The organism is Arthrobacter sp. ZGTC212 (assembly GCF_002929255.1).
Taxonomy (GTDB): domain Bacteria; phylum Actinomycetota; class Actinomycetes; order Actinomycetales; family Micrococcaceae; genus Arthrobacter_B; species Arthrobacter_B sunyaminii.
Window position 1 is genome coordinate 557,510 of record NZ_PJIJ01000001.1, and the last position, 56,435, is coordinate 613,944.

Genomic DNA, 56,435 nt, shown 5'->3' on the forward strand with positions numbered 1-56,435 from the left:
CGCAGGAACCCCTCCGACCACGGTGTGGTGGAGGCGAAGGACGGCTTCGTGACCGGCTTTGAGTACAAGCCGGAGAAGCCCAAAACCGACCTCGCGGCTGCCGAAATCTTCCTTTACGACGCAGCCGTGCTCCTGAACGCCATGGATGAGCTGATGGAAAGGGACGGCCAGCTGGAGGATTACGGCGACCAGCTGATTCCCTACCTGCTGGAGACGGAAAAGGTGGCCGAACATCGTCTGGAGGGCTACTGGCGGGACATGGGCACGCCGAGCAGCTACCACGAGGGCCACATGGACTTGATTGACGGCCGCGGGCTGGACTTCGATGACCCTCAATGGCCCATCCTCAGTGCCTCACCGCGCCGGCTGCCCGGTTTCGCCGGCGAGGCGGCCCGGGTTTCCAGCAGCCTCCTCGCGCCGGGCTCCCGGGTGGAAGGCAGCGTCCGGCGCAGCGTCCTGGGGGCCGGCGTTCTGGTGGAAGCCGGCGCTGAAGTGGAGAACTGCGTTCTCCTGGGTGACGTGAAGATCCGTTCCGGCGCAAAGCTGCGCAACGCCATTGTGGATGCCGGCGCAGTGGTGGGCGGCGGCACCGAACTCGACGGCGCTGAGCTGGATCCGGAGGCGGCAGTGGTGGTTGTCGGGGCGGACGGGGCAGTGCAAACGCCGTCGTCGCCGTCTAAAGGGTGAGGTCAGGCACCTTTAACGGGTACAGTATCCCGCCGGTTTGAATGAAAGCCGGGTTGCCCCTAGGATAGAGAGGCGTTAAGTTGCGCCTATGTTCGAGAGAGATGCCGTAAGGCGGGCCTGGAGACATTTGCGCGGCCACCCGTATAAACCTAGAATTGAAGGCTGTCCCGGCAGATACTGCTTGGCATCCTGAACTTCACCGTCTTCCCCGCGGCGAGGCACTTCGGCTGGATCTCACCCCGCCAGGTCAACCTCCGGAAAGTCGCAGTAATAACGGTGTCAAAACTGGTGGCGGGACGCTCTTTATGGCAGGTGCTTAGGCAAACGCCCTGTGTCTGTTTTTTGAGGACCGTCATATTTACTACAACTGGAGGAGAGATCATGGCAGCTTATTGCCAGGTCACCGGAGCCATCCCCGGCTTTGGTCACAGCATTTCGCACTCGCACCGCCGCAACAAGCGCCGGTTCGACCCGAATATTCAGAAGAAGCGCTACTGGGTTCCGTCCCTGCGCCGCAATGTGACGCTGCAGGTTTCGGCCCGCGGCATCAAGACGATTGACGTGCGCGGTATCGACGCCGTCATCACTGACCTTATCGCGAAGGGTGTGAAGCTCTAGTGGCTAAGGACAAGGACGTACGTCCGATCATCAAGCTGAAGTCGACCGCCGGCACCGGGTACACCTACGTGACCCGCAAGAACCGTCGTAACGACCCGGACCGCATGGTCCTGAAGAAGTACGACCCCAAGGTCCGCCAGCACGTCGAATTCCGTGAGGAGCGCTAAGAATGGCAAAGAAGTCAAAGATTGCCCGCAATGAGCAGCGCAAGGTCATTGTTGAGCGCTACGCTGCGAAGCGCCTCGAACTGAAGAAGACCCTGGTGGATCCGAACGCTACCGACGAAGCCCGCGAAGCTGCACGCCTCGGCCTGCAGAAGCTTCCGCGCAACGCCTCGCCGGTACGCCTTCGCAACCGTGACCAGATTGACGGCCGCCCCCGCGGTACCCTCCAGAAGTTCGGTATCTCGCGTGTGCGTTTCCGCAACATGGCCCACGCAGGCGAACTGCCCGGCGTGAAGAAGTCCAGCTGGTAAGCACTGCTTAACTAAGCTTTCAAAAGGGCGGCAACCTGCGGGTTGCCGCCCTTTTGCATGCCCCGGAGCTGTTTGGCGGCGGGTGTGCGTAAAATCCGCGCCGTTGCAAGGAAACAGGCTAAGGGCCTCGATGGGGTAAATGGCACCTTTTTCTGGGCTGAGAGCTGAAAAAACCGCGAAAAACAGCGGATTTTTCCTGATTTCCGGGCGCGGACTGGTAAGTTTCCAACAGTGGCGGTTTCGCATCCGTGATCCGCTCGAGCTAACACCTAGTCCAGGAGGACATAAATTGGCTATGAACCGCAGTGAACTTGTTGCAGCAGTGGCAGAGAAGTCCGGCAACAGCCAGACGGCAGTGAACGGCGTTCTCGACGCTGTCTTCGACATCTTCGCAACCTCCGTTGCCAATGGCGAGAAGATCACCATCCCCGGATGGCTCGCAGTCGAGCGCACTGACCGCGCTGCCCGCACGGGCCGCAACCCGCAGACCGGCGAAACCATTCAGATCCCGGCAGGCCACAGCGTCAAGCTGACCGCCGGCTCCAAGCTGAAGGCTGCTGTCTCCACCAAGAAGTAACCTCCGTTCCTGAGGCAAGGGCCGGCGCCTGAGGGCGCCGGCCTTTTTTGTGCAATTAGCCCAAATTTCTACCGGGGGTAGAGAATAGGTATCGTGCCTAAAACTGCCAACACCGATACCGCCGGCGCCCGCCTGCCGTCCGGCGCTTCCACGCCTGCCGGAGCCGTTGGGGGCGGCTGGCTCGCCGCCGCCGCTGCCGTCCTGTTCACGGCCCTTGCCGGGGCGCTGGTCTTCTCCGGTGCCGCCGCGGCCCAGCAGCTTTCCGACCCCGGTGCACTGACCCGATGGGCCCTGCCTGTTGCCAAGGCCGTGCAGAACGGTGCCATGGCAGCGGTCATTGGAGCGCTGGTGTTCTCAGTCGCCATCCTGCCAAAGTCGCTGAAGTTCACGCGGTCCCGCAAGGTCCGGGCGGATGAGCCGGAACACCCCGCCTTCGCCCGCGCCATGTCACTGGCAGGGTTCGCCGCCGCGGTCTGGACGCTGGCCGCCGTTGGCGTGCTGCTCTTCACCTACTCGGATGTCTCCGGCCTGCCGCTGAGCGCGGAGGCAAGTTACACACAGGGCCTTGGCGCCTTCGTCACCGACTTCTCCACCGGCCGCGCCTGGCTGGCGGTGAGCATCATTGCAGCAGTGGTCACCACCCTGGCCTTCGGTGTCCGGTCCCTGAACGGTCTCGCCGCCACCACCGTGCTGGCCGCCGGGGCCATCATCCCCATCGCGCTCGTCGGCCACTCAGCAGGCGGCGACGACCACAGTGCCGCCGTGAACTCCATCGGGCTGCACCTGGCCGGTGTGTGCCTGTGGATTGGCGGACTCATTGTCCTGGCTGTTGTCTCGCGCCAGCTGGGTCCCATTACCGGCGTGGTGCTGCGCCGCTACTCCGCCCTTGCCGGTTTCGCCTTCGCGCTGGTCTTCCTGTCCGGCGTCATCAACGCCTCCCTGCGCATCACTTCTCTTTCCCAGCTGAATTCCGAGTGGGGGAGTCTGGTTATTTTCAAGGCCGCGGCAACCCTGCTGCTGGGCGTGATCGGGTTCCTGCACCGCCGATGGATCATTCCCCAGCTGCCCGCCAAGATTCCCGGCTCCGCCGCAGGCTCCAACGAGCAGGGCGGCCCCCGGGCGAAGAGCGCCAACCGCATTCTCTGGCAGCTGATCGGTGTGGAACTGCTGATCATGGCCGCTGTCTCCGGCGTGGCCGTGGCCCTGGGCCGCACCGCCACCCCGCGGCCGGAGGAGCTGCCGGCCAACGCATCGCCGGCGCGGATCCTCACCGGATACGACCTGCCGCCGGAACTGACGAATGAACGCTACCTCACCGAGTGGCGCTTCGACTGGTTGTGGGTCGCGATCGTGCTTGTCCTGGCGATTTCCTACATTGCCGGAATGGTCAAGGTGCGCCGCCGCGGTGATAAGTGGTCAATTGTTCGTGCCCTGTGCTGGCTGTTTGGCCTTGCTGCGCTGACCTACGTCACGTCCGGTGCCCCTGCCGTGTACGGCATGGTGCTCTTCAGCACCCACATGCTGGCCCATATGTCCCTGACCATGGTGGTTCCGCTGTTCCTGGTGCTCGGTGCCCCCGTAACACTGGCGCTGAAGGCGCTGACACCGCGCGGGGACGGCACCCGCGGGATTCGGGAGTGGATCCTCGTCGGCGTGCACTCGTGGTTCTCCAAACTGGTCACCAACCCCATTTTCGCGGCCGTCAACTTTGCCGGGTCCATCGTGATCTTCTATTACTCGGAGCTGTTCGGGTTCGCCCTGCGCCAGCATGTGGGCCACGAACTGATGGTTGTGCACTTCCTGCTGACCGGCTACATCTTTGTCCTCACCATGATCGGCATCGACCCGCTGCCCTACCGGGCGCCGTATCCGCTGCGCCTGGTGATCCTGCTGGCCACGATGGCCTTCCACGCCTTCTTCGGCGTGGCGGTCATGGGCGGAACCTCCCTGATCCAGGCCTCCTACTTTGGAAACATGGGCCGGGACTGGGGACTGTCCGCCCTCGCTGACCAGCAGCTCGGCGGATCCATCATGTGGGGCCTGGGCGAGATTCCCACTGTCATGGTGGCCATTGGGGTGGCGCTGCAGTGGTCCCGGACTGACGCCCGCGAAACACGGCGTAAAGATCGGGCAGCCGAAAGGAATAATGAGGCTGAGCTGGCCGCTTACAACAACATGTTTGCCAATCTGGCCAAGCGGGATGCCAGCAGCTCTGAAGGAGACCGTTAATGACTGAAACTGTGCGCACCGGATACCGGGTGCGGGCCTCCGCCCTGGAGGGCCGCAACTGGCTCAACACCGGCGGCCGCCAGCTCGGGCTGGAAGACCTGCGCGGGAAGATCGTGCTTCTGGACTTCTGGACCTTCTGCTGCATCAACTGCCTGCACGTCCTGGACGAGCTTCGCCCGCTGGAGGAGAAGTACTCCGACGTGCTGGTGACGGTGGGTGTGCACTCGCCCAAGTTCGAGCACGAGGCAGATCCCGTGGCCCTGGCAGCGGCTGTGGAACGCTACGAAATCCGCCACCCGGTCCTGGATGACCCGGAGCTGATCACCTGGCAGGCCTACGCGGCCCGCGCCTGGCCAACTCTGGTGGTCCTGGATCCGGAAGGCTACATCGTGGCCAACCTGTCGGGTGAAGGCCACGCCGCCGGCCTCGAATCATTGATCAGCGAGCTCGTCGAAGAGCACGAAGCCAAGGGCACGCTGCACCGCGGAAACGGCCCGTACGTTCCGGCCGAACCCACCGCCGGCAACCTGCGTTTTCCCGGCAAGGCCGTTCCCCTTCCCGGCGGGACCTTCCTGGTGGCCGATACCGGGCACCACCGCCTCGTGGAACTTGAGGATGATCTCACCACAGTGCGCTCTGTTATCGGTGACGGCACCAAGGGATGGCGCGACGGCGACGCCGGCACGGCACAGTTCAACGAACCCCAGGGCCTGGCCGTCCTGCCTGCCGCCGTGGCGGAGCAGACCGGGTACGACGTCGTGGTGGCGGACACGGTCAACCACCGGCTGCGCGCAGTGGCCCTGGCCTCCGGAACCGTCACCACTGTCGCCGGAAACGGCGTGCAGCGGCTCCTGGACGCCGGCAACCAGACAAAGCGGGCACCCGGCGCGGACCACCCCTCCGAAGCCGCCTCAGCGGCCGGCAGCGACGTACCCGGATCGGCGTCCGTGCAGCCGGCCCTTGGCTCCGACCCGCTGGCCGTGTCCCTGTCCTCGCCGTGGGACGTGACCTGGTCCACTGCGCTGGGCCGGCTGGTAGTGGCCATGGCCGGCACGCACCAGATTTTCAGCTTCGATCCGCTCACCGGCGCACTGGGCATCCTGGCCGGCACCGGGCTTGAAGGCCTGCTGGACGGCGACGGTGCGGAGGCTTGGTTTGCCCAGTCCTCCGGCCTGGCCGAAGACGCTGACGGCAACATCTGGGTCGCCGACTCGGAAACCTCAGCGGTTCGCCGTTTGGCCTTTAGTACAGCCGACGGCACCACACGGGTATCGGTCAGCACCGCCGTCGGAGCCGGGCTCTTTGACTTTGGCTTCCGCGACGGGCCTGCCGGGGAGGCGCGTTTGCAGCACCCGCTGGGAGTTGCAGTGCTGCCGGACGGTTCGGTGGCCATCGCCGACACCTACAACGGTGCTGTTCGCCGTTACGACCCCGCAACTGAAACCGTTTCCACCCTGGCCCGCGGGCTCTCCGAGCCTTCCGGCGTCCTGGTGGACACCACTGCCGGGGAACCGCTGCTGATCGTGGTGGAAGCCAACAAACACGAACTGGTGCGGCTGCCCATTCCCAAGGAAGCCCAGTCGGTGGACGAGGGTGCCCGGCAGACACAGCGCCCTGCCAGCCCGATGGCCGCGGGCACGGTGGCGCTTTCCGTCCGCTTTGCCGCTCCCAAGGGCCAGAAGCTGGACGACCGGTGGGGAGATCCCACGCAGCTGAAGATCTCATCCTCTCCGGAGGAACTGCTGGTTTCCGGCGGAGGGACTTCCACCGGGCTGACGCGTGAGCTGGTGCTTTCGGACTCCGTGTCCGGCGGTGTTCTGCACATCACGGCACGCGCCGCGGCCTGCGACGGCGAGCCCGGCGGCGAGATCCCCGACCACGCCGCCTGCCACCTGTACCAGCAGGACTGGGGCATCCCCGTGACCATTGACGCCGCGGGAGACACTGAGCTCACCCTGGACCTGCGCGGGCTCGACTAGCGGAATCTGTGCGGCAATCGACCAGCCCGGCCACAGACATCCGGCCGGGCTAGTCGATCAGGGGAGTAACGGACACCTCGCCTGCACCAACGGACAGCTGCGCGGCGAAGCTGAAATCCTTCTCAACCTCCAGCGGGCTCTTGACACCGCTGAAGAGGTCCGTCTGCTCAGCGGTGAGACGGGCCTTGCCGTTGAGCGGGGAGAGTACCCACTTCCCCGACACCGAACGAATATTGACTTCCGGGTACTGCGTGATTTCCCAGACGATGGGCGGCTGGACCCGGTTGTCGGTGAAGTGGAAGAACGGACAGCCCGGCGGGGCGAGCCGGTCCTGGGCGCCGGTGCAGCCGGCGAGAAAATCGCGGACCTTGGCATCTACGGCATTTCTCAGGGCCTCGGTGGCCTCGGTTGCCAGGACCAGGGAGACGGTGTCACGCGGCGAAGTCAGGACTCCTGATTCCGCCGGGGCGGCGAAGAACTCCGATTCGTAGGAAGCTTCCACGCGGGTGGGATAGAAGGAAGCAAACGTGGTGGTCTCTTCAGGCAGGGCCACCTGAACGCCGTTGAGGACGGCTTCGCGCTGGCTGGGGGCGCTTACAGTCACCGTGGGAAGGACCGAAGGGACAAAGGACCACTGGTCAAAAAAGAACCAGTGCTTCTCAGTACGCGTCAGGCGGAAGGTGCTCTGCGCCTCCTCGGCGCCCATGGCATAGGTGACGTCAATATCCACCCTGTCCTCACCGGCGTCGCGGGGTTCACCGATCTGAACCAGCTCAAGGTCCGCGGCTGCGGCCCGCAGCGCGTCTCCGTCCAGCAGGGCGGCATTGGATTGCGGAACCGTGGCGGCCAGCAGGCCCAGGGCGCGTTCCCCGTCCCCTTCTTGGAGGGCGTCGAAGTAGCTGCTCACCTGGTGCCCCGGGCCGTACACCTTCGCATTGACGAAATAAATGACCACCACTGCCGCAGCGATGGTGAGCATGAGGGCAAGCAGCCACGTGGCCACTGCTTTGATTACCGATGTTGTTCCCTGCACCGATCAAACGATACCGGGTGAAACAGGAGAAGCCCGGACCGCGGGCCTGCCGCCGTCCGGGCTTCTCCGGGCAAATCCGCGGGAACTTAGTTTCCGCTGCCCACCTTGTCATTCTCGTGTGCCATGGCGATTTCTTCGGCACGTGCTGCGTTGGCTTCCTCGGTCAGCTCCGCACCTGCTTCGGCATCCCGGGTGAGGTTCTCCCCGGTCTCGGGATCGAACAGATGCACCTTGCGGGTGTCCAGCCACAGCTCGGCGTCGCGTCCTCCGCGGATGCGGGAGGCTGCGTCGATGGTAACCACAATCTGCGGCCGGAGCTCGTCGGCGTCCATATCCCGTGCCAAGTTGTCCAGGAGTTCCTTGACCTCAGGATCCGGGTGGAAGGGGATGTAGCCGTACTGCTCGTTGCCCAGCCATTCGGTGTGGCTGATGGGTGCGGTAAACGTTGAGCCGTGGTGAAGCTTGGCCTCGTCCACAAACTTGGCATCCTCAAAGAACTCCGGCCGCAGCCCTACGAGCACAATGTTCTTCCCCGTGGCCTTGCTGGCCTTATCCTGGGGAATCGTGATGTCGCCAACCGCAGTCCGGAGCACGTTGCCGTCCACCGTGGCCGGCAGGAAGTTCATCGACGGAGAGCCGATGAAGCCCGCGACAAAGAGGTTGATGGGCTGTTCATACAGTTCGCGCGGCGACGCCACCTGCTGCAGGATGCCCTTCTTGAGCACGGCTACGCGGTCGCCGAGGGTCATGGCTTCAGTCTGGTCGTGGGTTACATAGACGCTGGTGGTTCCCAGCCGGCGCTGCATCTGCGAGATCTCCGACCGCATTTGTCCGCGCAGTTTGGCGTCCAGGTTGGAGAGGGGCTCGTCAAAGAGGAAGGCATCCGCCTGGCGGACAATGGCACGTCCCATGGCAACCCGCTGGCGCTGCCCGCCGGAAAGGTTGGCAGGCTTCCGGTCCAGGTGCTCAGTCAGCTCCAAGGTGGCAGCAGCGTCATTGACCAGCTTGTTCACCTGCTCATCGGTGTACTTGCCCTTGGCGAGGCGCAGCGGGAACGCGATGTTCTCGAAGACCGTCAGGTGCGGGTACAGGGCGTAGTTCTGGAACACCATGGCCAGGTTGCGGTCACGGGGTGCCTTGTCATTCACCCGCTCCCCGTTGATCAGCAGGTCTCCGGACGTGATGTCTTCCAGACCTACGATCATCCGCAGGAGGGTGGACTTTCCGCAGCCGGACGGGCCAACCAAGATGATGAACTCACCGTCTGCGATATCCAAGCTGACATCGTTGACGGCAGGGAAGCCGTCGCCGTATTTCTTGACGAGGTGGTTGAGGGTGATCGATGCCATGAGAATAAATCCTTTTCTTCGACCGGACGTAAGGAACTTAGCCCTTGACGGCGCCCTGGGTTAGGCCCGAGACGATCTGGCGCTGGAACGCCAGCACCAGCACTACAACGGGGATGGTGACAATAATTGCGGCCGCCGAGATGGCGCCCGTCGGTTCTTCGAACTGGGAGGCGCCGGTGAAGAAGGCCAAGGCTGCTGGAACCGGCCTTGCTGCATCGGTTGAGGTCAGCGAAATGCCGTACACGAAGTCATTCCAGGCGATGAAGAACGCAATGATCGCCGTGGTGAACACCCCGGGTGCCGCGAGGGGAACAATAGCCTTGCGGAAAGCCTGCCAGGTGGTGGCTCCGTCCACCTGGGCTGCCTGTTCCAGCTCCCAGGGAATCTGCCGGAAGAACGCTGACAGCGTCCAGATGGAAATCGGCAGGGTGAGGGACAGGTACGGAATGATCAGTCCGAGCCAAGTGTCATACAGCCCGATGTTGCGCCACAGGTTGAACAACGGAGTCACGATGGAAATTACGGGGAAGATCGAGACGCCGAGCGCAGTGGTCAGGATCAGCTTCTTGCCGGGAAAGTCCAGCCGTGCAATCGCGTAGGCACACAGGGTGGCCAGCACCACGGCAACAAACGTGGCGATCAGGGAGATGCCGATGGAGTTGCGCAGTGCGGAGAGGAAGAGATCCTGGGCGTCCCCCACAAGAATCTCTTCATAGTTGGTGGTGGACCACGTATTGGGGAGGAACGTTCCCGACGTGAGGTCGCTGGGGATCTTGAACGAGGTGGCGAGAATCGAGGCTACCGGGAACAGTGCATAGACGATCACCACGATCGAGATGATGGTCCAGATCAGCCTGCGACGAACAGGTGAGGATTTCACTAGTTACCCCCTCGTGCACCGGTGAGGTCCACCTTGAACAGTTTGATGGCGATGAAACAGATGATGATCACGCAAAGGAACAGCAGGACTGAAATCGCTGAGCCCATGCCAATCTCCAGCCGGGAAATCGAGGTGCGGTATGCCAGCAGCGACAGGACTTCGGTCCCGTAGGCACCGTTGGTCATGATGTAGACGTTGTCGAAGATCCGGAACGCGTCCAGCGCCCTGAACAGGACGGCAACCATGATGGCGGCCTTCATGTTCGGCAGGATCACCCGTGACATCCGCTGCCACCAGGTGGCACCGTCCACTTCCGCGGCTTCGGTCAGTTCTCCGGGAACCTGCGCCAGCCCGGCGAGCAGCAGGAGAGAAATGAACGGTGTGGTCTTCCAGATTTCGGAGGCGATAATCACGAACAGGGCGGTGGGCCCGTCGGCAAACCAGTTCAGGTCCGGGCTAATACCCGGCACCCAGTCAAACCAGTGGTTGATGTAGCCGGAGTTAATGTCGAAGGCGTAGAACCAGGCGAAGGCCGAAACCACGGTGATGATGCCGTAGGGAACCAGGATGGCTGTGCGCAGCCAGCCGCGGACGGCCTTCAATGCACTGTTCATCACCAGGGCCAGGGCAAAGCCCAGAACGAGTTCCACAGCCACGGTAATGACGGTGATCAGCAGCGTCACGCCGAGGTCGCGCCAGAAAACGCTGTCGGTGAGAATAACGCTGTAATTGCCGAGGCCAATGAATTCCCTGTCGCCCGGCGCCGTCAGCCGGTACTTGAACAGTGAATCCCACACGGCCAGGAGGATCGGATAGGCAGTGACGGCCAGCATGATCACGAATGCCGGGCCGGCCAGCCACAGCCCGAGCCTGCGTTCGGACCGTGCCCTGTCACTCAGGCGCGGCTTGGCGGGTTTGGATGCGGGCACTGCTCCCCGCTGAGCTTCTACGGAAGTGCTCACAACAGCTTCTCCCCTTTCAGGACCGCAAGGATGAACTCGGAGCTGGTTTCCGGCGTGGTTGCCGGATCAACGTCGCTTGGCGGGGTCCACGTCTGCTGGATGCCGGTTGAAACTTCGTTGTAGTACGGGGTTTGCGGCCGGGGCTTGGACAATTCCAGGGACTCACGGATGGTCTCCGCCATCGGGAAGGTGTCCGATACGCCCGGAGCATCATAGGCATCGATATTGGCCGGGGGATTGCCGTTGCTGGTGAAGTACAGGGACTGGTTATCCGGGCTGACAATGCACTCAATGGCCTGGTAGGCCAGATCCTGATGCTTGCTCTCGGACCCCACACCGAGGTTGATCCCGCCCAGCGGGGGAGCGGTTTCTTCACCGGCATTGACCTGCGGATACAGGGTCCAGCCTATGTCATCGATCAGGTCTGCGGGCAGTGTTCCCGCTTCCACTGCTGCATTGGTGGCAGGCCAGACAAAGGGGTAGTTGACCATGAACGAGCCCTGGTCGCCCTGGAACTGGATCATGGAGGTGTTTTCGGTTTGGGTGGGCAGTCCGGGGCCGCCCAGGCCTTCCTTGCCAATGGTGGACACGATTTCGGCAGCTTGGGTTCCCGCCTCGGAATTGAGGCCCAGCTTAATCTCGTCTGCAGGGGCGTCCGGATTCTCCACGATGGTGCCGCCCGCAGATTCGACCAGTGCGTTGACCCACACGGTCATGGATTCGGCCCGGGCACCCTGGACCCCCAGGAACTTGCCCTGGCTGGCGGCTGCGTCAATGAGCTGCTGCCAGGTGACCGGCTGGGTCATGTCCAACCCTGCGGCTTCCGCCACCGACTTCCGATACCAGAGGATCTGGGTGTTGGCCCAGAACGGAACGGCCACCACCTTGTCCTTCCACTTCGCTCCGGTCAGTGCACCTTCGACGACGTTCTGCGTGGTGTTGTCGATGACCTCCTGCGGAACAGGAGCGAGGTAGCCGGGTTCGGCCAGTTCGGGGACAAACGGCGGATCCAGGCTCATGATGTCCATGGTGTCGTCGCCGGCTGCGAGCCGGCGGGCGAGCTGCTCCCGCTGCGCTCCGGCATCGCTGGGCAGCAGCGAGGTCTGGATGGTGTAGGCGCCATCTGCCTGGTCGGTGCAAATTTCGGCGATCGTTGCCTGGCCGCCGTCATCCGGGTTGATGTACCAGGTGAGGGTTGGGGGACCTTCTTCGGAGGAACAGCCGGTCAACAGCGTCGCTCCGATAGCGAGGGCAACCCCCGCAGCTGCGCGCGCCCGTTTGCGGGGCCGGTCGTTGTGTCTCGCATCCATTGGCATCGGTGTTGTGCCTCCACCTCGTCGTAGGCGCGGATTGATAGAACCTTCCGCAAAACTGCCACCCTAAGCAGCCTTTCGAAAAGACACTATGCCTTGGGTGTGAATTCCGCCACTCTCAGGACGAGTGGCGGTGAGAGAAACCTCAGGTCAGGAGTGCAGCAATGACTATGAGGACCGGAAGGGAGAGAATGGTGGTCAGCAGAACCGTGTCCTTGGCTACGAGTTCGCCCTGGCCGTAGCGGTTGGCTGCCACGAAGACATTCTGTGCGGTGGGCAGGGCAGCGGTTACGACGACGGCAAACAGCAGGGTTCCCTCCATCCCCAGGATGTAATGCGCCAGGGCGTAGGCCAGCAGCGGCTGCAGCACCAGTTTGAACGCCGTGGCGAGGAGGACGTCGGCCCGGCGGCCGCCGTCGCGCTCCAAGAGGCGGGATCCAACAAGGGAGATCCCGAAGGCCAGCAGCATGGCGGGTACAGCAGCTCCGCCGATGAGGGTAATGGGCTCCAGGATGATGACCGGCAGGGTAAGGCCGGTGGCGGCCAGGAACAGGCCGATCAGGGTTCCGATAATGATCGGATTGCGCACGACTTGGGCCAGGAAGGTCATTAGCGAGGTCCGCCGCCCGCTCGTCGCCGAATCCAGAAGCATCAGGAACAGCGGAGTGAAGAAGGCCATCTGGAAAATCAGGACCGGGGCAATAAAGGCGGCATCGCCCAGGACATAGACGGCTATGGGCAGGCCCAGGTTGGCGCCGTTGACCAGCGACGAGGACATGGCCGAGATCAGTGCCTCGGGCAGGGGACGGCGCAGCCACCAGCGGGTGCAGAGTACAAAGATGCCTGCCGTTACGACGGCGCTGGCTGCCGCTACGAGCAGCGGCAGGGAAAAGACCGTGTGCAGGTCCGCATCACTGAGGGTTACGAGCAGCAGGGCGGGGGAGGCAACGAAGAACGCCAGCCTGCTCAGGACATTTTGCGCGTTTGCGCCCAGGACCTTGAGCCTGCCGATCAGGTATCCCGCAAGAATGATGATCCAGACAACGGTGAACCCGGTAAGTACCCCCAACACCGGCTCAGTATATCCCCGCCGAAAGACAGCGCAGACAACAAAAGACCCCTGGGAATCGCAGAGGATTCTCAGGGGTCTTTTTCTCGGAGCGGGCGACGGGAATCGAACCCGCGTATCAAGCTTGGGAAGCTAGCGCTCTACCATTGAGCTACGCCCGCAGCGCCGGAAGGGTCCGGCACAAAAAACCACTTTACATGGAACCCGCGCCGGGCCGAATTCGGTGTTCACCCGTCGTTGCTGTCTGTCTCCCTGCCGCCCTGCCGCGCACGGTCCACCAGATCCCGCCATTTACCCTGAACACAGTGCTCGGGCAGGGTAACCGCAGCCGGGCCCACGCTAATCTCGTAGACAAAGCGGTCTGATCCGTCAGCCTTTTCCGGCGGACGCTCCTGCAGCAGCGGCAGCCACTCCCGCTCCGCTTCTTCGGTGCTGACCTGGGTGCTCCACACCCGGGTCAGGCCGGCGAAGCCGCCGGTGCGGACCACCACAATCCTCATGGCAGCACGCCCACGGCTTCCCAGGCACCGGACACGGAAGCGTACTCTGCTCCCGAGCTGCCGTAGCGTTTTTCCGCAGCGGCGAGCGTTCCGGCCGCAAACAGTGAAAAAGTGCAGTCCGCAGGGAGGTCCTGCTCGGCCAAAGTGTCATACCAGATTTGCCCGGCCCGTTCCCAGGCGAAATTTCCCATGGCGGTGGCGGCCAAATAGAAGGCGTGGTTGGGAATGCCGGAATTGATGTGGACTCCGCCGTTGTCCGATTCAGTGTCCACGTAACCCGCCATGGTGGCCGGCTGCGGGTCACGGCCGATCACGTCGTCGTCATACGCCGTGCCGGGAGCCTTCAGGGACCGAAGCGCAGCGCCCGACACCTGGTCGGTGAACAACCCCGCGCCCACTAGCCACGTTGCCTGCGCAGCTTCCTGGTGCAGGAGTTTCTGCTCCACGAGGACACCGAAAACGTCTGCGGCCGATTCATTCAGCGCGCCGGCCTGGCCCGAATACTCAAATCGGGAGGTGTACTGGACAACGCCATGGGCCAGTTCATGCCCAATAACTGTCAGCGATTTGGTGAACCGCTGGAAGATTTCGCCGTCGCCGTCGCCGCACACCATCCGTTCACCGTTCCAGAATGCGTTGTCATAGTCGCGGCCGTAGTGCACAGTGGCCGCCAAAAGGCCGCCGGCGCCGTCCACCGAGTCCCTGCCGTAGACGTCGCGGAAAAGCGCGTGGGTAGCCCCGAGCCCTTCATAGGCCTCATCCACTGCTGCATCGCCGGTTGGATCTGCGCCCTCTGAACGGACCAGGGTGCCGGGGAGGATCTCCAGTGAACCGGCGTCGGAAATCTCCCGCCGCAGTGTGGGGGCCAGTGCGCTGCCGCGCGGGGGAAACGGCGGCTGCAGTGTCTGCGACCGTGCCTGATGAACCGGAGGGAGCTCTGCCAGCGCCCGCTGCGCAGCTTCCGGCGCCCGGCTAAAGCCTCCGCCCTGCAGTTCGGCAATGCGTGTCAGGAGATAAGGGGGAACAATTGAACAGGTCATGCTGTCCTCCGGAGTCCGGGTGCAGGGCAACTGGTTTCCCTCCACGCGTGTGGCCCCAGCCTAGAGGCCACCCCTGACAGCGCAAGGGTGGCTACTGAGGCTGCGTCTCGCCGCTGCCTTCTTCGTTCGCCGCAGCGGCTGCTGCCTGATTGGCCGCTGCCTGATCGTAGGCGGCAACGATGGCGGCGATTCCTTCCGGTCCCAGCTCGAGTCCCAGGTTGCTGCCGGGGTTGATGGCCAGTCCGTAGCCTGCGCCAATGCTGCGCAGGGTAGCTTCACCGCCGGCCTTCACCATGACCGGAGCCGCTTCGCGGATCTGTTCCGGCACCCGCTGGGCACTGGTGAACGTTGCGGCTACAGCGGAGTCCCCCTCGGGGGCCTTCAACACCAGGGCCTGGAAGGACGCGGGGTCCTTCTCGTCCAGCAGCCGGCCGACGCTGAGCAGCTCCGATTCGCAGATCCGGGCTACCAGCTCCTGGCTGGTGATCCGGCCTTCCTGGCCGGCGAGGATGGCTTCTTCGAGCGCTGCAGCACCTTCGGGGTCCTGATACTGCGCCTGGCCGGGAAGTGCGCCTTCCGCATCCACCGTGCCGTGTGTGCTGTCCGTATTCTCCGTCATGGGGATCTCCTTGAGTGCTGGATGTTCGTCAAAGGCTCAGCCGCAAGTCTGGCACAGCCGCAGGGGGGTGAATCAAGCTACGGTGGGAGAATGAGCGTGAGCAGGAACACCCGAAACTTGGAGCCGGGCATTGAACGGGACTTCACCGACAAGATGAGCTACGGCTCCTATCTGGCGCTGGATGACCTTCTGGCTGCCCAACATCCCGTGAGCAGTCCGGAGCACCACGATGAGATGCTCTTCATCATTCAGCACCAGACCTCCGAGCTGTGGCTGAAACTTGTCCTGCATGAACTGGGGGCCGTCCGGTCCAACCTGGCCGCGGATGACCTGCGCGCGGCCATGAAGGGCATCGCCCGGATCAAGCACATCCAGCGCTCGCTGACCGAGCAGTGGTCGGTGCTGGCCACGCTGACGCCTTCGGAATACGCCGAGTTTAGGGGTGATCTGGGCGCCTCGAGCGGGTTCCAGTCCTATCAGTACCGCGCCGTGGAATTCCTGCTGGGCAATAAGAATGCCGCCATGGTGAACGTTTTCGCAGCCGATCCTGCGGCGCAGGCCCTGCTCACGGATCTGTTGGAACAAACCAGCATCTACGACGAGTTCATCCGGTTCCTGCACCGCCGCGGCTATGCCGTCCCCGCGGAACTGCTTGACCGTGACGTCACGCAGGCGCATGTGGCCAACGAGGGCCTCATGCGTGTTTACAAACACGTTTATGAGAACGCCGCTCAGAATTGGGACATTTATGAAGCCTGTGAAGAGCTGGTGGATCTGGAGGACAACTTCCAACTCTGGCGTTTCCGTCATCTGAAGACCGTGGAGCGCACCATAGGATTCAAGCGGGGAACCGGGGGATCCTCCGGTGCGTCCTTCCTCCAGCGGGCGCTGGAGCTGACGTTTTTTCCTGAGCTGTATGCCGTCCGGACGGAGATTGGCCGCTGACAGCCCCGGCCGGCTCCCGCGTGTGCATGCGCTATTTTTAGATAGTGCTGATTTCTGACCGCGACATTCGAACCGAAATTGCCGACAAGCGGATCGTCCTCGATCCCTACGATCCCTCAATGGTTCAGCCCTCGAGCGTGGACGTGCGCATTGACCGGTTCTTCCGGCTCTTCGACAACCACAAATACGCGCACATCGACCCGTCCCTGGACCAGCCGGACCTGACCCGCCTGGTGGAGGTCGACCCGGACGAGCCCTTCATCCTGCATCCGGGCGAATTTGTCCTAGGGTCCACCTATGAGACGGTCACCCTGCCCGATGACATTGCGGCGCGGCTTGAGGGTAAGTCCTCGCTGGGCCGTCTGGGGCTGCTGACGCATTCCACTGCCGGTTTCATTGACCCCGGCTTCTCCGGGCACGTGACCCTGGAGCTGTCCAACATGGCAACGCTGCCGATCAAGTTGTGGCCCGGTTCCAAGATCGGCCAGCTGTGCTTCTTCCGGCTGACCTCCCCGGCCGAATATGCCTACGGGTCCGGACAGTACGGCAACCGTTACCAGGGCCAGCGGGGCCCGACGGCGTCGCGCAGCCACCTGAACTTCCACCGCTCCCGGGTGTAGCGCCGGGCAGCGGTCAGGCTTCCGGAACCACCGCGCGCGGTGTCTTGTCCGGTGATCGCACCGGCAGCAGCACCAGCAGGCCCGCCAGCAGCACCAGCAGGATGCCGAGGATGCCGTACCGCTGGGCGCCGAAAATGGTGATGAAGGCGGCGAAGAGCGTGGGCGCCAGGAAGCTCACGGCTCGGCCGGTGGTGGCATAAAGCCCAAACAGCTCGGCTTCTTCCCCTGCCGGCGCAAGCCGGGCCAGAAAGGCCCGGGAGGCGGACTGCGCCGGCCCGACAAACAGGCACAGCAGCAGTCCGAATATCCAGAACGTGGTGTCGCCGCTCCACTGCAGCCCGAAGAGGCGCTGGTCCCCGGCTCCGAACAGCGCAATGAACCCGCCGGAGATCAGCAGCCCGATCAGTGAGAAGACAATGACCTTCTTGGGGCCGGCGCGGTCGTCGAGGAAGCCGCCCGCAATGGCGCCGACGGCTGCCACCACGTTGCCGAAGATGGCGAAGATGATGACCTGTGAGAGGGGCCATCCAAAGGTCCCGTGTGCTATTACTCCGCCGAACGTGAACACCGCGGCCAAGCCGTCACGGAAAACTGCGCTGGCCAGCAGGAACCAGATGGTGTGCGGACTGGTCTTGTAGATGGCCTTGACGCGACGGAACAGCAGTCCGTAGGACGCCAGGAAGCCAATTCCGGCAGCTCGCTCCTTACGGGGAACTTCGGGAACCGCAAACAGCACGGGCACCGCGAAGACGGCCAGCCAGACGGCGGCGAAAACGGCGACGGCGCGGATGTTCAAGCCGTTCTCCGAAGTAACGCCGAACCAGCCCACGTCGGGGTTGATGAAGCCCACCAGCACCACTGCCAGGGCGGCAATCCCGCCCACATACCCCATGCCCCAGCCGAAACCGCTGACCCGTCCCACCGTTGCCGGCGTCGAAATCTGGGACAGCATGGCGTTGTAGTTCACGCCGGCAAACTCACTGAAGACGTTGCCCAAGGCGATCAGCGCAACGCCGAGCAGCAGGAACTCCGGCCGGGGAAAGACGAAGAAGCACAGGGCGGTGACCAGGCACACCAGGGCCGTGTTGATGCCCAGCCAGAGCCGGCGCCGGCCCCCGGCGTCCGAGCGCTGTCCCATGACGGGGGCGAACACTGCCACTGCCACTCCGGCCAGGGCAATGCCGTACCCCAGGACGGCGGAAGCATGGTCTTTCCCGCCGAAGCTCTCCGAGGTCAGGTACACCGTAAAGACGAAGGTGGTCATGACGGCGTTAAACGCGGCGGACCCCCAGTCCCAGGACGCCCAGGCCAGGACCTGCCGTTTCCGGAAACGCGGAGGCGGCCCGCCGGGCAGGGCGCGGTGAACTTCTGTGTTGGAGACCATAGGCAGATGCTATAGGTGCCCGGCCCGGGCAGGGCCGCAACCGGCACTCCGGCATGTCCTTGGGCATCGCTGCCCGGCCCTCGAATGGGGCTTGGGTGTATGCCATGAGTAGAATAGATATACGCCCTCTGACCACCACCTTGATAACTACAGCTGTGTTTGCGGCTGGAAGACTGTCAAAAAAAGCTCGGGAGATCTAGTGCTAATTGTGCTCACCGTTTTATTTACGGTGGCATTGGTGGCGCCCATAATGTTCCGCAGGATCGGCAGGTCGGCGTTCTACGTCCTGGCAGCCGTCCCCGCAGCAGCCTTCGTCTGGCTGCTGGTCACGTTCCCCCGGTACACAGGTGCCGACCAGACGCTGGCCTCGGGCGCTCCCAACGCCCCGCCGTCCGTAGTGATCCCCTGGATTCCCGATCTCAAAGTTGAGCTCGCGTTCCGGATGGACACCCTGGCCGCGGTCCTGTCCATCCTCATCCTCGGCGTTGGCTCGCTCGTGCTGTTCTACTGCGCACGCTACTTCCGCCCGGGGGACGCACAGATGGGCGCCTTTGGCTCCCAGCTGCTGGCCTTCGCAGCAGCCATGTTCGGTTTGGTGACGGCGGATGACCTGATCCTGCTCTTCATCTTCTGGGAAGTAACCACCGTCCTGTCCTATCTGCTGATCGGATACTCGGCGCATCGGCTGTCGGCGCGCCGGGCCGCCCTGCAGGCACTGGTGGTTACCACCCTCGGCGGGCTCACCATGCTCGTGGGCATGGTGTTGATCGGTGATGCCGCCGGAACGTTCCGGATTTCAGAGATCATGGCCATGGCTCCGCAGCTGCTGGAGCGCGGCGCCCTCGTGGACATCGCCATTGTGCTCATGCTCATTGGCGCCATCTCCAAATCCGCGTTGGTTCCCTTCCACTTCTGGCTGCCCGCCGCCATGGCCGCGCCCACCCCGGTCAGCGCCTACCTGCACGCCGCAGCCATGGTCAAGGCCGGCATTTACCTTGTTGCGCGGCTGGCCCCCGGCTTTTCGGAAAGCACCTACTGGCATGCGGTGGTGCTCGTTCTGGGCCTTTCCACCATGCTGCTGGGCGGTTGGCGCGCGCTGCGCCAGCATGACCTCAAACTGATCCTGGCCTACGGAACGGTCAGCCAACTCGGCTTCCTGACCCTGGTGGTCGGTCTCGGCAACCGCGAGGCTGCCATTGCCGGTTTGGGACTGCTGCTGGCTCACGGCTTCTTCAAGGCGACCCTGTTCCTGGTGGTGGGCATCGTGGACCACCAGGCCGGTACCCGCGACATCCGCAAACTCTCCGGTATTTACCGCTCCGCACCGAAACTGTTTGTCGTTGCCGTCATCGGCGCCGCTTCCATGGCCGGCGTTCCGCCGCTGCTGGGTTTCGTGGCCAAGGAATCCGTCTACGAAACGTTTGTCCACTTCGCCGAAAAGCAGGGAACTTTCGGTGCGGCCGTCCTGCTGGCCGGCGTCGTCATCGGCTCCATCCTGACTTTCGCCTACAGCGCGCGCTTCGTCTGGGGCGGCTTTGCGGCCAAACCTAATTGCCGTCCGACGCCCTTCAAGCCGGTTCCGTGGGCGTTCATCGGCGCGCCGGCCATCCTCGCGGCGGTTACGGTGGTGTTCGGTCTCTGGCCGGCCCCGATCGATGCCGCCGTCAGCTCCTACGCTGATCTGTACCCGGCCGACGGCGCCCCCACCCATCTGGCGCTGTGGCACGGTTTCACCACGGCGCTGCTGCTGACGGTCATTACCATCGGCGCCGGGGTGCTGCTGTTCTGGCAGCGGCTGCGGGTCGAAAAGTTCCAGGCACGTTTCACCGCACCGCTGGACGCCGAGCGTTCCTACCGCGGAATCATTGGCGTGCTCGACGACGTCGCGGTCTGGATTACCGGCCGCACGCAGCGCGGTTCGCTGATGTTCTATCTGTTCGTCATCCTGACGGTGGCCGTCCTGACACCGCTGTCCGCCCTGCTTTGGCGCGGAGCTTCCCTTCCCGACCAGTTCCACTGGTGGGACACCCCGCTGCAGGCAGTGATCGGCGTGGGGATCATCTTGGGCGCCCTGGCCGCAGCCCGCGCCAACAAGCGCTTCCTTGCGGTGCTGATGGTCAGTGTCACCGGTTACGGCATTGCCCTGATCTTTGCCCTGCAGGGCGCACCGGACCTGGCCCTAACCCAGATGCTGGTGGAAACCATCGTTCTGGTGGCCTTTGTGCTGGCCCTGCGGTCACTGCCGGCCCGGCTGTGGAAGCGGGAACCCGCCGGGCACCGCCTGCTGCGGGCCCTGCTCGGGATCGCCTTCGGCGCCACCATGGTGCTCATCGCCATGACGGCCATGAACTCCCGCGTCGCCGAGCCCATCTCGCTGCTGTACCCGGACCTCGCGTATGAGGTGGGAGGCGGCGCCAACATCGTGAACGTAACACTTGTGGACGTCCGCGCCTGGGACACCTTCGGTGAGATCTCCGTGCTGGCCATGGCCGCCACAGGCGTGGCCTCGCTGATCTTTGTCCGCGGACGCGGCGACAAGCGCCGTCGTGCCGAGGGAGTTGCCACCGGCTCGGTGGACCGCGGCCGCGAACACTTTGCCTCGACAGGCCGCCAGGAAGCCACGCTGGCCCTGGCCCGGAAGTTCTCCAGCGTGAGCCGTGATGCCTGGCTGGTGGCCGGGCGGACCCTGGCACCGGAACGCCGTTCCATCATCTTTGAAGTAATTACGCGGCTGCTGTTCCACTCGGTCATCATGTTCTCGATTTACCTCCTGCTGGCCGGGCACAACATTCCCGGCGGCGGCTTCGCCGGCGGGCTCATGGCAGGGCTGGCCCTGACCATCCGCTATCTGGCAGGCGGACGCTTTGAACTGGCTGAAGCGAGCCCGGTCAGCGCCGGCCTGCTGCTGGGCGGCGGGCTGGGCATCGCCGGCCTCACGGCCGCGGCGCCGCTGCTCTTCGGCGGCCAGATCCTGCAGAGCGCGATCATCAAGTTCACCTGTCCGATTTTTGGCGAAATCAAGTTCGTCACGTCCACCATTTTCGACATCGGCGTGTATCTGGTGGTGGTGGGACTGGTCCTGGATGTCCTGCGCAGCCTGGGCTCCGAAATCGATGAACGCAGCGAAGGCGGATCCTCCGACGACGAGGACCTGCTTGAACCCGAACCCGAGATAGTCAGCAAGGAAGAGGAGGTGGCCCGATGAGCGTCAACATCACCTTCATGATCATCATGGGAGCGCTGTACGCCTGCGGCATCTACCTGCTCCTTGAACGCAGCCTGACCCGCGTGGTGCTGGGACTGACCATGCTCACCAACGCCACCAACATCCTGCTGCTCTCAACCGGCGGTTTCCAGGGCCTGGCGCCGCTGTTCAACGCGGAGATCGCGGCGGAGGATTACAACGATCCGCTGCCCCAGGCCTTTATCCTGACGTCCATCGTGATCTCCTTCTCCGTGACGGCGTTCATGCTGGGCATCATCTACCGGTCCTGGGTACTCAGCCGCCAGGACGAGGTCCAGGACGATATCGAGGACCGCCGCGTGGCCAGCCAGAGCAGCTTCGACGCCGAGGATGACGCCGACGTCCCCGAGGACACCACTGAATTCACCCCGCCCGAAGAGGCTGAAGAGGCGCCGGGCTCCCTGCGCGCCACCGGTCAAAGCACCAGCCCGGAGGCCAAGGAATGAACACCATAAGCCTGGCCCCGATGGCCGTTGTCCTGCCGTTCTTCGGTGCAGCCCTCGCCTTCATCCTGATTCGCCACACCAGCGCCCAGCGCATCATCAGCGTCAGCATCCTGTCCCTCACGCTGGTACTGGAAGTTGTCCTGCTGTTTTCCGTCTGGGAGACCGGGGCCCAGGCAGTAAACCTGGGCGGTTGGCTCCCGCCGGTGGGCATCACCATGGTGGTGGACCAGTTCTCCGCCCTGATGCTGGTCATTTCCACGGCCGTAAGCCTGGCGGTGCTCATTTACGCGGCCGGGCAGGGCATGGCCGACGGCGATGAAGACGGACCCATCTCGATCTTCCATCCGACGTACCTGATCCTGGTTGCGGGGGTATCCAACGCCTTCCTGGCCGGGGACCTCTTCAACCTCTACGTGGGCTTTGAAATCCTGCTGACCGCCAGCTACGTGCTGATGACGCTGGGCGGGACAACGCCGCGGATCCGCGCCGGTGTCACCTACGTGGTGGTCAGCGTGGTCTCCTCCCTGCTCTTCCTGATCACCATCGCCATGATTTACGCTGCCACCGGCACCGTAAACATGGCAGACCTGGCGGTGAAGCTGGCAGACCTTGATTCGGGAACCCAGCTGATGCTGCACCTGATGCTGCTGGTGGCGTTCGGCATCAAGGCGGCGGTGTTCCCGCTGTCCTTCTGGCTGCCTGACTCCTACCCAACCGCTCCGGCACCGGTAACGGCAGTGTTCGCCGGCCTGCTGACCAAGGTGGGCGTCTACGCCATGGTCCGCACCGAGACGCTGCTCTTCCCCGGCGACCGGATCAACTCGCTGCTGATGGTAGTTGCCGGGCTGACGATGGTGGTGGGCATCCTCGGTGCCCTGGCGCAGACAGACATCAAGCGAATGCTGTCCTTCACCCTGGTCAGCCACATTGGCTACATGGTCTTCGGCCTGGCGGTCGGATCCGTGATCGGCATCGGTTCCGCGGTGTTCTACGTGGTCCACCACATTACGGTCCAGACCTCGCTGTTCCTGGTGACCGGCCTGATCGAGCGCCGGGGCGGCACCGCTAACATGGACCGCCTAGGCGGACTGGCCAAGCTGTCGCCGATCCTGGCCGTGCTCTACTTCATCCCCGCCATCAACCTGGGCGGCATTCCGCCGTTCTCCGGCTTCCTGGGCAAGCTGGGGCTGCTGGAGGCAGGCGCTGAACTGGGCACGCCGCTGGCCTATACCCTGGTGGGGGCCAGCGTCCTGACCAGCCTGCTGACCCTGCTGGTCATGGCCCGGGTCTGGAACCGTGCCTTCTGGCGCACCCCGGAAGACGCCGTGCACCCCGATCCGATCCTGCTGGCCACCGGCACCGACGGATCGTCGCTGCGGACCTCCGGTGACGTCACCGAAAAGTCCACCGGAAAGTTCTCCGGCCGCGGCGCCGTCGACCTGCTGCCGCGCACCATGGTGTACCCCACAGTGGGACTGGTGGCGCTGGGTGTTGCCCTGACCGTCCTGGCCGGCCCGCTGTTTTCGCTCAGCGACCACGCTGCGCAGGATTTGCTGGACCGTACCCCGTACATTGAAGCCGTTCTTGGAGAGGGGGCCGGACAATGACCCGCAGAGCCCAAATGCGGAACCGTCCGCGCGTACCGCTGCTGAAGGAAATCCCGCTCCTGATCTGGCTGGTGTTCCTGTGGGGCGCCCTCTGGCAGGACTTCAGTGCCGGCAACCTGATCTTCGGGGCCGTGATCGCGTTCATTGTGGCCAACATCTTCTACCTGCCTCCCGTGGAACTGAGCGGACGGTTCAACCCGCTCTACGCTGCGGGTTTCCTGATCCGGTTCTTCTACAAACTGGTGCACGCCAGCTTCGAAGTGCTGTGGCTGTCCCTGACCAAGGGGCCAAACATCAAGAATGCCGTGGTGGGCGTGAAGCTGCGCAGCCGTTCGGACCTGCTCGTCACTGCCACCGGACACGCACTGTCGCTGATTCCCGGGTCGCTCGTGGTGGAAGTGGACCGGTCCACCTCCACCCTGTACCTGCACTGCCTGAACGTTTCCACACCGGAGGAAGCGGACAAGGTCCGCAAGGACGTGCGGGACACCGAGTCCTGGCTGATCCGCAGCATTGGCACCCGTGAGGACCTGGACGTGCTGAAGGCGGAGCAGGCTTTGGCCGGATCCGAGAGCGCCCTCCCGGCCGCAACCAGCAAGGAAATGAACCCATGATGAGCATCTTTGTGGTCCTGGTGGCAGTCATGCTCTCCGTCGCGGCAGCCGGTGCCATCTTCCGGATCGCGCGCGGTCCTTCCATCCTGGACCGGGTGCTGGCGGCTGACGTCCTGCTGACCATCGTGGGAGCTGCCCTGGCCACGGACATGATCGTGAACCGGAACCTGAACTATTTGGCGCTGCTCGTCTCGATTTCACTCATCGGGTTCATCGGTTCCGTGACCGTTGCCCGCTTTGTTACGGACCGGAGGTAGCCCGTGAGCCCGGAACTGAATGACCTCATTGTTGGAATCCTGATGCTCGGCGGGGCGTTGATGTCCCTGGCGGCCGCCATCGGCCTGACCCGCTTCCCGGACTTGATGAGCCGCATGCACGCCGCGTCCAAGCCGCAGGTGCTCGGACTGCTGCTGTTCCTGCTGGCCATGGCCGTCCAGTTTGAAAGCTGGGCACTGCTTCCGGTCCTGGGCGTGTGCTGGTTGTTCATGATCCTCACCGCCCCGGTGTCCGCCCACATGGTGGGCCGGGCCGGCTACCGGACCAAGCACCTGCGGCCCGAACTGCTCACCATCGACGAGCTTGACGACGTGGTGGGCCGCGCCCAGGAGCTGCTGCTCCAATCCCGGGCCGGCGATACCGACGATGAAGACGAAGATGAAGACCCTCGCGTGGATGACGATCCCGGAGCCCACAACGAGGCAGGGTCATTGGACGACGATTCCTCGGCCGAAACAGCGCAGGGCGCCCGCCGCCCGGAACACAGTCCCGAGGGCTGAGCGCCCTGTGGTGAAACCCGGTGCTGCTTAGACGACCTCGGGGGTCTTCTGGTAACGCTGGATGGCGCGCTGCGTGCCGCGGGTGGTCAGCACCCGGATGGCCTGGCTAACGGCGCCGGAAACGACGGCGAAGACCACCGCGGTGCGGAGGTTGACGTCCAGGACTCCGTCATTGTCCCGGGGCGGTTCGTTGCCGGTGATCCGGGTCCAGAGGAAGTCCAGCAGTTTGGCGGACACAATGCCCGCGCCGATGCTCACACCGGTACTGAGCAGTTTAAGGATCAGGTTCATGGATGCTCCTAGTTTTTGTGGGCCGTTTCCCTAACCCTACCCGCCGGGCCGCCCAAAATGGTTTGCCCGTGTGTAGAGTGGGACTCGCAAGACATACGACAGGGGAGCGCCCTTCCCGCCCATGCCCAAGCATGCTGCGGAAAGACCCAGGCGCTGAGAGTGCGGACATCCGCAGACCCTCGAACCTGATCCGGTTAGTACCGGCGATAGGGAGTCGAGATCTCACGGGATCTCACGGCAGTCCGCCGTGAACAGTCCCTCCCCTCCTGTACCTCAGGAGGTTTTTTTCATGCAGCAGAACAATTCCCCGGCGCAACGCTCCGGCCGGCAGGATTCACGGTGGCGGCGCCCCTGGCGGGTGGTCGACATTGTGGTGGCATCCGTGCTCGCAGTAGCCGTAGGCGTCATCTTTTGGGTCTGGTCGCTGGCCTACAGCGGCGTGGAGGTTATGTTTCTTGCCTTTCCGCCGCTGGGCGGCCTCTACACCGGCGGGTGGCTCATCGCAGGCGTCCTGGGTGCCCTGATCATCCGCAAACCCGGAGCCGCCATCTACTGTGAGGTCCTCGCCTCGGCCGTGTCCGGCGTGCTGGGAACGCAGTTCGGCCTCTCGGTGCTGCTGTCCGGATTCATCCAGGGGCTGGGAGCCGAACTGGTCTTCCTGGCCTTCCTCTACGTCCGGTACACCCTTCCCGTTGCAGTGCTGGCCGGACTGGTGTCCGGAGTGTTCCTCGGGGTTAGCGAAAACATCCTCTACCGGCCCGAATGGGCCCTGCAGTGGCAGGCTCTGTACACCCTGTTCGCCGCCGTCTCCGGTGCCGTCCTTGCCGGGGTGCTGTCCTGGCTTGCCGCCCGGGCGCTGGCCCGGACCGGAGTCCTGGCATCGTTCGCCTCGGGACGGGCAGCAGATGCGCGTTCCTGACGTTTCCCCTGGGGCGTCCCCGGCGTCTTCCCCCGTGTCTTCCCCCGTGTCTTCCCCCGTGGCCGTGCGGGCGCGGGACTACTCGTGGCGGCACGCCGGCCGCAGCACCCCCGCACTCTCCTCCCTGACGCTGGACATCGAAGCAGGGGAGAAGGTCCTGCTGCTGGGCGCTTCCGGGGCCGGCAAATCCACACTGCTGCACGCCCTCGCCGGTGTCCTGGGCGAAGGCACCGGACCCGACGCTGCGGGGGAGGAACACGGCAGCCTCACCCTGGACGGGGTGCATCCGCTGCAGGCCCGCGGCCGGGCGGGCCTGGTACTGCAGGATCCCGACTCGCAGCTGGTGCTCTCCCGTGTGGGGGATGAGGTTGCCTTCGGTGCGGAGAACCTCCGGATACCCCCGCAGGAGATTTGGGAGCGGGTGCGCACCAGCCTGGACGATGTTGGCCTGCGGGTGCCGCTGCACCATTCGACATCCGCCCTGTCCGGAGGGCAGAAGCAGCGTTTAGCCTTGGCCGGCGTGCTGGCCATGCAGCCAGGCCTGCTGCTGCTGGATGAACCCACCGCCAATCTGGATCCGCACGGCGTGCGGGAGGTCCGTGCCGCCGTCGAACGCGTGCTGGAGCGAACGGGCGCCACGCTCATTGTGGTGGAACACCGTGTTGCCGTCTGGGCGGACGTGGTGGACCGGGTGGTGGTCCTGGCGGCCGACGGCGGAATCCTGGCTGACGGACCGCCGTCGCAGGTGTTGGCGGAGCCGGGGAACCGTGCCCGCCTCACCGCTGCCGGCGTCTGGCTTCCGGGGGCCCGGCCTGCGGTCTCTGACCCTCCGGCGCAGGACGCCGGAGCTGAGTTGCTTGTTGCCGGCGGGCTGGCCGCCGGGCGCGGGAAAAGGAAACCGGCTGCCGTCAGCGGGGTGGACCTGACGCTGCGGGCCGGAACCTCACTCGGCATCACCGGCCCAAACGGCGCCGGAAAGACGACCCTTGCCCTGACGCTGGGGGGACTGCTTCCACCCGTGGCCGGCGCACTGCGTGCCTCACCCGCGCTTGCGGGTTCCGCCGGAATTGATCCCGGCCGTTGGAAATCGACCGAACTGGTGACCCGGATCGGCACGGTTTTCCAGGAACCGGAACATCAGTTCCTGACCGGCACCGTCCGCGGGGAACTGGCCTTTGGCCCCCGGCGTGCAGGACGGCTGACAGAAACGGAGATTACCGACCTGGCGGAACGGCTGGCGGACCGGCTGAGGCTCACCTCCCTGCTGGACGCCAACCCGTTCACCCTCTCCGGGGGAGAGAAGCGCCGGCTCTCGGTTGCCACGATGATCGCCACGGAACCGGACATCCTGCTGCTGGACGAACCTACCTTTGGCCAGGACGCCAACACCTGGGCTGAGCTTGTGGCCCTGCTAAGCAGCTTGCTGGCCGAAGGTCGCTCCGTGGTGGCCGTGACCCACGACGCCGAGTTCCTGCAGGCGCTGGGAGGAGATGTCCTGCACGTGGAGGACGGCGCGGCCACGGCACGCAGGGCTGTCCGGAATGCGGTGTGGAAGTGAGCGGCGCGGAAATGATGACGGACCTGCGGAATCCGACCCGGCGTCCGGCGGGGACGCTGTTGGAGCGGGCAAATCCGCTGTCAAAACTTGCAGCTGCCACGGCCGTAACGCTCGCGGTGCTGGTGAGTGTGGACTGGATCAGCGCAGGCATTGTCCTGGCCGGTGAGCTGCTCCTGCTGCCGCTGCTGAGGATCCGGCCGCTGGTTCTGCTCAAACGCATCTGGCCCCTGGTTATTGCCGCTCTGGTTGGCGCCTGGGGCACGGCGCTGCTGGCGGAAAAGACCGGCACCGTCCTCCTGGATGCCGGGCCGGTCCTGTTCACTTCGGATTCGGTGGCCGCCGGCATCGCCATCGGACTGCGCGGTTTGGCGATAGCCCTGCCGGGGATTTACCTGCTGGCCTCGACAGACCCCACGGATCTGGCGGACGCCCTCGCGCAGAAGATGAGGCTTCCGCACCGGTTTGTGCTCGGGGCGCTGGCCGCCATGCGTCTGGTGGGGTTGCTGGTTTCCGAATGGCAAAGCCTGGGCATGGCCCGGCATGCCCGGGGAGTGGGCGCGGATTCCGGCCCGTTGACCCGCGTTCGTTCCTTCCTGGGGCAGGCGGTTGCCCTGCTGGTGCAGGCGGTGCGCCGGGCCACCCGGCTGGCCGCAGCCATGGAAGCCCGCGGTTTTGGCAGCGGGGGGAGGACGTGGGCCCGCACCTCGGTGTTCACGGTGCTGGATGCCTGGGTTGCCCTCTACGGGGTGCTGCTGGCCGGTGCGGCGCTGACCGCCGCCGTTGCCGCCGGAACGTTCAACTTCATCCTGACCTGACCCGGACTGAGTAGCCCGGACTACAAGGCCCCGCGCAGCAGTGCGGTCAGTTCCTCGGTCAGCTCGGGGGATGACGGGATCGGGGTTCCGTCGATGGAGGTCACCGGGGCGAGGAGCCGGATGCTGGAAACCAGCCACACGGCGTCGGCTTCCATCAGGTGGGCCGGCTCCAGGGGTCCGTAGCCCCGGGCCCATCCTGCGGCTTCAGCCGCGTCGAACAGGGCGCGCTGAGTGGTGCCGGGAAGGATGCCGCTCTCAAGCTCGGGCGTCAGCAGCGTTTTGACGCCGTCTTCCTCGACCGCAAGGATGACGCTCGACGTCGGACCCTCCAGGACCTTTCCGTCGGAGGACGTAAAGATGACGTCGTCGGCGCCCTGAGCTTTCGCGTAGCGCAGCGCCGCCATGTTGACGGCGTAAGACAGAGTCTTGGCGCCCAGCAGCAGCCAGGGCGCCCGGTCGGCCACGGTGCTGTCATAACCCCGGTCCAGCAGCAGGACAGCCAGGCCCTCGGCGGTGCGTTCCCTGACCCCGGCGGGTACGGGGGAAGCCGCAACCCACGCGCTGGGGGAGCCGGCGCCCTCGACTCCGCGGGTCAGCAGCAGCTTCACCACCGCCTCTGTGGGTCCTGCCTGAATCAGCAGCTCGGAAAGGGCCGTGGAAACGGCACGTTCCCAGCTCTCCCGTTCCGGAAAAGCAAGGTCAAGAGCCTGCGCCGAAGACGCCATCCGGTCCAGATGGGCGTCCATTTTACGGGCAGTGCCGTCAACGGCGAGCATCGATTCAAACACGCCGTCGCCGCGGGTGGCCCCCAGATCGGCGGCCATCAGCTGCGGGACGGCGGCATCCGCGAGACGGCCTTCGGGAAACTTCGGATCCAGGAACACCAGAACAGTCATGACCCCAGCCTAGTTTGTTCATCCGGCAGACTAGGCTATTGGGGAACCGGTCATCTGATAGGAGCCTCGTGTGTGGGTTGCATTAACGGGCACGGCGCTCCCAGTATGGATCGCCACGGCACTAACCGTGCTGGATTACGCGATCCGCATCATCGCCCTGGGCGTCGTGCCGGGGAACCGGCGGCCCACCACCGCCATGGCCTGGCTGCTGTGCATCTTCTTCCTCCCGGTGCCGGGAATCATCCTGTTCCTGCTCTTCGGCAATTTCCGGCTCTCCGAACACCGGGTCAAGCGCCAGGCTGAGGTCAACCGGGCGGTCCGTGAGAACACCCGCGAACTGGAGGCCGAGGGCAGCCGGTATTCCGGGCCGGAATGGGTGGTCTCGGCCACCGAGCTGAACCGCCGGCTGGGATCCTTCCCGAGCCTGGACGGCAACAAAGTGGAGCTGCAGCGGGACTACAGCGAGTCCATCCGCGAAATGACCGAAGTGGTCCGCGCCGCCCAAAAATACGTGCACGTCGAGTTCTACATCATGAGTTACGACAGCGTCACCCGGGAATTCTTCGCCGCGTTGAAGGACGCCGCCGCGCGCGGAGTCCGGGTGCGCCTGCTGTTTGACCACATCGGCACACTGCGGGTGAAGGGCTATCGGAAACTGCTGAAGGAACTTCGCAGCACTGACATTCAGTGGCGGCGGATGCTGCCCCTGCTCCCGGCCCGCGGTTTGTGGCGGCGGCCGGACCTGCGCAACCACCGCAAGATCCTCGTGGTGGACGGCAAAGTGGCGTACACGGGATCGCAGAACCTGGTGGAACCCTCCTACCGCAAGCCTCATAACCAGAAGATGGGCCGGAAGTGGGTGGAGCTGATGGCGCGGCTGGAAGGGCCGGTGGTTGATGAAATAAACGTTGTTTTCGCCACCGACTGGAACGCGGAGACGGATGAGAACCTCGAGCGCGAGCTGAGCCTCTATGAATGGGACAGCCATCCCGGCGACGTGACGTGCCAGGTGGTGCCCAGCGGCCCCGGGTTCACCACGGAAAACAACCTGCGCCTGTTCACCTCCCTGATCTACTCGGCCTCGGACCGCATTTCCATCACCAGCCCCTACTTCGTGCCCGATGATTCCCTGCTGTACGCCATCACCACGGCTGCCCAGCGCGGCGTTAATGTGGAGCTGTTCGTTTCCGAGCGGGGCGACCAGTTCCTCGTCGACCATGCCCAGCGTTCCTACTATGAAGCGCTGCTGCGTGCAGGCATCCGGATCTACCTGTATCCCAAACCGCTGGTGCTGCACGCAAAGCACTTCACCATCGACAACGAGGTGGCCGTCCTGGGGTCCTCGAACATGGACATGCGGTCCTTTTCCCTGAACCTGGAAGTGTCGGTCATGATGTTCGACGGGAACATCGTGACCGACATGCGCCGGATTGAAGACACCTACCGGTCCATGTCCCGGGAGCTGCTGCTCTCAGAGTGGGTGGGGCGCCCCGTCTGGCAGCGTTACATCGACAACGTGTGCCGGCTGACCGCCACGCTGCAGTAGCTACTCCGGAAACCGGGCTCCAAGCGCACTGAGTACCCCGAAGGCCTTTGCCTGGACTTCTTCCCACTCCGCCTCCGGATCCGAGTCCGCCGTGACCGCTCCGCCAACCCCCAGGGACAGGGAACGGTTCCGTATTTCCAGGGTACGGATCACCACGGACAGATCCGCGGCACCGGTCAGGGAAAACCAGCCGACGACGCCGGAATAGGCTCCGCGCGGGGCACCCTCCAGCCGGTCCAGGATAGCCATGGTGCTGATCTTGGGAGCCCCGGTCATGGACCCGGGCGGGAAGGCAACGGCAAGGGCCTCGGCCCGGGACGCACCGGCAAGCAGCACCGCGTCCACTGTGCTGACGAGCTGGTGGACCGTGGCGTAGGTTTCCACCGCGCAGAGGCGGGGCACGGTGACCGAACCCGGGACGGCGAACCGGGACAGATCATTGCGCAGCAGGTCCACAATCATGATGTTCTCCGCGCGGTCCTTCACCGAGGAGACCAGGTCTGCTTCCAGTTCCCGGTCCTCCGCGGCCGTAACTCCGCGCGGGCGGGTTCCCTTGATCGGCTCGGCCCGCATGCGTCCGGCGGCGTCGAAGGACAGGAAGCGTTCCGGAGAGGTTCCGGCCAGGCTGTACGCTCCGAAGCGCAGCAGCGAGGCGAAGGGCGCAGGGCTGCGCCGCCGGAGTCTGCGGTACAGCCCCAGGACGTCTGCCGGGCCCGGCGGCTCGGCCAGGTGCCCGGTAAGCGAGGTGGTCAGGCACACCTCGTAGGAGTTGCCGTTGCTGATTTCTGTCTGCGCGGAACGGACCTTGGCCAGATAGGAATCCCTGCTGTCCCGCACAGCAAACTGCGGGACGGGCAGGGAAGAACCGGTGGGCGGAAGATCCGGCATGGTTCCCGGAGGGACAGCGGCAGCAGTTTCGACGGTCCGCCGCACCAGCGCCGCCCAGCTGTCCGCGCTGCTTTCACCGCCGTCCGGGCTGTTGCCGGAAAGGGTCAGCACGTAGACGCACCTCAGCTCATGGTCCAGCACCACGGCCCGCCCGGCATAAATGAGGGCGGCGTCCGGGACGGATTCCGGATTTGTGCCCGGAGCCGCCGAAGCGTTGCTGCCGCCGGTTTCCCGTTTCAATTCATAGCCCAGGAACCCGAGCCAGCCCAGGGCAAAACCGCAGGGGTAGTCGGCCGGGGCCTGCCCCCGGGGCCGCCCCCAGACCGAGTCCAGCCAGGGGAAGAATGCTCCCGGCCGACGGGCGCTCACCGGTCCGGACACGATGGTGGTCACTCCGCCGCCGGTTTCGCGCCGGTGCTCGGCGTAGCGTCCCAGTGGGCCGCCGTCGTCGGCCATGATGCTGAAGCGGCTTCGGGCCCAAACGTGCGCGGCACCGGATTGACCCGGGCCAACCGGCACCTCCGGGTCCGGCACGACTGAGTCCGGGGCGCTGGAACTGTCCAGCCAGACGGCACGGGAAGAACTGCCGTACAGCGCGGCGTACAGCAGCTCGGGGTTCACCCAGGTGTCCAGCCGCTGAACCCGGACAGTTCCGGCGTCCGTGCCGGCCCCCGCCCAGCCGGGGGTTAGCGGAAGTGCGAGTTCCCCCAGGGCCTGCAGCACGTATTGGACGGTGGCCGCGGGATCCGGCGCGCCGGCGTTCCGGTCCACGCCGAGGTCAACAGTGATGTTGGCGCAGGACGACGCCGGATCCTCCGCCGCCCAGGCCTGCTCCTGCGCGGCCCACCGGTCCCAATGCGGCACGTAGGTGTCGCCGTCGCGCGCCAGTGCCTGTTTCCGCCGAAGTTCCGGCGGTGCACTAACCCACACGGCAGCATGGAGCAGGCTGCGCACGGCGGCGCTGGAGGAGCCCACGCCCTCGAAGATGATGATGTCAGCAGGCTCGGTGCGGCGCGCGTCGGCATACCGGCCCAGGCTCCAATCCCAGGCCTGCCAAACGGCAGCGCGGCCCGCGGACAGCGGTTCGGCGACGTGCCGGCGGAAGTACCCGATTCCCTCCGCCAATCCGTCCCATCCCGGATAGATGTCTTCCAGGTGGAAGAGGGACACGGTGTGGTGGGCGCGAAGTGCCGCTGCCAACTCTGTTGCGAGGGTGGTTTTGCCGGCACCGGAGAAGCCGTCAACGGCAATGAGGACAGGCAGCGTGCCGGCGCGGGGAAAGACCCGGGGCGGTTTCAGTGCGATCCGCCGGCGGAGGCGAGGGCGTCCCGCACATACTGCACCACGCCCGGCACTGAAGCCTGGATCAGGGCGTATGAGGAGTCAAAGTCGCTCATGTTGCCGTACCAGGGATCTTCAATACCCTGTTCTTCGACCGGTAGCTTTGCCGAGGACGGATCAAAGCTGCGAATCAGGCGAACCTTGTCCCGGTCCTGAAGAGTTGCTGCCCAATCCCGCAGTTCGGTGTAGTGCCCGTAATCCATGGCCAGCACGAGGTCACGGTCTGCGAACCATTCCAGTTTGAACTCCTGTGCCCGGAATACCCGGGTCTCCCCGGCACCAAAACCGTGGTTTTGGAGTTCCTCCGCGGCGCGGGGGTCCATGGGGCGCCCGGCCTCCCAGGCGGTCACCCCGGCGGAATCCACACGGACGTCATTTCCGAGTCCAGCCTCGTCAAAAGCACGGGTCAGGCAGAACTGGGCCATGGGGGAGCGGCAAATGTTGCCGGTGCAGACCGTGATGATTCTGTACATTCATCCAGCCTACCCACCGAAGAAGATGACGGGCGAAGAAGACCGGCACCGAACAGCTAGGCCCAGGCGATGATCTCCCCGGACGGAATCAGGAACCATCCGTCCGGACTTTGTGACCAGCGCCGCCAGCCGCCTGCCATCCGGGCCAGACCGGCTTGGTCAGTCAGCTCGCGGTCCAGCGCCTGGGCGGCGAAGGCGGAATGCAGCACCCGCTGGGCCCAGCCGTCACCGAACCACGCGCGGCGTTCAGGAGTGGCGTAAAGCCAGTTGGACGCCGAGGGCACAAACTCCGTAAAGCCTGCCTCCAGGATCCACGAAACGAGGCGCCGGCCGGCATTGGGCTGTGCCGCGTTGCCGCGGGCAATCCGCTGGTAGGTGTCCATCCATTCAGAGAGTTCGGGAAGCTCCGGGTACCAGCTCATGCCGTGGAAATCGGCGTCCCGGACCGCCACGATCCCGCCGGGCCGGGTGACGCGCCGCATCTCCCGCAGGGCCGCCACCGGATCTGCGAGGTGCTGAAGCACTTGGTGGGCGTGGACGACGTCGAACGCGGCGTCCGGAAAGTCCAGGTCATACACGTTCCCCGCGGCGAACTCCGCGTTGTCCAGTCCCCGGGCGGCGGCGAGCTTCCGGGCCTGGGCCACCACGTCCTCGGACTGGTCCAGTCCGGTGACGGGCCCGGGGTCTACGAGGTTCGCGAGGTCAGCCGTGATGCTGCCCGGGCCGCAGCCTACATCCAGCAGTGTCATTCCCGGTTCAAGGTAGTGGAGCAGATACGCCGCTGAATCGGCGGCCGTACGCACGGCGTGGGCGCCAACCACGCTGGCGTGGTGGCCGTGCGAATACTGTTCGGAAGCCATAGGAGGAGGATACGCGCAGGCGTGCCCGTATCTGGGGGAGTCTGCGGCCTGTGTCGTCCGGGCTGCGTCGCCGTTGCCGGGCATGAGCCCTTGTCCCGGGTCGAAGAGTTCGGGACGATGGCATCTGGACCCCGCCTCCAACGGCCGGGCGTTGCCTGGCGAGATGCCTTGGAAGGCAAAGATGGAATCGTCAAGGGAGAAGGCCGCCCGAATCTGTGTGTGGACGGCGTGCGCCGCAGGATTGGTGCATGCCTCGTTTAGCAGTTACTGGGCCCTTGGCGGGCAGTGGCTGCTGGACACGGTGGGCAGTGACGCATTGCGGGTCTCCTCGGGGTCACGGCTACTGACCGGACTCGGACTGGGGCTGGTGGCCCTTGCCAAGGCCTGCGGCGCCGTCATCCCGGTGGCAGTTGCCTACGGCCGGATCGGTTGGACAGGACTATGGCGCGGGCTGAGCTGGGCAGGGGCTCTGCTGCTGATCCTGTATGGCGGCCTAAACACGGCAGTCAGCAATGCGGTGCTGGCCGGATGGGTGATGCCGGCAGGCGGATACAACCTCCCCGCCCTGGCCGGCCACGCCTGGCTGTGGGATCCGCTGTTCCTGCTTTGGGGACTTTGCCTCTGTGGGTACCTTCTTTTGTCCCGGGGCCGGAACGTCAAGACCGGGGCACCGGATTGAAGAAGTTGAGTCGATCAGACTCAACTTTGTTGACAAAGATCGGAGCGTGAGTAAAGTTGAGTGCAGAACGCTCAAGACGCGGTGCGGAGGCTCAGGCCCCTCGACGGCGTCGTTTTCCACGGAAAGAGGAAGCAAATGTCACGTGCAGTAGGTATTGACCTTGGAACCACAAACTCGGTTGTCTCCGTCCTTGAAGGTGGCGAGCCCACCGTTATCGCCAATGCAGAGGGTGGCCGCACCACGCCGTCCGTTGTTGCTTTCGCCAAGTCCGGAGAGGTCCTCGTAGGCGAGATCGCCAAGCGCCAGGCCGTCAACAACATTGACCGCACCATCTCCTCCGTCAAGCGCCATATGGGCACCGACTGGAGCGTGGACGTTGACGGCAAGAAGTACACCGCCCAGGAAATCTCCGCCCGCATCCTTCAGAAGCTGAAGTCCGACGCCGAGTCGTACCTGGGTGAGAAGGTCACGGACGCCGTGATCACCGTTCCCGCGTACTTCAACGACGCTGAGCGCCAGGCCACCAAGGAAGCCGGCGAGATTGCCGGCCTGAACGTGCTGCGCATCGTCAACGAGCCCACCGCGGCCGCTCTGGCCTACGGCCTGGACAAGGGCAAGGAAGATGAGCTCATCCTGGTCTTCGACCTCGGCGGCGGAACGTTCGACGTTTCCCTGCTGGAAGTTGGCAAGGATGAAGATGACTTCTCCACCATCCAGGTGCGCGCCACCGCCGGTGACAACCGACTCGGCGGCGATGACTGGGACCAGCGCATCGTTGACTACCTGCTGAGCCAGGCCAAGGCCAAGGGTGCTGACCTGTCCAAGGACAAGATTGCCCTCCAGCGTCTGAAGGAAGCTGCGGAGCAGGCCAAGAAGGAACTCTCCTCGGCCACCTCCACCAACATCTCCCTGCAGTACCTCTCAGTGACTCCCGAGGGGCCGGTCCACCTGGACGAGCACCTCTCCCGTGCCAAGTTCCAGGACCTGACCAAGGATCTGCTGGACCGCACCAAGAAGCCGTTCAAGGACGTCATCTCCGAAGCCGGCATCAAGGTTTCCGACATTGACCACATCATCCTCGTCGGCGGTTCCACCCGTATGCCGGCCGTCACCGACCTCGTGAAGGAACTGGCCGGCGGCCAGGAGCCGAACAAGGGCGTGAACCCGGATGAGGTTGTGGCCGTTGGTGCCGCACTGCAGGCCGGTGTCCTGAAGGGTGAGCGCAAGGACGTTCTGCTGATCGACGTCACCCCGCTGTCCCTGGGCATTGAAACCAAGGGCGGTGTGATGACCAAGCTGATCGAGCGCAACACGGCCATCCCCACCAAGCGCAGCGAGACCTTCACCACGGCGGATGACAACCAGCCGTCAGTGGCCATTCAGGTCTTCCAGGGCGAGCGCGAGTTCACCCGCGACAACAAGCCGCTGGGTACGTTCGAGCTGACCGGTATCGCTCCGGCTCCGCGCGGCGTCCCGCAGGTTGAGGTCACCTTCGACATCGATGCCAACGGCATTGTGCACGTGTCCGCCAAGGACAAGGGCACCGGCGCCGAGCAGTCCATGACCATCACGGGCGGCTCTTCCCTCTCCAAGGAAGACATCGACCGCATGGTCCGCGAAGCCGAAGAGCACGCAGCGGAGGACAAGAAGCGCCGCGAGGCAGCGGACGTCCGCAACTCCGCCGAGCAGCTGGCCTACTCCGTGGACAAGCTCCTCACGGACAACGATGACAAGCTGCCCGAAGACGTCAAGACCGAGGTCAAGGGCGACGTTGACGCACTGAAGAAGGCTCTCGAAGGCACCGAGAACGACGACGAAGTGAAGTCCGCGTTCGAGAAGCTGCAGACCTCGCAGACCAAGCTGGGCGAAGCCATCTACGCTCAGGCACAGTCTGAAGGTGCCGCAGGCGGCGCCGGCGCCGGTGATGCAGGTGCAGCCGGCGGATCCTCCGCAGGTGACGAAGACATCGTTGACGCAGAGGTTGTCGACGACGAAGACAAGAAGTAATCATGACTGAAGCAAACAACGAGAAGCACAACGGCGACGAGCAGGATCCCGCCGGCACATCGCCGGCGGAGTCCGAAGCTGCGGCCTCCGGTGAGGCTCCCGCTGCGGACAACGGTGCCGAAGGCGATGCCCTGGCTCAGGCCGAGCAGATCCTCAACAGCGCCGATGTCCCCCCGGAACCCGCTGCCGCGGGATCACCGGAAGCTGCGGAACTGCGCAACGACCTGCTGCGGTTGCAGGCGGAATACGTCAACTACCGCAAGCGGGTGGAGCGGGACCGCGACGTCGCCCGGGAAATGGCCGTCATTGGAGTGCTGAACTCCCTGATGCCCGTCCTGGATGACATCGACGCCGCACGCCAGCACGGCGACTTGGCGGAGGGGCCTTTTGCCTCCATCGCCAACAAGCTGGAAAATTCGCTGAAGACGTACGGCCTGGGACGGATTGACGAGGTGGGGGTTGAATTTGACCCCAACATCCATGAAGCCCTGATCCAGCAGCAAAGCCCGGACGTCCAGTTCGATACAGTGACGCAGATTCTGCGGGCCGGTTACAAGTCCAATGACCGGGTCCTGCGGGCGGCACAGGTTATCGTCTCCGTTCCGGAGCAGTAGGCAGGGGTGCCCGGGGCCGTCTCACGGCGGCCCTGGGCACCTTTTTTCCAGCAGTGCACGTCCGGTCCGCAACCCGCGGGGTGTGGGCAGGAGCAGTAAATTGAGGAAGGGGACGCCAATTGGCTAGTCAGGATTGGGTCGATAAGGATTTTTATAAGATTCTGGGTGTCCCCAAGGACGCGTCGGAAGCCGATATCAAGAAGGCCTATCGGAAGCTGGCGCGCAAGTACCATCCGGACCAGAACCAGGATGATCCCTCAGCCGAGCGGATGTTCAAGGATCTCTCCGAAGCGTATTCGGTTCTCTCCGACCCCGAGGAACGCCAGCAGTATGACGCGATCCGTGCCATGGGCAGCGGAGCACGCTTCTCGGCGGGCGGTCCCGGCGGCGCAGGTCCTGCGGGAGGCGCCGGCTTCGAGGATCTCTTTGGCGGGCTCTTTGGCCAGGGTGCACGTCCCGGCGGCAGCCGCCGCACCAGCTACAGCACCGGCGGCAGTAACATTCCCCCGGAATTCGCCGACCTGTTTGGCGGCGGAGGGTTTGGCGGCGGGTTCGGCTCAGCGCAGCCGCAGAAGGGTGCGGACCGCACGGCGAGCACCACTATCTCCTTCGCAGGCTCCATCAACGGCACCGTCATTGGGCTGCGCGAGCCAAGCGGCGAAGTGGTGGAAGTCCGTGTTCCCGCCGGGGTCAAGGACGGCCAGAAGATCCGCGTCCGCGGCAAGGGCCAGCCTGGTGCCGCCGGAAACGGCGATCTGATGGTCACCGTGAACGTCACCCCTCACGACTTCTTTGTCCGCGACGGAAACAATATCCGTATCCATGTGCCGGTCAGCTTCCCCGAAGCGGCATTGGGTGCCACGATCGAAGTTCCCACGCTGACTGCGGAGAAAGTGAAGCTCAAGGTGCCTGCCGGCACCCCCTCCGGGCGCACCCTCCGGGTCAAGGGCCGGGGCGTTCAGACGTCCAAGGGCAACGGGGACCTGCTGGTAACCATCGACGTCGCCGTCCCTTCGCATCTCAACAAGGAAGCCAAGGCCGCAGTGGAGGCCTTCGCCGAGGCTACAAAGGGCGAGGATCCGCGCGCCGGCCTGGCCTCCAAGGCCAGGTTGTAGCCGCAAAACACGGTTCGGTTTCCGGTGCTCCGGAAACGGAACCGGGCTATGGTTACTAACGTCAACAGCTGTCAAGGAGGAACAATGGGCATAGACGTGAACGCGCCCATCTTTGTGATCTCCGTTGCCGCGGAGTTGGCGGATATGCATCCGCAAACCCTGCGGCAGTATGACCGGCTGGGCATCGTTTGCCCGAGCCGCGCTCCCGGAAGGTCCCGGCGGTATTCGCAGCATGACATCGACATGCTTCGTGAGGTTCAGCGGCTTTCCCAGGAGGGCGTGTCCCTGGAGGGCATCAAGCGCATCATGCAGCTGGAAAACCAGGTGTCCGGGCTGCGCGCCCGCATCGATGAACTTTCCGCGGAGCTGGACTCCATCCAGCAGCGCACCCCGGACCGCAGCCGGGTGTTTGCTGCCGGACTGGCCGGCGACGTCGTGACCCTGACCCGCGGGCAGCGGCCGCCCGCTTCGCGGCCTTTCGCTACACAGCTCAGCCTCGCTTCCCTGGTGCAGCGCCGCGGCAAGCTGCGGGCCCTTCCGGCCGGGAAGCAGCAGGACGCCGTGGACTACGACGGCGGTTACGTTCAGTCTCTCTGACTGCTTTGTCCGGCCGCCCTCAGCGGAACCGCCGGCCCTGGTCGCGGCGGTTCGCCCACACCGCCAGTGTTCCCAGCACCAGCGTCCAGGCGACGAGGCAGGGGATGGCGGACGGACTTAGCGGCTGCCCGGCGAAGACGGTCACCGCCAGGTCGCGGGCAGCCCGGGTGGGCAGGAACAGGGACAGCGCGTTGAGTCCCGGACTGAACAAGTCCGGAGGAAGCATCAGCCCCCCGCCGAAGGCCAGCGGAAAAAACACCACCTGCGTGACGGCGATGGCTACCTTGGAAGTGCAGAGGTAACCGATCAGCAGGCCCAGGAACAGGAACGGCAGGCCGCACACCAGCCATACCAGCATGGCCGCCGGCACCCGCCACCAGGACAGCGCCCCCGTTGTGAAGGCCTCCAGTGCCGAAGTGGTGAACATGCCCACGAGCATCACCGGGATCAGGGAAAAGAAGGCAAACAACATGGCGGTCAGGGCACGGGCCGCAGTGGGCGGTACGGCGCCGGCGGGCAGCGTCCGCACATAGCTGCTCCACGGATTGGCACGGTCCTCCGCGACGCCAATGCCGTAATTGAACAGGAATGAACTCATCACCCCAAAGAGCGCCAGCTGCGCGACGGCGATGAGCGAGGCCACGGGATTGGAAGTCACCGCCTGCTGCGGGAGGACGAAAAACACCAGTGCCAGCGTGGGGAACAGCGTCGACGAAATGACGGAAATCGGAATGCGCAGCTGCTCAAGAACCTGTGCCTTGGTGTGCGCGCGGACCAGCGTTGCGGTACTCATAGCTTCTCCTCCCGGGCTCTTGTCTCGGGGCCGGCAGCAAGGTGGGTCAGAGACAGGAACGCCTCTTCGAGGCTGGCCGTGTGGACCTCGAGCCCGGAAAACGGAATGTTGTCGCGGACCAGGCGCCGGACGGTCGCATCCGAGTCCCGGCTCAGCACCGTCACGACGTTGTCCCCGCCAGCGGTGACTCCCGCGCTTTCGGGTAAGGACTCGAACAACGACGGCGGAAGGTGGGTACGGAAAGAGACTCTGCTGACGGAGACCCGGCTGCGGACCTGGTCCACGGTTCCGTCGGCAACAACCTCCCCGTTGTTCAGAACCGCCACCCGCCCCGAGAGGGCCTGAATCTCCTCCAAATAGTGGCTGGTCACCAGCAGCGTGCCGCCGTCCCTGCGGTACTGGCCCAGACGCTCCCAGAGGTTTTCGCGCGCTTCAACATCCAGGCCGGTGGTCGGCTCGTCAAGGATGACCAGCCGGGGCCTTCCCACCAGCGCAAGTGCCACCAGCAGCCTCCGCTGCTGCCCGCCGGAGAGCCCGCCGCACTGTTTGTCTGCGATATGCGTGAGCCCGAATTCCCTGAGCAGCCGGGTTCTCGGCACCGGATGCTCGTAGTGGGCAGCAACAAAGTCCACAGTTTCCCGGACCCGCAGAGTGGGCGGCACGGACGTTGCCTGAGGCGTAGTCCCCAGTTGCCGCCGCGCGGCGGGCTCCCGGGGATTGCGGCCAAAGAGTTCCACCGTTCCTGCGTCCGGAGTGCGGATTCCGCACAGCAGATTCAGGAGGGTGGACTTTCCCGCTCCGTTGGGGCCGAGCAATCCCAGGGCTTCCCCTGCCCGGATGTCCAGGCTGACGCTGCTGAGGGCGGGTTTGCCGGCGTAGCTTTTGGTGACGCCCCTGGCAGCCGCCAGCACGTCGGACGTGCCGGCGAGGCTGGCCGGCCGGATGGCTGAACTGGGATTGGAAGTCACGGTGCCTCCGATAGTTGCGGTGTGGCCAGCAGATCCTGAAGGGCTGTCCGGTACTGGGCGTAAGCCAGCTTTCCCTCCGGACTGATCCCCAGATACGTGATGGGGGAACGGCCTTCTATGGTCTTGGTGACCACGATGTAGCCCGCATCTTCGAGCTTTCGCAGGTGGGTGGACAGGTTTCCTGCCGTCATGTCCAGCATTGCCCGCAGCTTGGTAAAAGCGATGCGGTTGCTCTCGCCCACCTCGTTGAGCATGGTCAGCGCCCGTAGCCGTGCTTCGGCGTGGATCACCGGATCAAGTTCAGGCATGGTTCACCGCTGCGGGGCGACGGCGCCGTGTTGCGAGGTACTCGGTGACGGACCCCGCCAGGAGCCCTGCTGATCCCAGGTACAGGAACACAGCCAGGAAGTGGTTGGGGCCGGAGAGGAGGGCAGCGATGGTCACCACCAGCAGCCATAGTCCGAGGTAGCACTGACGCTGATCATTGAAGGTGGTGCCGCCCGTGACGTAAAGCAGGCCCACGATCAACACGGCAACGGAGTTGATCAGCATGCCCCGGACCCAGAAATCGTCCACTGCCCGGCCAATGAGGACACTGAGGATGCCCATGATGAGGAATCCCAGGGCCCAAGAGGCGCCGTACATGCCGGCTTGGAAAGAAGTGGGGCCTCGAAGTCCCCGGGCGCCGCGGACCGACAGGATGACCGTGGCGATGGTGGCTGCGGCCAGGGCTGCTCCCAGCACGGCCAGGGCGCTGGACAGTTGAATCGGCAGCCACCCGTCTCTGCTGCCCTGCAGCGCCCCGTAACCCGCAACCCAGGCCAGCGCCCACAGCAGGTAGATCAGGGCGGCATTCCCGGTCAGTTGCCGCCGGACGGACCGTTCGGCGTCGTCGACAATGCGCAGGGCGGATGCGAGGTCAAGGGGCTGGTCGGGAACGGCAGCATTTGGAACGGTGTTGCCTTCGAGGCCGCTGCCGCCCCGCAGGCCGGCTGGTTTCTTTGCCATGGAGTTCTCCGCTCAAGTTTGCGGGAAGCGAATGTCACCGGTTGCAAAGTAGTTTGCGCCACAAACTGGTCTGCGGCAAGAGGTGCGCCAAAACAATCAAGAACAGCAGACAACTAAGAGCGCAGACAGCCAATTAAGAAAACAGACAGCGATCAGCGCAGGCGGCGCGCCCGCAGGACAACATCCTCGGTGTGGTGGGCACCTGCACCGGCGGAAACGTTCCGGGGCCGGATCTCGTTCACCTCAATCTGCCAGTTCTCGTCCAGCATGGCTGCCACATCTGCGAGTCCCACGTAGTCCCGGAGTGCGGCGCTGTGTGCCCCGGCGTCCCCGTCGGCGGGCAGCTGATGGTGCACCAGAAGGAGAACGCCCCCGGGGGCCACAGCACGAAGCAAAGCACGTTCGGCCGCGTTCGAGTCGGTGCGCAGCAACGCCGGATACTGGGCGGATACCAGGTCAAAGGAAGCGGGCGGGAGGGTGGCCTCCACCAAGCCGGAGTGCACCCAGTGCACGGTTACGCCGCGCAGCTCGGCCTGCCGGGCTGCCCGGTCCAGCGCCACGTTGGAAACCTCCAGTGCCGTGACATCCCAACCCTGCTCCGCCAGCCACACCGCGTCGGCACCTTCACCGCAACCTACGTCCAGAACCCTTCCGGGCTTCAGCCCGCGGACCTCGCTCACCAGAGCGGCGTTGGGTTGCCCGCTCCACAGAGCGGGCCTTTCGGAGTAGCGCCGGTCCCAGAAGTCGCTGGTTTCCTCAGGTGTCTGCGGGGTGACGTGGCCGGACTCAACCGGCTCGGAGGCAGCGTGATGGTTTCCATGTTCCATTACTGAAGCATGCACCGGGAATACGCAGGCGGCAAAGTCCTTTTGCCGCCCTGGCAAACCGGACCGCCCACCCCTTGTGCCAGACGCCGCGAGAAACTAGCTTGCGGCATTCCCGGCGTCCGGGCGCAGACGGATGAGGCGCTGCGGGCCGCTTTCCTCCAGTTCCACCAAGTCGCTGTGGGAAGCGAGGAAATCGGTGAAGGACCGGTAACCGAGCGGCTTCTCATTGAAGGAGGGGTCCATCCGGCGCATCTGGTTCTTGATGGTCCCGGAGTTGAGCCACTCGTCGGAGTCGCCCTTCGCATGGCCGATCTGCAGGGCGCGGATGAGGAGCTCGGTGGCAATGGTCTGCGGGTCGATGTCCTCGTGTATTTCCGGCTCATCACTGAACTGGGTGTCCCCGGCATCGGAGAACATGGGGATCGTGGTGAGCTGGTGGACCTTGCCGGGGGCGGGATCCAGCTGGGCCTGCGCCGGTTCGGGCACCCGGTCCTTGTCGACACGCTCCGGCGCTGCGGCCTTGTTGATGCCCGGCAGTGAATCGTAGTCTTCGAATTCGTCACAGGCGGCGGCCAGCGAGGTGCTGGTGGATCCGGCAACGCCGATGCCCACGACGAATCGGCCCAGGCGCTTCGACTTCTGCGCGAGCGCAATGTAGTCCGAATCTCCGGCGACGATAATGACGTGGGTGAGGTCCGGCAGCCGGAAGAGATCTTCCACCACGTCCACGGCAAGACGGATGTCCGCGCCGTTCTTGGTGCCGCGGGTGGTGGTGGTGAACAGCTGGGTGAGGTCCACCGCCCGGGACATCAGCTGGCGCTGGTAACTGGCATTGACGGGCACCGACCAGTCGGCGTACGCACGGTTGACCACCAGTGTGCCAAAGGACGCAGCGAAGTCGATGATGGCGTTGAAATCGACCGTGGCGGAGGTCAGTTTCGCTGCGATATCGGGGTCGGCGTCACGGCTGAACTTGTCGAAATTGCGGATGCCGTCGCGCTGGAAGGCATTGCGGCCGTGCAGCTGCTGATAGCGGGAAATGACGATGTTGTCGAAGTCGATGTAGAGGCCGACGCGGGCATCATTGGGTTCAGTCATGGGAATCAGGCCTTGCGGTAGGTCAGGTCGAAGATCAGGCGGCCGGCTTGGTGCGCCTTGTTCTCGAAGCTGGTCAGGGTGCGTCCCGCAAACCGCGGCGCCCACCCTCCCCGGGTGTCGACGTCGTCCACCGGAGCCTTCTTTTCCAGGCCTTCCCGGTTTACGCGCGTCAGCGGGCTGTCCTCGCCGGCCTGCTCGCCGTCGTGCAGGTTCATAAACCGGGCGGACGCGTCGAGGACTTCACGCATCTGCACGGCGTAGTCGGACCAGTCGGTGGCCAGGCGCCAGATGCCGCCCGGCACCAGGACGCGGGCAACCAGCTCGGCGAATTCATCCTTGACCATGCGGCGCTTGTGATGGCGGGTCTTGTGCCAGGGATCGGGGAAGAACACCCAGACTTCATCCACGGAACCGGCGGGGAGCATAGTGGTCAGGACCTCGGGAGCATTGGCTTGGACCACGCGGACGTTGGTGAGCTCTTTTTGGCCGATGCGCTGCAGGGTCTGGGCCAGGCCGGGAAGGTAGACCTCCACGGCGAGGTAATTCTTGTCCGGATTCTGTTCAGCCGCATGAGTCACGGCTTCACCCAGGCCGGAACCGATTTCCACCACCAGGGGAGCGGTGCGTCCAAACTCGGCGGCGGCGTCGAACACGTAAACGGGATCCACTGAGGTATCCGCTTCCGCACGCGGAACGTCAATGACAAACCGGTCCGACAGTTCATCCCAGGCCTGCTGGCGGCGGCCCTGGAGGCGGGAACCGCGCCGGACAAAGGACACCGGCGAGCGGAAGTGCCGGGGGTCTGAAGTCTCGACCGGCGTGCTTGCGTCCGCCGGACTTTCAGCGTTCAGGGATCCGGTGTCGGGCAGGGCTGGTTCAGTAGTCATTACTGTTAATGTTATCGGCTGCGCCGCGGCGTGTTTGCAGGCATGAAACTGTCCACAAATGCCTCTCCCCGGACAGTTCCAGGACCCTCCGTGCGGGCGGCGATTAGGAAACTGGGCACAAACCGGTAAACTGGACGAAGTTGTTGTGACTGCCGCGCCTAAAAGCCGCGTGTGTAAGCAGCGCAACCTGCGTCGATGAACGCTTTCTTTTGTCCCGCCGGTCACATAAGGCCGAGCCACTGGACACTGTCTGACTTTTCTTCGGCGAACCCCGGTGCCATACGGCTTTGGGGCCACTTACCGAAAGTTGCTTGTCTTTTAATGACTACTTTTGCTGCCCTTGGTGTACCCAAGGCTCTGGTTTCCTCCCTCTCCGCTTCAGGAATTGACGAAGCATTCCCGATTCAGGTTGAAACCCTTCCCGATACCCTCAAGGGCCGCGACGTGCTCGGCCGGGGCCGCACCGGCTCCGGCAAGACCCTCGCTTTCTCACTTCCGCTGGTCACCCGGCTGGCTGAGGCTGAAGCGGCCTACCGCCGCAAGCCGAACCGCCCGCTGGGCCTGGTCCTGGCACCCACCCGCGAACTGGCCACGCAGATCAACAACGTGATTGAGCCGCTCGCCAAGGAACTGGGCCTGACCACCACCGTTATTTACGGCGGCGTTTCCCAGCAGCGCCAGGAAAAGGCACTCAAGGCTGGCGTTGACATTGTCATTGCCTGCCCCGGCCGGCTCGAAGACCTCATGAAGCAGAAGGTCATCAGCCTGGAATCCATTGAAATCACTGTGCTCGATGAAGCCGACCACATGGCTGATCTCGGATTCCTGCCGGTAGTCCAGCGGCTGCTGGACCGCACCCCCGAAAAGGGGCAGCGGATGCTGTTCTCCGCCACGCTGGACAACGGCGTGGACAAGCTCGTCCGCCGTTACCTGTCCAACCCGCTGACCCACTCGGTGGACGAGCCGCAGGCAGCGGTGTCCACCATGGAGCACCACGTGCTGCTGGTTCAGGACCAGACGGCCAAGAAGCTGCTCGTCAAGGAACTGGCTTCCGGCTCGGGCCGCCGCATCATGTTCATGCGCACCAAGCATCACGCCCGGAAGATGGCCAAGTTCCTGACGGACAGCGGAATTCCCACCGTTGACCTGCACGGCAACCTGTCCCAGAATGCCCGAGACCGGAACCTGGCGGAATTCTCCTCCGGTGACGTGCGCGTGCTGGTTGCCACCGACGTCGCAGCCCGCGGCGTGCACGTGGATGACGTGGAACTGGTCGTCCACATTGATCCCCCCACGGAGCACAAGGCGTACCTGCACCGTTCAGGCCGTACGGCACGCGCCGGTTCGTCCGGAACCGTTGTCACGCTGACGCTGCCGGAACAGAAGAGTGAAGTGTCCAAGCTGATGAAGGCTGCGGGCGTTGACGTCTCCATCGAAAAGGTTTCGCACAATTCTCCGTCCATCGCCAAGCTGATCGGTGACCGAGCCGCTGTTGTGGAGCCGCATGTGCGCGCCGCCCAACTGGCATCGAAGTCTCCGCAGCAGGGCGGCGGCCGGTCCACCGGCGCCAATGCCCAGCGCAAGCGCGCCGCCCGTTCCACCACCGCACCCCGTGCCGGCGGCCGGGGCGGATCCGGCGGACGCGGACGTGTCTCGGCTGAGCGCAGTGAACGCAGCGAGCGTGACCGCAACGATTTCACTCCCGATGCTCCCCGTGCCCAGCGGTCGCAGGACGGACGCCGCGGCGCTGCTGCTGCGTCCACCGCGCAGGGCCGCAACCGCCGTCCGGCCACCGGCCAGCGCGCCGGTGATGTTGCTCCGGCAGGCGCAGGCCGTTCGGCTTCCGGATCGCGTGCGCAGGCACCCTCCGGTGCCGGCCGTCCCGCACGAGGCGGCGGCCCCCGCCGCGCCACGGCTCCGGCGTCGAATGAGCGCCGTTCCCGCTAGGGTTCAGCACTAAAGCGCAAAAGGCGCCTGTTCCCTTTGGGGGCAGGCGCCTTTTCTGTGTTCGCTGGTGCGTTCCGGGTTAGTCCAAATCGTAGAAGGACACGACGGCGGCGAATCCGCGTCCCAGCACTGACGGGCGTTCATCGGCACCGACCACGGTGTCCAGCGGCTCAAGTGCTGTTGCTGTACCACCGTCCGCGGTAACCGTGGCGCTGCCGTGCAGCAGGACCAGGAACTGGCCGGATCCAAGCGTCTGCGGATTCTTCTTGGACAATTCGGCCACCATCACCGCGGCGCCGGTGGTGGTGCGGTCCGCAAGCGTGTTGAGCACCGTGACAGGCCCGGTGGGCAGGGCAGCCTCCACTGCGGAGTCTCCGGAATAGCGGAACGGGCGGAACTTCTCCATCCCGTGTTCGGCGCCGTCCACGGTGAGGACCAGCAGTTCACCCTCCACCGGAACCGTAATCCGGTCCATTCCCGGAAAGGCCGTGAAAGCACCGGGCTTGTCGATGGAGGCAACGCTGAGGCGCCATCCTGTTCCTGATGCGATTTCCTTGACCCGGCCGTTGTTCTTTCCCCAGGGAACCGAGGGAAGTTCCGGGAACCGGATGATCGGGGAGGCAGCATTCACTGTGCTGGTCACGGTGTCCTTACTCGGCTCTTTTACTCGACGGAAGGCTGCGGCTTGGCGCCGCGCAGGTAATGCCTGCGGGCTGCGCTGTTGATTTGGAAACTGCGGCCGCTGGTCTCCGCCGGCTCAATCCGCATGAAGTGGTTCTTCTCCCCGGCCTGCCAGGGGAACAGGGGAAGCTCCTCTGAGGCGAGGACCTCCTCGATGGACTCCAGCTGGGCTGCCGAGCCCTTCAGGACAACGCTCCAGGCGAAACCAAGCCGGTCATCGTAACCGTCAACCTCGAAAGCCACTGCAGCGCCTTCCAGGGCTGCCCGAAGCTTGGTGCCTTCGGCGGTCCGGAAGACAACGGATCCCCGGTCCACGACGAAGTTGATCGGGAAAATCTCGGGGTGCTCGTCGGCAATGACGGCCAGCCGGCCGATCGGAGCCTGGCGGATGTAATCCCAGCACTGGTTGGCGGTCAGTTCCACGGGCTTGTCAGCAGGTGTCCCGGCATCATCTTTGATTGGCAACATTCCTCCAGTCTAGTTGTACGGGCACCGACCACAATGAACGGGCGTCCGGGACATGGTGCTGCAGGCCACGGTGCACCACAATGAGACGATGAACCTCATCCTGAACCTCATCTGGCTCCTGTTCGGCGGCATCTGGCTGGCGCTGGGATATGTGCTGGCCGGTATCGTGTGCTGCCTGCTGATCGTGACCATCCCGTTCGGCATCGCGTCTTTCCGGATCGCGTCTTACGCCTTCTGGCCCTTTGGCCGCACCATAGTGGACCGCGGCGACGCACCCGGGCTGCTGTCCACGGTGGGCAACGTCATTTGGCTGGTGGTGGCAGGGGTGTGGATCGCCGCCGGGCACATCATGACGGCCATACCGATGTTCATCAGCATCATCGGCATTCCGCTGGGCATTGCGAACCTGAAGATGGTGCCCATCTCGCTGATGCCGCTGGGGAAAGTCATTGTTCCCACCGGGCGTCCCGGCATCATGCCGTATGGCTCGGCTGAACCGTACGGTGTTTACGGGCCCGGCGGAGGCTACGGACCCGGAGGGCAGTACGGACCTCCCCGCGGCGGGCAGTACCGGGGCTAAGGCTGGCCGGCGGCACCGTCCAGGAAAGCCTTCATCAGCGGTCCGCCCGAGGTGGAGCCCAGTTCGCCTTCGGCCACAAACACCGCCACAGCCAGGTCACCCTGCACGGCCACCACCCAGGCATGCGTGCGCGGCGGGGTCTCGCTGCCGAATTCCGCCGTACCGGTCTTGGCCAGCACCGGTTCTCCCGGGACGTCCACCAGCATGTTGGCGCCGCCGTCGGTGACAACGCCGCGCATCATGTCGCGCAGCGAAGTGGCCTCTGCCGCAGTGAATGCTCCGGCGCCGCCGGCGCCTGTGGGCGCCGGGGAAGGGGACGGTGAAGCCGGTGCTGACGACGATCCTGACTCTGCGCCCGCTGTTTCTGCCTCGGGACCGGGGGTAACCAGCAGCGGAGTCACCCGTTCGCCCTTGCCCACGGATGCGGCGGCAACGGCCAGAGCCAGCGGGGAGACGAGGACTTCGCCTTGACCGATCATGGACGCTGCGTGTGCCGTTCCATCGGCTTCTTCCGGGACGGAGCCGAAGAACGCGGGTACGCCCATGGAAGCGGAAACCCCGATGCCCAGATCCTGTGCGGCGGAGGCCAGCGCGTCCTGCGGCACCGTGTCCCGGGTATTGATGAAGGCGGTGTTGCAGGACTGCGCAAAAGCATCCCGCAGGGGAATCTCCCCGACAAAGGCCGCCGGATAGCTGCCTGCATTGTTGAATTTGCGGCCGTCAACGCTGAGTTCCGAGGGGCAGGAGAGCGAACTGTCGGGCGTGACTCCCTGCCGCAGCAGGGCCAGCGAGGTGGCAATCTTGAACGTTGAGCCGGGCGGATACTGGCCCAGAAGCGCAGTCTGCTGTCCCTCGCTGCCGGGCCCGTTGGCCACGGTGAGGACGTCTCCGGTCGAGGGCTGGATGGCGACAATGGCCGACGCCGACGGCTCGTCTTCCAGGATCCCCTCAGCGAGGGACTGCAGCCGGGGATCGAGGGTGGTTTGCAGAGCCGTGCCGTCCTCGGAATTGATGCTGAAGACGATGTTGTTGCCTGAGGTGTTCTCAAGGGTGACCGCCACGCCGGGGGTGCCCTGCAGCTGCTCGTCATATTGCTGCTGCAGTCCGGAGAGTCCGGTCTGGTTGCCGGCGGAAAGACGGCCCTCGGATTCCTCAATCAGCTCCGCAGTGGCCTCGCCCACCGTGCCGAGCAGTGCGCGGGCAAAGGTCCTGGTGGGGGCCAGCACCCGCGAGTCGGGGATTGACAGCGCGCCCGGAATGCCGGCGAGGGCTTCCGGAGTTACGGGGCCGTCCGCCTCTTGGCGCTGCACGATGGCTTCGACAAAGGCCTCGGGGCCGGACGCCGCCACCTGGGCTGCGTAGCCTGCCGGATCCAAACCTGCGAGTTCGGCCAGCGCAGTGGCGGAGGCCGCCTGCCGGTCCTCCGGAATGTCCGGCTTGTTGATCCCGATCCGGAGCACGGGGCGGGAGCCCATCAGGGGCTGGCCGTTGCGGTCCAGAATGTCGGCGCGCAGTCCGGGAGATGTGGTGCGGACCAGGCGGTCGCCGTCGGCGAGGGACTCGAAGAGCACGGAGGGGGCCCACTGGACCTGCCAGGCGTCATCTTCGCCGCGTCGCAGCTGGGCGGTGCTTTCATAGGACCAGTCCGGAGCCGAGTCCATGTTCACATCCCAGGCGTAGGCCAGGCGGACGGCGGCGGCGTCGTCGTTCTCCGCGTCTTCATCGATCCCGGCCACGGTGACGGCGGGCCGGACCGGGCCCATGCCGGCCAGCAGCGTCTCCAGTTCGGTGTTCACCTGGGCCGGCGTACCCGCGGTGAAGGAGGACGCCGACACATCAGCATTGCTGAGGCCTTCCGCCAGCGCTGCGGCGGCATCATCGGGCGACGGCTTCTCGCTGGAGCAGGACATCAGCGTCAGCGTGAGAGCCGAAACAGCCAGGACGGTTGTGAGTGCGCGGTTTTTCCCCATCCGGTCAGGTTACCCGTGCCCGGGGCCGGTCAAAGACCTAAGACACACACCGAGGGCGGCCGGATATATCCGGCCGCCCTCGGTGCTGCGGGGGTATGCGTGCTGCGGGGGTATGCGTGCTGCGGGGGAGTGCTAGGCCGTACGGGCAGCCTTGACCAGTTCAGCACAGCGCTCACCGATCATCATGGTGGTGATGTTCGGGTTGACGGTGACCAGTTCGGGCATCGCCGATGCATCGGCGACTCGCAGGCCGGTCACCCCCTTGACCCGGAGCTGGGGATCCAGCGGGGCCATCGGATCATCGGCGGCGCCCATGCGTACGGTGCCGGCCGGATGGTAGACGGTGTTGTGCGTTTTTTTGATGTACTCGGTGATCTGCTCGTCCGTCTGCACGTCCTTGCCCGGATACAGTTCCTCGCCGGCCCATTCCGCCATGGCAGGCTGGGCAACGATCTCGCGGGCCTTCTTGATGCCCGCCACCATGACCCGCATATCGTGCGGATCGGTGAAGTAGCGCGGATCCACCATCGGCTTGTCCCGGAAATCCCGGCTCCGCAGCCGCACCGTGCCTCGCGAGCGGGCGTGGGTGACGTTCGGGGTCAGGCAGAAACCGTTCTCCGTGGTGGGGTAGCCGTGGCGCAGGGTGTGCATGTCGAACGGAACCGAGCCGTAATGGAACATCAGGTCCGGACGGTCCAGTCCGTCTTCGGTGGGCGTGAAGATGCCAATCTCCCACCACTGGGTGGAGGTTTCCGGCATGGGTTTACTGGCCTCCCACTGGATCACGCCCTCGGGGTGGTCCTGCAGGTTCTCGCCGACGCCGGGGGAATCCACCCGGACCGAAACACCGCGCTCCTCCAAGTGCTCCTTCGGGCCGATGCCGGAGAGCATCAGCAGTTTCGGGGAATCGATGGCTCCGGCGGAGAGGATGACTTCCCGACGGACGCCCAGGTGCCTGGCGCGGCCAAACGGATTGTCGACGACGTCGACGCCGGTGCAGCGGTTCGCGTCGTCGAAAGTGAGTTCCTTGGCGAGGTACCCGGTGAGCAGGGTGAAATTCTTCCGCTCCATGATCGGGTGGATGTAGGAAACGGAGGAGGAGGAACGGGTTCCATCGGCACGGCGGTTGATCTGGAAGAAGTTGGCGCCGTTGATCACCGTTTCCCCGGTATTGAACTTCACCCGCGGGATGCCGGACTGCTCGCAGGCATCCAGGAGGGCGACGCCGCAGGGATCATTGGCGGGGATGTTCATCAGGTGAACCGGGCCGGAGTCGCCGTGATGGGGTGCATCCGGGCCGGCGTCCTCATTGGTCTCGAGCTTCCGGTAAAGCTCCCAGGCCATCTTGGCATTCCAGCCCTCGGCGCCGAACTTGGTTTCCCACTCGTCAATGTCTTCGCGGGGAGCCCAGAAGGCAATGCAGGAGTTGTGGCTGGAGCAGCCGCCCATCACCTTGGCGCGGGCGTGGCGCATAAAGGAGTTGCCGTTTTCCTGCGGTTCAATCTGGTAATCCCAGTCATAACCGGATTCCAGAAGTTCCATCCACCGGTCCAGCTGCAGGATCTCCTCCAGCCCGCGGTCATCGGGGCCGGCCTCGACCAGTGCCACCTCGACGTCGGGATCTTCGCTCAGGCGGGCCGCTACAGCCGCACCGGCGGACCCGCCGCCAACCACGATGTAGTCGAAGTCCGTCTTGTCAGCCATTCAGTGTTAGCCCTTTCCGTGATCGGTGAACCAGCCGGTCACCTGCGGGTTGATGTTGTGGTAGATGTGCTTGGCTTCCTGGTATTCGCCCAGGCCGGTCGGGCCCAGTTCGCGGCCGACGCCGGACTGGCCGTAGCCGCCCCACTCAGCCTGCGGCAGGTACGGATGGAAGTCGTTGATCCAGACGGTGCCGGCACGCATCCGCCGGGCAACGCGCTGGCTCTTGCCGGCGTCCTGCGTCCACACCGCACCGGCCAGACCGTAGTCGGTGTCATTGGCTAGTTCCACGGCTTCTTCCTCGCCGTTGAACGTTTCCACGGTCACCACCGGGCCGAAGGCCTCATCGAGGAGGGCGGAGCTGCCGCGCTTCACGTTGTCCAGCACAGTGGGCGCATAGTAGAAGCCCTTTTCCAGCTCGCCGGTGCCCCAGGTGCCACCGCAGCGGATCCGGGCACCTTCTTCCACGGCCTTGTTGACGTAGGCGGTGACCTTGTCGCGGTGGGCGGCGGAGATCAGCGGACCGGTTTCGGCGTTCTCGTCGAAGGGCCCGCCCATGCGGATCATCTTGGCGCGGCGCACCAGTTCGTCCACGAACCGTTCGGCGATCGATTCTTCCACGAGCAGGCGGGCGCCGGCGGAGCAGACCTGGCCGGAGTGGACAAACGCGGCGTTCAGGGCGTTGTCCAGTGCGGCATCGAAGTCGGCGTCGGCGAAGATGACGTTGGGGTTCTTGCCGCCCAGTTCCAGGGCGACCTTCTTCACCGTCTTCGCTGCTGCGCCGGCAATCACCTTGCCGGTGGCCACGCCGCCGGTGAAGGAGACCAGGTCCACATCGGGGGATTCGGAGAGGGGTGCACCTGCCACGGCCCCGGCGCCGAGCACCAGGTTGGCGACGCCGCGGGGCAGCCCGAGTTCTTCAAGCACCTGCATCATCAGGATGGAGGTGTGCGGGGTCAGCTCGGAGGGCTTGAGGATGAAGGTGCAGCCCGCGGCCAGCGCGGGGGCGATCTTCCAGGCGGCCTGCAACAGCGGGTAGTTCCACGGGGCGATCAGCCCGCACACGCCCACCGGCTCGTATTCGATCCTGCTGACGACGTCGTTGTTGCCGGCGTCGACAATCCGTCCCGCATTGAGGGCGGCAATCTTGCCAAAGTAGGCGAAACAGGCGGCAATGTCGTCCATGTCGATTTCGCTTTCCACCAGCCGCTTGCCGGTGTCCAGCGTTTCCGCGCGGGCAAATTCGTCCTTGCGTTCGCGCAGCCGGGCTGCAACCTTGAGCAGGAAGTCCCCGCGCTCCGGGGCTGGCACTGAAGCCCACTCCCCGCGTTCCCAGGCGGCCTTGGCTGCGGCAATGGCCTTTTCGGTATCCTCCCGGGTCGCCTCGGATACCGCGGCGACGAACTCGCCGTCGGCCGGGTTGTGGATCTCGCGAATGCCGCCGTCGGATGCGGGCACCCACTGGCCGTCGATGAACAAAGTGGCGGTTGTCATGCTCGTTCCTCCTCGCTGATGAAATCAGCTTCCCAGTTGTCTTTCGGAACCTGGTCCTCCGTGATGGAGGTATTGCCCGGCACTTCACGGTTGAGGTGCAGGAACTCCAGGTGGGTCTCGTAGTGGTCCAGGACATCGGTGATGACCTGCTCCTTCGTGTACCCCATGAGGTCGTAGCCGTGGCTGCCCTCAAGGGAGAACACCTCCATGCGGAAGTACTTGCTGTCCGTCGAGGCGTTGGTGGCGAAGGACGGCGTGTCGTACTGCACGGGGTAGATCTGGTATTTGAAGACGCGTTCCTCGGCCATCCCCACCTGCAGGTCCAGGTGATGGATGCCGTGCGGTGCGGCTTCGCTTTCACAGAGAACGACGTCGGCGCCGCGCTCCTTAAGTTCGTCATGGACTTCCTGCAGGGCTGGCCGCGCCACGGCCTGGATAAAGCGTTCGGCCTGCCGCGGACCGGGGTAGGTCATGACCCGGGACAGCCGTTGGCGCCAGCTGCGGCCGCTGCGTGCGTCCAGGCTGCGGCCGGCAATGATGTTGGGCAGCGAGGCCCGGTAACTGTCCGTCAGGGAGTTCTCCACCCGCAGCGCCTTGTAGACGCCGAGCATGATGAACAGCAGCAGGATGGACAACGGCAGGCCCATGATGATGGTGGCGTTCTGCAGCGTGGTTACCCCTCCGACCATCAGCATGGCCAGGGTGAGCAGGCCGGTAACAACGGCCCAGAAGATACGCAGCCACTTGGGGCCGTCCGAATCCGCATCCTTCAGGTGGGAGGTGAAGTTGGCCATCACCAGGGCGCCGGAGTCAGCGGACGTGACATAGAACAGCAGGCCGGTGAACGTCGCGATAGCCGCAGTCGCCGGTGCCCAGGGGTACTGCTCCAGGAGGCCGTAAAAGGCACGTTCGGGCTGGTTCATGGCCACCTCGCCGAAGGCCGCATTGCCGCCCATCACCAGCTCCAGGGCGGAATTGCCGAAGATGGAGATCCACAGCAGGATGAAAGCGAACGGTACAACCATGGTGCCCAGCACAAACTGGCGGATGGTGCGGCCGCGCGAAATCCGGGCCAGGAAAAGGCCAACAAACGGGGCCCAGGCAATCCACCAGGCCCAGAAGAACAACGTCCAGGAACTCAGCCACACATCGGGGCGGTCGTAGGCCATGGTGTCCATGGTCATGGCGGGGAAACGGCTCAGGACATCGCCGATGTTCTGGACGATTCCGTCCAGCAAGAAGTTGGATTTGCCCGCAATGAGCACAAACAGCATCAGACAAACGGCGAGGATGACGTTGAGTTCGGACAGCCGGCGGATGCCCTTCTCCACGCCGGAAACCACTGACACTGTGGCCATGATGACGGAGAGTGCAATCAGCGCGATTTGCACCGTCAGGTTCTCGGGCAGCCCGAACATAAAGCTCAAACCGTAGTTCAGCTGGACGACGCCGATGCCGAGGGAAGTGGCGATACCGAAGATGGTGCCGAGCAGGGCGGCAATATCCACGCCGTGGCCCAGCGGGCCGTCGATTTTCTTTCCGAAGATCGGATACAGGGCGGACCGGATACTCAGGGGAAGGTTGTGACGGTAGGCGAAGTAACCCAGCGCCAGGCCCATCAGTGCGTACAGCGCCCATCCCGTTATCCCGTAGTGGAACAGCGTCAGCACCAGAGCCTGACGGGCCGCTTCGGCGGTGGCGCCGTCTCCCGTCGGCGGAGCCAGGTACTGGGTGACCGGTTCTGAGACGGAGAAGAACATCAGGTCAATCCCGATACCCGCCGCAAAGAGCATGGAGGCCCAGGTGAAGAGTCCGAACTGCGGTTTGGAGTGGTCCGGACCTAACTTGGTCTTGCCGACCCGGGTCAGCGCCGTGACCAGCACAAAAACCACCACGAGGGTGACGACCAGGAAGTAGTACCAACCCATGTTCGTTGAAACCCAGCCGACCATGGACCCGATGACCGTCTCGGCGTTGTCAGTGGCAAGCATGGCCCACAGGGCAATGGCCAGGATTCCGGTAGCTGAACCGATGAAGACCGTCTTATTGACTCGGGTTCCCGGTCCAGCGGTGTCCGCTGTCTCCGGTTCCGCAAGTTTGCTCATGGGGGCAAATCCTTCGGGTTTCAATGGAGTTTTGGCATGCTCCGGCAGCCAACCATCCTGCACAGCCCGGCAGTGCAGCCTCCGGCATTTTCCTCGGAAAGGGCGTACGGCAGCTGGGCTTCGGTGCGGCAAGGGGGGACAATCCGAACCTATCAAATGCCTGCTGCGGGCCTCCATTTCTATGGTTTTAGTCACAGGCGTACTGTCATTCAATGAAGCCGCGAACCCTGTGCAGCGTAGATTTTCCCTGCTACCGTCGTGGAAAACCGGCCCTCCGCGGCCCTGTCGCACACCCGCTTCAGCGATTCCTCCCAGTGGCACCCCGGGCGCCGCCGGCCGCTGG

At 64.6% G+C, this 56,435-nt stretch carries 52 protein-coding genes, 1 tRNA gene, 2 pseudogenes and 1 riboswitch (1 of these 56 cut by a window edge); of the genes and pseudogenes, 26 read left to right on the forward strand and 29 right to left on the reverse strand.

Features of this window, described 5'->3' with window-relative positions; genetic code table 11:
* From CXQ89_RS02795 to CXQ89_RS02830, 7 genes are all read left to right on the forward strand, one after another.
* Positions 1-687 carry the 3' portion of a glucose-1-phosphate adenylyltransferase family protein gene (locus tag CXQ89_RS02795; RefSeq protein ID WP_104160222.1) on the forward strand. It extends 468 nt beyond the left edge of the window, so the window shows 687 of its 1,155 coding nt (coding positions 469-1,155); the start codon falls outside the window, past its left edge; it ends in the stop codon at positions 685-687.
* 381 nt (positions 688-1,068) lie between these two features.
* Entirely contained in the window at positions 1,069-1,305 is a 237-nt protein-coding gene (gene rpmB, locus CXQ89_RS02805; protein WP_104053173.1) for a 50S ribosomal protein L28, read from the forward strand.
* A complete protein-coding gene (rpmG, locus tag CXQ89_RS02810) occupies positions 1,305-1,472 on the forward strand; it encodes a 50S ribosomal protein L33 (RefSeq protein ID WP_104053172.1) in 168 nt (55 codons plus the stop codon). Before rpmB ends, rpmG begins: the two co-directional genes overlap by 1 nt.
* Positions 1,473-1,474: 2 nt before the next feature.
* Positions 1,475-1,780, forward strand: coding sequence for a 30S ribosomal protein S14 (gene rpsN, locus CXQ89_RS02815; RefSeq protein ID WP_104053171.1), 306 nt, complete (start codon positions 1,475-1,477; stop codon positions 1,778-1,780).
* A 289-nt stretch (positions 1,781-2,069) separates the two neighbouring features.
* The gene (locus CXQ89_RS02820; RefSeq protein WP_104053170.1) at positions 2,070-2,357 is read left to right on the forward strand and encodes an HU family DNA-binding protein; all 288 of its coding nucleotides are present in this window, start codon (positions 2,070-2,072) and stop codon (positions 2,355-2,357) included.
* Positions 2,358-2,450: 93 nt separating this feature from the next.
* Positions 2,451-4,586 (forward strand): cytochrome c oxidase assembly protein, encoded by a 2,136-nt coding sequence (locus CXQ89_RS02825; RefSeq protein ID WP_374952969.1) that lies wholly within the window; start codon positions 2,451-2,453, stop codon positions 4,584-4,586.
* The gene (locus CXQ89_RS02830) at positions 4,586-6,565 is read left to right on the forward strand and encodes an NHL domain-containing thioredoxin family protein (RefSeq protein ID WP_104160223.1); all 1,980 of its coding nucleotides are present in this window, start codon (positions 4,586-4,588) and stop codon (positions 6,563-6,565) included. The genes CXQ89_RS02825 and CXQ89_RS02830 overlap by 1 nt, the downstream gene beginning before the upstream one ends.
* Positions 6,566-6,614: 49 nt before the next feature.
* Here CXQ89_RS02830 and CXQ89_RS02835 read toward each other — a convergent pair whose 3' ends face one another.
* From CXQ89_RS02835 to CXQ89_RS02880, 10 genes are all read right to left on the reverse strand, one after another.
* Complete coding sequence (locus CXQ89_RS02835; protein WP_146067189.1) at positions 6,615-7,598, reverse strand: hypothetical protein; 984 nt, start codon at positions 7,596-7,598, stop codon at positions 6,615-6,617.
* Positions 7,599-7,684: 86 nt separating this feature from the next.
* Positions 7,685-8,947: an ABC transporter ATP-binding protein gene (locus CXQ89_RS02840; RefSeq protein WP_104053166.1), complete on the reverse strand. Its 1,263-nt coding sequence runs from the start codon at positions 8,945-8,947 to the stop codon at positions 7,685-7,687.
* Positions 8,948-8,984: 37 nt separating this feature from the next.
* Positions 8,985-9,827 (reverse strand): carbohydrate ABC transporter permease, encoded by an 843-nt coding sequence (locus tag CXQ89_RS02845; RefSeq protein ID WP_104053165.1) that lies wholly within the window; start codon positions 9,825-9,827, stop codon positions 8,985-8,987.
* Positions 9,827-10,789: a carbohydrate ABC transporter permease gene (locus CXQ89_RS02850; RefSeq protein WP_104053164.1), complete on the reverse strand. Its 963-nt coding sequence runs from the start codon at positions 10,787-10,789 to the stop codon at positions 9,827-9,829. Before CXQ89_RS02850 ends, CXQ89_RS02845 begins: the two co-directional genes overlap by 1 nt.
* Entirely contained in the window at positions 10,786-12,099 is a 1,314-nt protein-coding gene (locus CXQ89_RS02855) for an extracellular solute-binding protein (RefSeq protein ID WP_104053163.1), read from the reverse strand. Before CXQ89_RS02855 ends, CXQ89_RS02850 begins: the two co-directional genes overlap by 4 nt.
* A 148-nt stretch (positions 12,100-12,247) precedes the next feature.
* On the reverse strand, positions 12,248-13,174 hold the full coding sequence (locus tag CXQ89_RS02860) for an AEC family transporter (protein ID WP_104160225.1): 927 nt from the start codon (positions 13,172-13,174) through the stop codon (positions 12,248-12,250).
* Positions 13,175-13,261: 87 nt separating this feature from the next.
* Positions 13,262-13,332, reverse strand: a tRNA-Gly gene (locus CXQ89_RS02865).
* 66 nt (positions 13,333-13,398) lie between these two features.
* The gene (locus CXQ89_RS02870) at positions 13,399-13,671 is read right to left on the reverse strand and encodes a protealysin inhibitor emfourin (protein WP_104053161.1); all 273 of its coding nucleotides are present in this window, start codon (positions 13,669-13,671) and stop codon (positions 13,399-13,401) included.
* Entirely contained in the window at positions 13,668-14,711 is a 1,044-nt protein-coding gene (locus CXQ89_RS02875) for a M4 family metallopeptidase (RefSeq protein ID WP_104160226.1), read from the reverse strand. The genes CXQ89_RS02870 and CXQ89_RS02875 overlap by 4 nt, the downstream gene beginning before the upstream one ends.
* Positions 14,712-14,802: 91 nt before the next feature.
* Positions 14,803-15,330, reverse strand: coding sequence for an SseB family protein (locus tag CXQ89_RS02880; RefSeq protein WP_104160227.1), 528 nt, complete (start codon positions 15,328-15,330; stop codon positions 14,803-14,805).
* Between the two features lie 90 nt (positions 15,331-15,420).
* Here CXQ89_RS02880 and kynA point away from each other — a divergent pair, with 90 nt between their 5' ends.
* Both kynA and dcd read left to right on the forward strand, forming a co-directional pair.
* Positions 15,421-16,275 (forward strand): tryptophan 2,3-dioxygenase, encoded by an 855-nt coding sequence (gene kynA, locus CXQ89_RS02885; RefSeq protein ID WP_104160228.1) that lies wholly within the window; start codon positions 15,421-15,423, stop codon positions 16,273-16,275.
* 44 nt (positions 16,276-16,319) lie between these two features.
* Positions 16,320-16,895, forward strand: coding sequence for a dCTP deaminase (dcd, locus tag CXQ89_RS02890; RefSeq protein WP_104160229.1), 576 nt, complete (start codon positions 16,320-16,322; stop codon positions 16,893-16,895).
* Between the two features lie 13 nt (positions 16,896-16,908).
* On the opposite strand, the gene CXQ89_RS02895 is transcribed toward dcd, so the two are convergent.
* A complete protein-coding gene (locus CXQ89_RS02895; protein ID WP_104160230.1) occupies positions 16,909-18,279 on the reverse strand; it encodes an MFS transporter in 1,371 nt (456 codons plus the stop codon).
* 199 nt (positions 18,280-18,478) lie between these two features.
* On the opposite strand from CXQ89_RS02895, the gene CXQ89_RS02900 reads away from it, so the two are divergent.
* From CXQ89_RS02900 to mnhG, 6 genes are read left to right on the forward strand one after another with little or no spacing between them, the layout of a single operon-like run.
* Positions 18,479-21,484 carry a Na+/H+ antiporter subunit A gene (locus CXQ89_RS02900; protein ID WP_104160231.1) on the forward strand — a complete coding sequence of 1,002 codons (3,006 nt, stop codon included), beginning with the start codon at positions 18,479-18,481 and terminating at the stop codon, positions 21,482-21,484.
* Complete coding sequence (locus tag CXQ89_RS02905) at positions 21,481-21,969, forward strand: Na(+)/H(+) antiporter subunit C (protein WP_104053155.1); 489 nt, start codon at positions 21,481-21,483, stop codon at positions 21,967-21,969. Before CXQ89_RS02900 ends, CXQ89_RS02905 begins: the two co-directional genes overlap by 4 nt.
* On the forward strand, positions 21,966-23,576 hold the full coding sequence (locus CXQ89_RS02910) for a Na+/H+ antiporter subunit D (RefSeq protein WP_104160232.1): 1,611 nt from the start codon (positions 21,966-21,968) through the stop codon (positions 23,574-23,576). Before CXQ89_RS02905 ends, CXQ89_RS02910 begins: the two co-directional genes overlap by 4 nt.
* On the forward strand, positions 23,573-24,190 hold the full coding sequence (locus CXQ89_RS02915) for a Na+/H+ antiporter subunit E (protein ID WP_258059824.1): 618 nt from the start codon (positions 23,573-23,575) through the stop codon (positions 24,188-24,190). The genes CXQ89_RS02910 and CXQ89_RS02915 overlap by 4 nt, the downstream gene beginning before the upstream one ends.
* Positions 24,187-24,447: a monovalent cation/H+ antiporter complex subunit F gene (locus tag CXQ89_RS02920; protein WP_104053152.1), complete on the forward strand. Its 261-nt coding sequence runs from the start codon at positions 24,187-24,189 to the stop codon at positions 24,445-24,447. Before CXQ89_RS02915 ends, CXQ89_RS02920 begins: the two co-directional genes overlap by 4 nt.
* 42 nt (positions 24,448-24,489) lie before the next feature.
* Positions 24,490-24,966, forward strand: coding sequence for a monovalent cation/H(+) antiporter subunit G (gene mnhG, locus CXQ89_RS19085; RefSeq protein ID WP_372434169.1), 477 nt, complete (start codon positions 24,490-24,492; stop codon positions 24,964-24,966).
* 27 nt (positions 24,967-24,993) lie between these two features.
* Here the strand turns inward: mnhG and CXQ89_RS02930 are convergent, their stop codons facing one another.
* Positions 24,994-25,257, reverse strand: coding sequence for a DUF4235 domain-containing protein (locus tag CXQ89_RS02930; RefSeq protein WP_104160235.1), 264 nt, complete (start codon positions 25,255-25,257; stop codon positions 24,994-24,996).
* 90 nt (positions 25,258-25,347) lie between these two features.
* A riboswitch (TPP riboswitch) is annotated at positions 25,348-25,487 on the forward strand.
* A gap of 59 nt (positions 25,488-25,546) precedes the next feature.
* Between CXQ89_RS02930 and CXQ89_RS02935 the strand changes: the two genes are divergently transcribed.
* The 3 genes from CXQ89_RS02935 to CXQ89_RS02945 are packed head-to-tail and all read left to right on the forward strand — an operon-like array spanning position 25,547 to position 28,549.
* On the forward strand, positions 25,547-26,176 hold the full coding sequence (locus CXQ89_RS02935) for an ECF transporter S component (RefSeq protein WP_104160236.1): 630 nt from the start codon (positions 25,547-25,549) through the stop codon (positions 26,174-26,176).
* Positions 26,163-27,734, forward strand: coding sequence for an ABC transporter ATP-binding protein (locus CXQ89_RS02940; RefSeq protein ID WP_104160237.1), 1,572 nt, complete (start codon positions 26,163-26,165; stop codon positions 27,732-27,734). The genes CXQ89_RS02935 and CXQ89_RS02940 overlap by 14 nt, the downstream gene beginning before the upstream one ends.
* A 14-nt stretch (positions 27,735-27,748) precedes the next feature.
* The gene (locus CXQ89_RS02945) at positions 27,749-28,549 is read left to right on the forward strand and encodes an energy-coupling factor transporter transmembrane protein EcfT (protein ID WP_104160676.1); all 801 of its coding nucleotides are present in this window, start codon (positions 27,749-27,751) and stop codon (positions 28,547-28,549) included.
* A 20-nt stretch (positions 28,550-28,569) separates the two neighbouring features.
* Here the strand turns inward: CXQ89_RS02945 and CXQ89_RS02950 are convergent, their stop codons facing one another.
* Positions 28,570-29,445, reverse strand: a complete 876-nt coding sequence (locus tag CXQ89_RS02950) for an aminodeoxychorismate lyase (protein ID WP_104160238.1) — start codon at positions 29,443-29,445, stop codon at positions 28,570-28,572.
* Between the two features lie 70 nt (positions 29,446-29,515).
* Between CXQ89_RS02950 and cls the strand changes: the two genes are divergently transcribed.
* Entirely contained in the window at positions 29,516-30,991 is a 1,476-nt protein-coding gene (gene cls, locus CXQ89_RS02955; RefSeq protein WP_104160239.1) for a cardiolipin synthase, read from the forward strand.
* On the opposite strand, the gene CXQ89_RS02960 is transcribed toward cls, so the two are convergent.
* The 3 genes from CXQ89_RS02960 to CXQ89_RS02970 form a co-directional block, all read right to left on the reverse strand.
* Entirely contained in the window at positions 30,992-33,079 is a 2,088-nt protein-coding gene (locus CXQ89_RS02960) for a chorismate-binding protein (protein ID WP_258059826.1), read from the reverse strand. It lies immediately after the preceding gene.
* A gap of 95 nt (positions 33,080-33,174) precedes the next feature.
* Complete coding sequence (locus CXQ89_RS02965) at positions 33,175-33,693, reverse strand: low molecular weight protein-tyrosine-phosphatase (protein WP_104160241.1); 519 nt, start codon at positions 33,691-33,693, stop codon at positions 33,175-33,177.
* Positions 33,694-33,749: 56 nt separating this feature from the next.
* Positions 33,750-34,553, reverse strand: coding sequence for a methyltransferase domain-containing protein (locus tag CXQ89_RS02970; protein WP_104160242.1), 804 nt, complete (start codon positions 34,551-34,553; stop codon positions 33,750-33,752).
* Between the two features lie 181 nt (positions 34,554-34,734).
* Here CXQ89_RS02970 and CXQ89_RS02975 point away from each other — a divergent pair, with 181 nt between their 5' ends.
* The 5 genes and pseudogenes from CXQ89_RS02975 to CXQ89_RS18735 form a co-directional block, all read left to right on the forward strand.
* Complete coding sequence (locus CXQ89_RS02975; RefSeq protein ID WP_104160243.1) at positions 34,735-35,232, forward strand: DUF3995 domain-containing protein; 498 nt, start codon at positions 34,735-34,737, stop codon at positions 35,230-35,232.
* A gap of 135 nt (positions 35,233-35,367) precedes the next feature.
* Positions 35,368-37,239 carry a molecular chaperone DnaK gene (gene dnaK / locus CXQ89_RS02980; RefSeq protein WP_104053141.1) on the forward strand — a complete coding sequence of 624 codons (1,872 nt, stop codon included), beginning with the start codon at positions 35,368-35,370 and terminating at the stop codon, positions 37,237-37,239.
* 2 nt (positions 37,240-37,241) lie between these two features.
* Positions 37,242-37,853, forward strand: coding sequence for a nucleotide exchange factor GrpE (locus tag CXQ89_RS02985; protein ID WP_104101976.1), 612 nt, complete (start codon positions 37,242-37,244; stop codon positions 37,851-37,853).
* Between the two features lie 119 nt (positions 37,854-37,972).
* Positions 37,973-38,968: a DnaJ C-terminal domain-containing protein gene (locus CXQ89_RS02990; protein WP_104053139.1), complete on the forward strand. Its 996-nt coding sequence runs from the start codon at positions 37,973-37,975 to the stop codon at positions 38,966-38,968.
* Positions 38,969-39,052: 84 nt separating this feature from the next.
* A pseudogene (locus tag CXQ89_RS18735) lies at positions 39,053-39,430 on the forward strand (heat shock protein transcriptional repressor HspR); the annotation flags it as partial.
* A gap of 154 nt (positions 39,431-39,584) precedes the next feature.
* Here CXQ89_RS18735 and CXQ89_RS03000 read toward each other — a convergent pair.
* The 7 genes from CXQ89_RS03000 to trmB form a co-directional block, all read right to left on the reverse strand.
* A complete protein-coding gene (locus tag CXQ89_RS03000) occupies positions 39,585-40,358 on the reverse strand; it encodes an ABC transporter (protein WP_104053137.1) in 774 nt (257 codons plus the stop codon).
* Positions 40,355-41,326: an ABC transporter ATP-binding protein gene (locus CXQ89_RS03005; RefSeq protein WP_104160244.1), complete on the reverse strand. Its 972-nt coding sequence runs from the start codon at positions 41,324-41,326 to the stop codon at positions 40,355-40,357. Before CXQ89_RS03005 ends, CXQ89_RS03000 begins: the two co-directional genes overlap by 4 nt.
* Positions 41,323-41,634 carry a transcriptional regulator gene (locus CXQ89_RS03010; RefSeq protein WP_104053135.1) on the reverse strand — a complete coding sequence of 104 codons (312 nt, stop codon included), beginning with the start codon at positions 41,632-41,634 and terminating at the stop codon, positions 41,323-41,325. Before CXQ89_RS03010 ends, CXQ89_RS03005 begins: the two co-directional genes overlap by 4 nt.
* Entirely contained in the window at positions 41,627-42,334 is a 708-nt protein-coding gene (locus CXQ89_RS03015; RefSeq protein WP_258059827.1) for a hypothetical protein, read from the reverse strand. Before CXQ89_RS03015 ends, CXQ89_RS03010 begins: the two co-directional genes overlap by 8 nt.
* 152 nt (positions 42,335-42,486) lie before the next feature.
* On the reverse strand, positions 42,487-43,161 hold the full coding sequence (locus tag CXQ89_RS03020) for a bifunctional 2-polyprenyl-6-hydroxyphenol methylase/3-demethylubiquinol 3-O-methyltransferase UbiG (RefSeq protein ID WP_104160678.1): 675 nt from the start codon (positions 43,159-43,161) through the stop codon (positions 42,487-42,489).
* Positions 43,162-43,257: 96 nt separating this feature from the next.
* On the reverse strand, positions 43,258-44,259 hold the full coding sequence (locus CXQ89_RS03025) for an NYN domain-containing protein (protein ID WP_104053132.1): 1,002 nt from the start codon (positions 44,257-44,259) through the stop codon (positions 43,258-43,260).
* A gap of 5 nt (positions 44,260-44,264) precedes the next feature.
* On the reverse strand, positions 44,265-45,146 hold the full coding sequence (gene trmB / locus CXQ89_RS03030; RefSeq protein ID WP_104160245.1) for a tRNA (guanosine(46)-N7)-methyltransferase TrmB: 882 nt from the start codon (positions 45,144-45,146) through the stop codon (positions 44,265-44,267).
* Between the two features lie 321 nt (positions 45,147-45,467).
* On the opposite strand from trmB, the gene CXQ89_RS03035 reads away from it, so the two are divergent.
* The gene (locus CXQ89_RS03035; protein WP_104053130.1) at positions 45,468-47,093 is read left to right on the forward strand and encodes a DEAD/DEAH box helicase; all 1,626 of its coding nucleotides are present in this window, start codon (positions 45,468-45,470) and stop codon (positions 47,091-47,093) included.
* Positions 47,094-47,172: 79 nt separating this feature from the next.
* Here CXQ89_RS03035 and CXQ89_RS03040 read toward each other — a convergent pair whose 3' ends face one another.
* Positions 47,173-47,736, reverse strand: coding sequence for a HutD family protein (locus tag CXQ89_RS03040; RefSeq protein ID WP_104160246.1), 564 nt, complete (start codon positions 47,734-47,736; stop codon positions 47,173-47,175).
* A gap of 20 nt (positions 47,737-47,756) precedes the next feature.
* Positions 47,757-48,242, reverse strand: a complete 486-nt coding sequence (locus CXQ89_RS03045; RefSeq protein WP_104160247.1) for a pyridoxamine 5'-phosphate oxidase family protein — start codon at positions 48,240-48,242, stop codon at positions 47,757-47,759.
* 88 nt (positions 48,243-48,330) lie between these two features.
* Here CXQ89_RS03045 and CXQ89_RS03050 point away from each other — a divergent pair.
* A pseudogene (locus CXQ89_RS03050) lies at positions 48,331-48,711 on the forward strand (YccF domain-containing protein); the annotation flags it as partial.
* A gap of 107 nt (positions 48,712-48,818) precedes the next feature.
* On the opposite strand, the gene CXQ89_RS03055 reads toward CXQ89_RS03050, so the two are convergent.
* From CXQ89_RS03055 to betT, 4 genes are all read right to left on the reverse strand, one after another.
* Positions 48,819-50,792: a penicillin-binding transpeptidase domain-containing protein gene (locus CXQ89_RS03055; protein WP_104160248.1), complete on the reverse strand. Its 1,974-nt coding sequence runs from the start codon at positions 50,790-50,792 to the stop codon at positions 48,819-48,821.
* A 132-nt stretch (positions 50,793-50,924) separates the two neighbouring features.
* Complete coding sequence (locus tag CXQ89_RS03060; RefSeq protein ID WP_104160249.1) at positions 50,925-52,496, reverse strand: GMC family oxidoreductase; 1,572 nt, start codon at positions 52,494-52,496, stop codon at positions 50,925-50,927.
* A 6-nt stretch (positions 52,497-52,502) separates the two neighbouring features.
* Positions 52,503-53,987 (reverse strand): aldehyde dehydrogenase family protein, encoded by a 1,485-nt coding sequence (locus tag CXQ89_RS03065; protein ID WP_104160250.1) that lies wholly within the window; start codon positions 53,985-53,987, stop codon positions 52,503-52,505.
* Positions 53,984-56,092 carry a choline BCCT transporter BetT gene (betT, locus tag CXQ89_RS03070; protein WP_104160251.1) on the reverse strand — a complete coding sequence of 703 codons (2,109 nt, stop codon included), beginning with the start codon at positions 56,090-56,092 and terminating at the stop codon, positions 53,984-53,986. Before betT ends, CXQ89_RS03065 begins: the two co-directional genes overlap by 4 nt.
* Positions 56,093-56,435 lie beyond the last annotated feature (343 nt).

Coding starts and splice junctions, on each gene's coding strand:
- rpmB (WP_104053173.1), top strand. CDS start 1,069: ATGGCAGCTTATTGCCAGGTCACCGGAGCCATCCCCGGCTTTGGTCAC.
- rpsN (WP_104053171.1), top strand. CDS start 1,475: ATGGCAAAGAAGTCAAAGATTGCCCGCAATGAGCAGCGCAAGGTCATT.
- CXQ89_RS02830 (WP_104160223.1), top strand. CDS start 4,586: ATGACTGAAACTGTGCGCACCGGATACCGGGTGCGGGCCTCCGCCCTG.
- CXQ89_RS02840 (WP_104053166.1), bottom strand. CDS start 8,947: ATGGCATCGATCACCCTCAACCACCTCGTCAAGAAATACGGCGACGGC.
- CXQ89_RS02855 (WP_104053163.1), bottom strand. CDS start 12,099: ATGGATGCGAGACACAACGACCGGCCCCGCAAACGGGCGCGCGCAGCT.
- CXQ89_RS02870 (WP_104053161.1), bottom strand. CDS start 13,671: ATGAGGATTGTGGTGGTCCGCACCGGCGGCTTCGCCGGCCTGACCCGG.
- CXQ89_RS02875 (WP_104160226.1), bottom strand. CDS start 14,711: ATGACCTGTTCAATTGTTCCCCCTTATCTCCTGACACGCATTGCCGAA.
- CXQ89_RS02880 (WP_104160227.1), bottom strand. CDS start 15,330: ATGACGGAGAATACGGACAGCACACACGGCACGGTGGATGCGGAAGGC.
- kynA (WP_104160228.1), top strand. CDS start 15,421: ATGAGCGTGAGCAGGAACACCCGAAACTTGGAGCCGGGCATTGAACGG.
- CXQ89_RS02895 (WP_104160230.1), bottom strand. CDS start 18,279: ATGGTCTCCAACACAGAAGTTCACCGCGCCCTGCCCGGCGGGCCGCCT.
- CXQ89_RS02905 (WP_104053155.1), top strand. CDS start 21,481: ATGAGCGTCAACATCACCTTCATGATCATCATGGGAGCGCTGTACGCC.
- CXQ89_RS02910 (WP_104160232.1), top strand. CDS start 21,966: ATGAACACCATAAGCCTGGCCCCGATGGCCGTTGTCCTGCCGTTCTTC.
- CXQ89_RS02915 (WP_258059824.1), top strand. CDS start 23,573: ATGACCCGCAGAGCCCAAATGCGGAACCGTCCGCGCGTACCGCTGCTG.
- CXQ89_RS02920 (WP_104053152.1), top strand. CDS start 24,187: ATGATGAGCATCTTTGTGGTCCTGGTGGCAGTCATGCTCTCCGTCGCG.
- mnhG (WP_372434169.1), top strand. CDS start 24,490: ATGCTCGGCGGGGCGTTGATGTCCCTGGCGGCCGCCATCGGCCTGACC.
- CXQ89_RS02930 (WP_104160235.1), bottom strand. CDS start 25,257: ATGAACCTGATCCTTAAACTGCTCAGTACCGGTGTGAGCATCGGCGCG.
- CXQ89_RS02935 (WP_104160236.1), top strand. CDS start 25,547: ATGCAGCAGAACAATTCCCCGGCGCAACGCTCCGGCCGGCAGGATTCA.
- CXQ89_RS02940 (WP_104160237.1), top strand. CDS start 26,163: ATGCGCGTTCCTGACGTTTCCCCTGGGGCGTCCCCGGCGTCTTCCCCC.
- CXQ89_RS02945 (WP_104160676.1), top strand. CDS start 27,749: ATGACGGACCTGCGGAATCCGACCCGGCGTCCGGCGGGGACGCTGTTG.
- CXQ89_RS02950 (WP_104160238.1), bottom strand. CDS start 29,445: ATGACTGTTCTGGTGTTCCTGGATCCGAAGTTTCCCGAAGGCCGTCTC.
- CXQ89_RS02965 (WP_104160241.1), bottom strand. CDS start 33,693: ATGTACAGAATCATCACGGTCTGCACCGGCAACATTTGCCGCTCCCCC.
- CXQ89_RS02970 (WP_104160242.1), bottom strand. CDS start 34,553: ATGGCTTCCGAACAGTATTCGCACGGCCACCACGCCAGCGTGGTTGGC.
- CXQ89_RS02975 (WP_104160243.1), top strand. CDS start 34,735: ATGGAATCGTCAAGGGAGAAGGCCGCCCGAATCTGTGTGTGGACGGCG.
- dnaK (WP_104053141.1), top strand. CDS start 35,368: ATGTCACGTGCAGTAGGTATTGACCTTGGAACCACAAACTCGGTTGTC.
- CXQ89_RS02985 (WP_104101976.1), top strand. CDS start 37,242: ATGACTGAAGCAAACAACGAGAAGCACAACGGCGACGAGCAGGATCCC.
- CXQ89_RS03000 (WP_104053137.1), bottom strand. CDS start 40,358: ATGAGTACCGCAACGCTGGTCCGCGCGCACACCAAGGCACAGGTTCTT.
- CXQ89_RS03010 (WP_104053135.1), bottom strand. CDS start 41,634: ATGCCTGAACTTGATCCGGTGATCCACGCCGAAGCACGGCTACGGGCG.
- CXQ89_RS03015 (WP_258059827.1), bottom strand. CDS start 42,334: ATGGCAAAGAAACCAGCCGGCCTGCGGGGCGGCAGCGGCCTCGAAGGC.
- CXQ89_RS03020 (WP_104160678.1), bottom strand. CDS start 43,161: ATGGAACATGGAAACCATCACGCTGCCTCCGAGCCGGTTGAGTCCGGC.
- CXQ89_RS03025 (WP_104053132.1), bottom strand. CDS start 44,259: ATGACTGAACCCAATGATGCCCGCGTCGGCCTCTACATCGACTTCGAC.
- trmB (WP_104160245.1), bottom strand. CDS start 45,146: ATGACTACTGAACCAGCCCTGCCCGACACCGGATCCCTGAACGCTGAA.
- CXQ89_RS03035 (WP_104053130.1), top strand. CDS start 45,468: ATGACTACTTTTGCTGCCCTTGGTGTACCCAAGGCTCTGGTTTCCTCC.
- CXQ89_RS03045 (WP_104160247.1), bottom strand. CDS start 48,242: ATGTTGCCAATCAAAGATGATGCCGGGACACCTGCTGACAAGCCCGTG.
- CXQ89_RS03055 (WP_104160248.1), bottom strand. CDS start 50,792: ATGGGGAAAAACCGCGCACTCACAACCGTCCTGGCTGTTTCGGCTCTC.
- CXQ89_RS03060 (WP_104160249.1), bottom strand. CDS start 52,496: ATGGCTGACAAGACGGACTTCGACTACATCGTGGTTGGCGGCGGGTCC.
- CXQ89_RS03065 (WP_104160250.1), bottom strand. CDS start 53,987: ATGACAACCGCCACTTTGTTCATCGACGGCCAGTGGGTGCCCGCATCC.
- betT (WP_104160251.1), bottom strand. CDS start 56,092: ATGAGCAAACTTGCGGAACCGGAGACAGCGGACACCGCTGGACCGGGA.